General features: G+C 67.4%; 56 protein-coding genes (2 of these 56 only partly in view). 25 read left to right on the forward strand and 31 right to left on the reverse strand.

Annotated features, from left to right (window positions below; all coding sequences use genetic code 11):
• Both ASF32_RS20700 and ASF32_RS20705 read left to right on the forward strand, forming a co-directional pair.
• On the forward strand, positions 1–313 hold the final stretch of the coding sequence (locus tag ASF32_RS20700) for a beta-propeller fold lactonase family protein (RefSeq protein ID WP_018044298.1). It extends 671 nt beyond the left edge of the window; only the last 313 of its 984 coding nucleotides appear in the window; its start codon lies off the left edge, out of view; it ends in the stop codon at positions 311–313.
• 79 nt (positions 314–392) lie between these two features.
• Positions 393–1478 carry a sulfite oxidase gene (locus ASF32_RS20705; protein ID WP_018044297.1) on the forward strand — a complete coding sequence of 362 codons (1086 nt, stop codon included), beginning with the start codon at positions 393–395 and terminating at the stop codon, positions 1476–1478.
• A gap of 3 nt (positions 1479–1481) precedes the next feature.
• Here the strand turns inward: ASF32_RS20705 and ASF32_RS20710 are convergent, their stop codons facing one another.
• The 5 genes from ASF32_RS20710 to ASF32_RS20730 are packed head-to-tail and all read right to left on the reverse strand — an operon-like array spanning position 1482 to position 4449.
• A complete protein-coding gene (locus ASF32_RS20710) occupies positions 1482–1853 on the reverse strand; it encodes a DUF202 domain-containing protein (protein ID WP_018044296.1) in 372 nt (123 codons plus the stop codon).
• Complete coding sequence (locus tag ASF32_RS20715; protein WP_018044295.1) at positions 1850–2740, reverse strand: LysR family transcriptional regulator; 891 nt, start codon at positions 2738–2740, stop codon at positions 1850–1852. Before ASF32_RS20715 ends, ASF32_RS20710 begins: the two co-directional genes overlap by 4 nt.
• Entirely contained in the window at positions 2737–3546 is an 810-nt protein-coding gene (locus tag ASF32_RS20720; protein ID WP_018044294.1) for an anti-sigma factor, read from the reverse strand. Before ASF32_RS20720 ends, ASF32_RS20715 begins: the two co-directional genes overlap by 4 nt.
• A complete protein-coding gene (locus ASF32_RS20725) occupies positions 3543–4052 on the reverse strand; it encodes an RNA polymerase sigma factor (protein WP_018044293.1) in 510 nt (169 codons plus the stop codon). The genes ASF32_RS20720 and ASF32_RS20725 overlap by 4 nt, the downstream gene beginning before the upstream one ends.
• Before the next feature lie 13 nt (positions 4053–4065).
• Entirely contained in the window at positions 4066–4449 is a 384-nt protein-coding gene (locus ASF32_RS20730; protein ID WP_018044292.1) for a hypothetical protein, read from the reverse strand.
• A 538-nt stretch (positions 4450–4987) separates the two neighbouring features.
• Here ASF32_RS20730 and ASF32_RS20735 point away from each other — a divergent pair.
• A complete protein-coding gene (locus ASF32_RS20735) occupies positions 4988–5734 on the forward strand; it encodes a phosphatase PAP2 family protein (protein WP_018044291.1) in 747 nt (248 codons plus the stop codon).
• Positions 5735–5881: 147 nt separating this feature from the next.
• Here the strand turns inward: ASF32_RS20735 and lspA are convergent, their stop codons facing one another.
• Both lspA and ASF32_RS20745 read right to left on the reverse strand, forming a co-directional pair.
• Complete coding sequence (lspA, locus tag ASF32_RS20740) at positions 5882–6409, reverse strand: signal peptidase II (RefSeq protein ID WP_018044290.1); 528 nt, start codon at positions 6407–6409, stop codon at positions 5882–5884.
• Positions 6410–6413: 4 nt separating this feature from the next.
• Positions 6414–8597: a heavy metal translocating P-type ATPase gene (locus tag ASF32_RS20745; protein WP_056172884.1), complete on the reverse strand. Its 2184-nt coding sequence runs from the start codon at positions 8595–8597 to the stop codon at positions 6414–6416.
• Between the two features lie 99 nt (positions 8598–8696).
• On the opposite strand from ASF32_RS20745, the gene ASF32_RS20750 reads away from it, so the two are divergent.
• Entirely contained in the window at positions 8697–9098 is a 402-nt protein-coding gene (locus ASF32_RS20750; protein WP_056172886.1) for a helix-turn-helix domain-containing protein, read from the forward strand.
• Positions 9099–9320: 222 nt separating this feature from the next.
• Here ASF32_RS20750 and ASF32_RS20755 read toward each other — a convergent pair whose 3' ends face one another.
• The 10 genes from ASF32_RS20755 to ASF32_RS26065 form a co-directional block, all read right to left on the reverse strand.
• A complete protein-coding gene (locus ASF32_RS20755) occupies positions 9321–12566 on the reverse strand; it encodes a CusA/CzcA family heavy metal efflux RND transporter (RefSeq protein ID WP_056432934.1) in 3246 nt (1081 codons plus the stop codon).
• An 11-nt stretch (positions 12567–12577) separates the two neighbouring features.
• Positions 12578–13981, reverse strand: a complete 1404-nt coding sequence (locus ASF32_RS20760; RefSeq protein WP_056432938.1) for an efflux RND transporter periplasmic adaptor subunit — start codon at positions 13979–13981, stop codon at positions 12578–12580.
• 144 nt (positions 13982–14125) lie between these two features.
• Entirely contained in the window at positions 14126–14488 is a 363-nt protein-coding gene (locus ASF32_RS20765) for a hypothetical protein (RefSeq protein ID WP_238254234.1), read from the reverse strand.
• Between the two features lie 65 nt (positions 14489–14553).
• Entirely contained in the window at positions 14554–14805 is a 252-nt protein-coding gene (locus tag ASF32_RS26060) for a hypothetical protein (RefSeq protein WP_192216543.1), read from the reverse strand.
• A gap of 138 nt (positions 14806–14943) precedes the next feature.
• Entirely contained in the window at positions 14944–15201 is a 258-nt protein-coding gene (locus tag ASF32_RS20775) for a hypothetical protein (protein ID WP_018044283.1), read from the reverse strand.
• A gap of 429 nt (positions 15202–15630) precedes the next feature.
• Positions 15631–15888, reverse strand: a complete 258-nt coding sequence (locus ASF32_RS20780; protein WP_018044282.1) for a hypothetical protein — start codon at positions 15886–15888, stop codon at positions 15631–15633.
• Between the two features lie 99 nt (positions 15889–15987).
• Entirely contained in the window at positions 15988–17316 is a 1329-nt protein-coding gene (locus ASF32_RS20785) for an ATP-binding protein (RefSeq protein WP_026176008.1), read from the reverse strand.
• Complete coding sequence (locus ASF32_RS20790) at positions 17313–18062, reverse strand: response regulator transcription factor (RefSeq protein WP_056432945.1); 750 nt, start codon at positions 18060–18062, stop codon at positions 17313–17315. The genes ASF32_RS20785 and ASF32_RS20790 overlap by 4 nt, the downstream gene beginning before the upstream one ends.
• A 67-nt stretch (positions 18063–18129) precedes the next feature.
• Positions 18130–19098 carry a cation diffusion facilitator family transporter gene (locus ASF32_RS20795; protein WP_018044279.1) on the reverse strand — a complete coding sequence of 323 codons (969 nt, stop codon included), beginning with the start codon at positions 19096–19098 and terminating at the stop codon, positions 18130–18132.
• A gap of 46 nt (positions 19099–19144) precedes the next feature.
• Positions 19145–19318, reverse strand: coding sequence for a hypothetical protein (locus ASF32_RS26065; RefSeq protein WP_018044278.1), 174 nt, complete (start codon positions 19316–19318; stop codon positions 19145–19147).
• Between the two features lie 1142 nt (positions 19319–20460).
• Here ASF32_RS26065 and ASF32_RS20800 point away from each other — a divergent pair.
• The 6 genes from ASF32_RS20800 to ASF32_RS20825 all read left to right on the forward strand — a co-directional run bounded on the left by ASF32_RS20800 (position 20461) and on the right by ASF32_RS20825 (position 28202).
• Positions 20461–20670 carry a hypothetical protein gene (locus ASF32_RS20800; RefSeq protein WP_056432948.1) on the forward strand — a complete coding sequence of 70 codons (210 nt, stop codon included), beginning with the start codon at positions 20461–20463 and terminating at the stop codon, positions 20668–20670.
• A 542-nt stretch (positions 20671–21212) separates the two neighbouring features.
• Positions 21213–22928 carry a hypothetical protein gene (locus ASF32_RS20805; protein ID WP_056432951.1) on the forward strand — a complete coding sequence of 572 codons (1716 nt, stop codon included), beginning with the start codon at positions 21213–21215 and terminating at the stop codon, positions 22926–22928.
• Positions 22929–23260: 332 nt separating this feature from the next.
• A complete protein-coding gene (locus ASF32_RS20810) occupies positions 23261–23626 on the forward strand; it encodes a hypothetical protein (protein ID WP_056432953.1) in 366 nt (121 codons plus the stop codon).
• 393 nt (positions 23627–24019) lie between these two features.
• Complete coding sequence (locus ASF32_RS20815; protein ID WP_056432956.1) at positions 24020–24757, forward strand: ParB/Srx family N-terminal domain-containing protein; 738 nt, start codon at positions 24020–24022, stop codon at positions 24755–24757.
• Positions 24757–25308, forward strand: coding sequence for a hypothetical protein (locus ASF32_RS26070; protein ID WP_056432959.1), 552 nt, complete (start codon positions 24757–24759; stop codon positions 25306–25308). The genes ASF32_RS20815 and ASF32_RS26070 overlap by 1 nt, the downstream gene beginning before the upstream one ends.
• Positions 25305–28202, forward strand: a complete 2898-nt coding sequence (locus ASF32_RS20825; RefSeq protein WP_056432962.1) for a terminase gpA endonuclease subunit — start codon at positions 25305–25307, stop codon at positions 28200–28202. The genes ASF32_RS26070 and ASF32_RS20825 overlap by 4 nt, the downstream gene beginning before the upstream one ends.
• Positions 28203–28310: 108 nt before the next feature.
• Here the strand turns inward: ASF32_RS20825 and ASF32_RS20830 are convergent, their stop codons facing one another.
• On the reverse strand, positions 28311–28907 hold the full coding sequence (locus ASF32_RS20830) for a hypothetical protein (protein ID WP_056432965.1): 597 nt from the start codon (positions 28905–28907) through the stop codon (positions 28311–28313).
• A gap of 246 nt (positions 28908–29153) precedes the next feature.
• Between ASF32_RS20830 and ASF32_RS20835 the strand changes: the two genes are divergently transcribed.
• Positions 29154–29408, forward strand: coding sequence for a hypothetical protein (locus ASF32_RS20835; protein WP_056432968.1), 255 nt, complete (start codon positions 29154–29156; stop codon positions 29406–29408).
• A gap of 133 nt (positions 29409–29541) precedes the next feature.
• On the opposite strand, the gene ASF32_RS26710 is transcribed toward ASF32_RS20835, so the two are convergent.
• Positions 29542–29859 (reverse strand): hypothetical protein, encoded by a 318-nt coding sequence (locus ASF32_RS26710; protein WP_244483684.1) that lies wholly within the window; start codon positions 29857–29859, stop codon positions 29542–29544.
• 343 nt (positions 29860–30202) lie between these two features.
• Positions 30203–31042 carry a hypothetical protein gene (locus ASF32_RS20845; protein ID WP_056432974.1) on the reverse strand — a complete coding sequence of 280 codons (840 nt, stop codon included), beginning with the start codon at positions 31040–31042 and terminating at the stop codon, positions 30203–30205.
• Positions 31043–31579: 537 nt separating this feature from the next.
• On the opposite strand from ASF32_RS20845, the gene ASF32_RS20855 reads away from it, so the two are divergent.
• From ASF32_RS20855 to ASF32_RS20870, 4 genes are all read left to right on the forward strand, one after another.
• A complete protein-coding gene (locus ASF32_RS20855) occupies positions 31580–31993 on the forward strand; it encodes a hypothetical protein (RefSeq protein WP_056432977.1) in 414 nt (137 codons plus the stop codon).
• Complete coding sequence (locus ASF32_RS20860; RefSeq protein WP_056432980.1) at positions 31993–32406, forward strand: hypothetical protein; 414 nt, start codon at positions 31993–31995, stop codon at positions 32404–32406. Before ASF32_RS20855 ends, ASF32_RS20860 begins: the two co-directional genes overlap by 1 nt.
• A 76-nt stretch (positions 32407–32482) precedes the next feature.
• The gene (locus ASF32_RS20865) at positions 32483–33112 is read left to right on the forward strand and encodes a hypothetical protein (RefSeq protein WP_056432983.1); all 630 of its coding nucleotides are present in this window, start codon (positions 32483–32485) and stop codon (positions 33110–33112) included.
• 682 nt (positions 33113–33794) lie between these two features.
• The gene (locus ASF32_RS20870; RefSeq protein ID WP_244483685.1) at positions 33795–34139 is read left to right on the forward strand and encodes a hypothetical protein; all 345 of its coding nucleotides are present in this window, start codon (positions 33795–33797) and stop codon (positions 34137–34139) included.
• Positions 34140–34142: 3 nt separating this feature from the next.
• Here ASF32_RS20870 and ASF32_RS20875 read toward each other — a convergent pair whose 3' ends face one another.
• The 7 genes from ASF32_RS20875 to paoA all read right to left on the reverse strand — a co-directional run bounded on the left by ASF32_RS20875 (position 34143) and on the right by paoA (position 42338).
• On the reverse strand, positions 34143–34685 hold the full coding sequence (locus ASF32_RS20875) for a metallophosphoesterase family protein (protein WP_056432986.1): 543 nt from the start codon (positions 34683–34685) through the stop codon (positions 34143–34145).
• A gap of 369 nt (positions 34686–35054) precedes the next feature.
• A complete protein-coding gene (locus ASF32_RS20880; protein ID WP_082490480.1) occupies positions 35055–35774 on the reverse strand; it encodes a RibD family protein in 720 nt (239 codons plus the stop codon).
• A 35-nt stretch (positions 35775–35809) separates the two neighbouring features.
• Entirely contained in the window at positions 35810–36208 is a 399-nt protein-coding gene (locus ASF32_RS20885; protein WP_244483689.1) for a cupin domain-containing protein, read from the reverse strand.
• Between the two features lie 118 nt (positions 36209–36326).
• The gene (gene paoC, locus ASF32_RS20890; RefSeq protein ID WP_056432995.1) at positions 36327–38537 is read right to left on the reverse strand and encodes an aldehyde oxidoreductase molybdenum-binding subunit PaoC; all 2211 of its coding nucleotides are present in this window, start codon (positions 38535–38537) and stop codon (positions 36327–36329) included.
• Between the two features lie 52 nt (positions 38538–38589).
• Positions 38590–40794 carry an aldehyde oxidoreductase molybdenum-binding subunit PaoC gene (paoC, locus tag ASF32_RS20895; RefSeq protein ID WP_056432998.1) on the reverse strand — a complete coding sequence of 735 codons (2205 nt, stop codon included), beginning with the start codon at positions 40792–40794 and terminating at the stop codon, positions 38590–38592.
• A 3-nt stretch (positions 40795–40797) separates the two neighbouring features.
• Positions 40798–41748 carry a xanthine dehydrogenase family protein subunit M gene (locus ASF32_RS20900; RefSeq protein ID WP_056433001.1) on the reverse strand — a complete coding sequence of 317 codons (951 nt, stop codon included), beginning with the start codon at positions 41746–41748 and terminating at the stop codon, positions 40798–40800.
• A complete protein-coding gene (paoA, locus tag ASF32_RS20905; protein WP_056433003.1) occupies positions 41745–42338 on the reverse strand; it encodes an aldehyde dehydrogenase iron-sulfur subunit PaoA in 594 nt (197 codons plus the stop codon). Before paoA ends, ASF32_RS20900 begins: the two co-directional genes overlap by 4 nt.
• A 271-nt stretch (positions 42339–42609) precedes the next feature.
• On the opposite strand from paoA, the gene ASF32_RS20910 reads away from it, so the two are divergent.
• Positions 42610–43503 (forward strand): LysR family transcriptional regulator, encoded by an 894-nt coding sequence (locus ASF32_RS20910; RefSeq protein WP_056433006.1) that lies wholly within the window; start codon positions 42610–42612, stop codon positions 43501–43503.
• Positions 43504–43696: 193 nt separating this feature from the next.
• On the opposite strand, the gene ASF32_RS20915 is transcribed toward ASF32_RS20910, so the two are convergent.
• Complete coding sequence (locus ASF32_RS20915; RefSeq protein ID WP_056433009.1) at positions 43697–44773, reverse strand: catalase family protein; 1077 nt, start codon at positions 44771–44773, stop codon at positions 43697–43699.
• Positions 44774–45146: 373 nt separating this feature from the next.
• On the opposite strand from ASF32_RS20915, the gene ASF32_RS26715 reads away from it, so the two are divergent.
• The 4 genes from ASF32_RS26715 (at position 45147) to ASF32_RS20935 (ending at position 48258) form a co-directional block, all read left to right on the forward strand.
• The gene (locus ASF32_RS26715) at positions 45147–45551 is read left to right on the forward strand and encodes a hypothetical protein (protein ID WP_056433012.1); all 405 of its coding nucleotides are present in this window, start codon (positions 45147–45149) and stop codon (positions 45549–45551) included.
• A 124-nt stretch (positions 45552–45675) separates the two neighbouring features.
• On the forward strand, positions 45676–46758 hold the full coding sequence (locus ASF32_RS20925) for a catalase family protein (RefSeq protein ID WP_056433015.1): 1083 nt from the start codon (positions 45676–45678) through the stop codon (positions 46756–46758).
• 37 nt (positions 46759–46795) lie between these two features.
• Positions 46796–47365, forward strand: a complete 570-nt coding sequence (locus ASF32_RS20930; RefSeq protein ID WP_056433018.1) for a type 1 glutamine amidotransferase domain-containing protein — start codon at positions 46796–46798, stop codon at positions 47363–47365.
• A gap of 86 nt (positions 47366–47451) precedes the next feature.
• The gene (locus tag ASF32_RS20935) at positions 47452–48258 is read left to right on the forward strand and encodes an SDR family oxidoreductase (RefSeq protein WP_056433021.1); all 807 of its coding nucleotides are present in this window, start codon (positions 47452–47454) and stop codon (positions 48256–48258) included.
• A 225-nt stretch (positions 48259–48483) separates the two neighbouring features.
• Here ASF32_RS20935 and ASF32_RS20940 read toward each other — a convergent pair whose 3' ends face one another.
• On the reverse strand, positions 48484–49368 hold the full coding sequence (locus ASF32_RS20940; protein WP_056433024.1) for a LysR family transcriptional regulator: 885 nt from the start codon (positions 49366–49368) through the stop codon (positions 48484–48486).
• A gap of 126 nt (positions 49369–49494) precedes the next feature.
• Between ASF32_RS20940 and ASF32_RS20945 the strand changes: the two genes are divergently transcribed.
• Entirely contained in the window at positions 49495–50484 is a 990-nt protein-coding gene (locus ASF32_RS20945) for a zinc-dependent alcohol dehydrogenase family protein (protein WP_056433026.1), read from the forward strand.
• A 155-nt stretch (positions 50485–50639) separates the two neighbouring features.
• Here ASF32_RS20945 and ASF32_RS20950 read toward each other — a convergent pair whose 3' ends face one another.
• Entirely contained in the window at positions 50640–51563 is a 924-nt protein-coding gene (locus ASF32_RS20950) for a hypothetical protein (protein ID WP_056433159.1), read from the reverse strand.
• Positions 51564–51718: 155 nt separating this feature from the next.
• Between ASF32_RS20950 and ASF32_RS20955 the strand changes: the two genes are divergently transcribed.
• From ASF32_RS20955 to ASF32_RS20970, 4 genes are all read left to right on the forward strand, one after another.
• Positions 51719–52450: a response regulator transcription factor gene (locus tag ASF32_RS20955; RefSeq protein WP_056433029.1), complete on the forward strand. Its 732-nt coding sequence runs from the start codon at positions 51719–51721 to the stop codon at positions 52448–52450.
• Entirely contained in the window at positions 52450–53823 is a 1374-nt protein-coding gene (locus ASF32_RS20960) for an ATP-binding protein (protein WP_056433032.1), read from the forward strand. Before ASF32_RS20955 ends, ASF32_RS20960 begins: the two co-directional genes overlap by 1 nt.
• A 156-nt stretch (positions 53824–53979) precedes the next feature.
• Positions 53980–54243: a hypothetical protein gene (locus ASF32_RS20965; RefSeq protein WP_056433035.1), complete on the forward strand. Its 264-nt coding sequence runs from the start codon at positions 53980–53982 to the stop codon at positions 54241–54243.
• A gap of 162 nt (positions 54244–54405) precedes the next feature.
• Positions 54406–55068, forward strand: a complete 663-nt coding sequence (locus ASF32_RS20970; protein WP_056433038.1) for a thioredoxin domain-containing protein — start codon at positions 54406–54408, stop codon at positions 55066–55068.
• A 373-nt stretch (positions 55069–55441) separates the two neighbouring features.
• Here the strand turns inward: ASF32_RS20970 and ASF32_RS20975 are convergent, their stop codons facing one another.
• A protein-coding gene (locus ASF32_RS20975; protein ID WP_056433041.1) for an SDR family oxidoreductase crosses the window boundary here: on the reverse strand, positions 55442–55786 show its 3' end. The gene runs 423 nt beyond the window's last position; 345 of the gene's 768 nt are visible here — the last part of the coding sequence; its start codon lies beyond the right edge, outside the window; it ends in the stop codon at positions 55442–55444.

Here is a 55786-nt window from a genome sequence, read left to right on the forward strand (position 1 = left end):
CAACACGATCGGCGTGGTCGATGTCGCCGCCCGTAAGGTCACGTCCGAGGTGGCGGTGGGCAAGGACCCCTACGGCGCCGCGCTGACCCCGGACGGGCGCTTCGTCTATTCGGGCAATCTCAAGGACAACTCCTTGTCGGTGATCGACACCGGCACCCTCAAGGTCGTCGCCACGGTGACCGGCCTGAACGAGCCGCGCCAGGCGATCGCGTTCTCGGCCGACAACGCCCACGCCTACGTCCTCAACCGCGACCTTAGCGTCGCCGTGGTGGACCGGGCGAAGAACGCGGTCATCTCGACCATGAAGCCCTGAGGCGTCGCGCGCCGGGTGCCTTCTCGGCTCCCGGCGCGTTCCCGATGTCGACACGTCACGAACGCAGGACAAAGACCCCATGCTCGGCCTGTTCCAGCGCAAGGACCGCCTCATCGTCCACGGAAAGGCGCCCTACAACGCCGAGCCGCCGCTCGATCGCCTGCGCGCGGCCTTCCTGACTGATCAGGCCGACTTCTACGTCCGCAGCCACGGTGACATCCCGGACCTCGACGCCGACAGCTACCGCCTGATTATCGACGGGATGGTCGCGACGTCGCTCGACCTCTCGCTCGCCGATCTCAAGGAACGCTTCGCGCCCGTCACCGTCACGGCGGTGATGCAATGCGCCGGCAACCGCCGGGCCGACATGCTGGCGGTGGCGCCGGTCTCCGGCGACCCGTGGGCGCCCGGCGCCATCGGCAACGCGGAATGGACCGGCGTGCGCCTCGCCGAGGTGCTGCGCGCGGCCGGCCTCGACGCGGGGGGCGCACGTCACGTCGCCTTCGAGAGCCACGACCGGATCGCCCATACGGACACGCGCTTCGGCGCCTCGATCCCGCTCGCCAAGGCTCTCGCCCCCGAGACGCTGCTCGCCTTCGCGATGAACGGCGAGCTTCTCGCCCCCGAGCACGGTCACCCGCTGCGTGTTGTGGTGCCGGGCTTTGCCGGCATCCGCAGCCCGAAATGGCTCGCCCGCATCACGGTGCAGGATCACCCCTCCAACAACCCGATGCAGGCCGACGACTACAAGCTGTTTCCGCCCGACGTGACCGCCGAGACCGCGGACCCCGCCCACGGCATCACCATCGAGGCGATGCCGCTCAACAGCGCGATCTGCGAGCCCGCCCGCGGCGCGGCGTTGAAGGCCGGCCGGCACGCGATCCGCGGCTACGCCATCGCCAGTGACCGCGCGGTCGCCCGCGTCGATGTCTCGACGGATGGCGGTCGCAGCTGGGCGCAGGCCCGGATCGACCGCGACGCCGACGCACCCTACGCCTGGACGTTCTGGGAGATCGAGCGCGAGCTGACGACCGGCGAGCACGAACTCGCGGTACGGGCCTGGGATTCCGCCGGCCAGACCCAGCCTGCGGCGCCGGACGACACCTGGAACTACAAGGGCTACCTCAGCGCCGCCTGGCACCGGGTGCGGGTAACGGTGGCCTGACCGTCACGCCCAGAGCAGGGCGGTGGCAGCGAGGCCCGAGATCGCGATGAGCAGGGCCGCAACCCCGACGGTGAGGATGCGCGGCATCATCGGGATCTCGGCATGAGCGAGTCGCGCCCGGATCGCTCGGTCCCGCCATGCGGCGCCGGCGAACGAGGCGAGCGCACAGGCGATCAGCGTGAGCGACAGCACCTTCAGTGGCCAGACCGCCAGCACCTCTCGCAGGAAGCGCTGCGCGGCCAGGCCGACGCCGAGGAAGGCGAGCCCGGTGCGAAGCCACGCCACGAAGGTGCGCTCGGCTGCCAGCACCGTGCGGTCCTCGGCGAGCCTGACCCGCGGGTCGTCGGGGGGAACGGGTTTCGCGGGCTCGCTCATTCGGCATCCGCCGTTGCGATCAAATCGAGCAGCGCGTCGGCGGCCCGGCTGCGGTAGCGCTCCTTGTGGCGCAGTACCCGGAACGGCCGGCTCGGCAGGGCGAACGCCGCCCGTACCAGGGTCCCGGCTCGAAGCGCTGCGGCGACCACGGTCTCGGACAGCACGGCGGCCCCGCCCCCGGCCTCGACGGCGGCGCGGACCGCCTCGTTCGAGGGCAATTCGAGTGTGACTTGGAGTTGAGCCGCAGCGAGGCCGGCCGCACCCAGCGCCGCCTCAAAGGCCGAGCGGGTTCCCGATCCCCCCTCGCGCAGCACCCAGTCGGCCCCGGCGAGGTCCTTGGGTTCAAGGGCGGTCGCTCCGGCGAAGGGATGGCCTGGGGCGACCACGAGGACGAGCTGGTCATGAGCAATGGTGGTGCTCGCGAGCGTCGGGTCGTCCAGCGCCCCCTCGACGAAGCCGAGTTCGGCCTGCCCGGCGCGGACCGCATCGGCAGCGTCGGTGGTGTTGCCCACCGCCAGCCGGATGGCGATCTCAGGGTAGGCCCGGCGGAAGGCGACAAGGTGGCGCGGCAGCCAGTCGCTGGCGATGGTCTGGCTGGCGTAGAGGGCCAGCGTCCCGCGTCGCATGCCGCTGAGGTCGGCGAGCACCAGCTCGGCGGCCTCGGCCCGGGCGAGCACCGCGCGGGCCTCGACGAGGAACACGCGTCCCGCCTCGGTCAGCTCGATCCCGCGGCCGACCCGATGGAACAGCTTGGTCGCGTGTCGTCCCTCGATATTGGCGATCGCCGTGCTGACCGCCGACTGCACGAGGTTCAGCGCCTCGGCAGCCCGGGTTACGTGCTGCCGCTCGGCCACCGCCACGAAGATGCGGAGTTGGTCGAGGGTCATGGTTGCCGCGGCGGAACCGGCAATCCACGGACCTGCGCGTCAACCGCCTGCGCGACGGTCAAAAGCCGCGCTTCGTCGGTGCGACCGGTGACGACGTAGGACATGCCGCCATCGACCCAGGAGAAGGCGGCGACGTCGCCCTCGCGGGCGAAGCGGAACACCGTGCGGCCATCCGCATCGCCTACGCGGCTGTAGAGCGTCAGCCGGGTGCCGTGATCGTCATCGTACATCAGCATCGCGGCGGATTCGGAACCCGCCGGCAGCAGCCGGCCCCCCATCAGGCGGAAGCCGTAGGCCGTGAGGTCGGGGGTGGTCACCGCCCGGCCGAGGCGCTTCGAGAGCCACGTCACGAGGTGTGGCTTCTCATCGGCGCGCACCTCCACTGGATGCACCGCCTCGACCACGTAGGTGCGGAAGGCCGCCACCGCGTCGTCGGTCGCCGGCTCGGTTCGCGCGAGCGTGACCGTGGGTACCTGCCGCGCGGCATGGCCGAACCAGCCGGCGGCACCGCCAACCGCGAGGCAGAGCACGGCCGCAGCCGCGACCGGAAGCCAGCGCCCGGTTATCGGGCGATGTCGCGAGCGGATGTTGGCCACCCGGAGCCGCGCCGGGATCGCCTCCTCGGCGATCGGCGCGAGGCGGGCACGCAAGCGCTCGCGCAGGGCGCGATCCGCCGAGACCTCGGCCGCCCGCGCGGGGTTTCCCCTGAGCCATGCCTCGACCAGTGCCTGCCGCTCCGGTTCGAGACGACCGTCGATCAGGCCGTGCAGGTCGTCCTCGCCGACCGGGCGTGGATCCCCGCTCATTTCACCCTCCTCAACAAGCCGGTTCGGCCCGTTTCCAGAAAACTTCGCATCCGCTCCCGGGCTCGGCTTAACCGCGACATCACCGTGCCCAGCGGTACTCCGAGCACCTGCGCCGCTTCCGCATAAGACAGATCCTCGACCGCGACGAGCAGTAGCACTGAGCGCTGCTCCTCGGGCAGGGCGTCGAGTCCGGTGAGCACGTCGCGTGCCCCCATAACGGCCTCGGGGTCGGCACCCGGATCGGGCACCTGCTCCAAAGCCTCAGCGCCGACATCGATGCCGCGCCGGCCCCGGCGTCGAACAGTGCCGAGGAACAGGTTGCGCTCGATCGTGAACAGCCAGGCTCGCAGGTCGCCGTCGCGGCGACGTCCGGACCAGCCGGACAACGCCCGCTCCAACGTGTCCTGGACGAGGTCATCCGCCGCTTCGCGGTCCCGCAACAGTGCGACTGCGTAGCGCCGCAACGCTGGGATCTGCGGTTCGATGAGGGCGGCGATCTCGTCCACGAGGCTTTACCGATCAGGGCTTGGCGATGTGCCATGCACCGTTGAGGAATCCGTCGCCGGTGATGTCGCCGGGCTTCGTATCCTTGGCGAAGGTGTAGAGCGGCTTGCCCTTGTAGGCCCACTGCATCGTGCCGTCGTCCCGCGTCACCATCGTCCAGTCGCCACTAGCAGCCGAGCCGGAGGCGGCCATCAGGGCCGGCCAGTTGGCGGCGCAGGGGCCGTTGCACATCGACTTGCCGCCCATGTCCTTGTCGAAGGTGTAGAGGGTCATGCTCTTGGCATCGACGAGCGCCGGCCCCTTGGCAGTCTCGGCCGTCATCGCAGGCGCAGCGGCCTGGGCGGCGGCGGCGGAGAAGGCGAAGGCCGCAAAGGCAGCGCGGATCAGCATGGTGTGCATGAGTGAGGTCTCCCGCGGTCGACCATGACCGCATCGGGAGAGATGCCGAACGGGCGCGTCTATTCCACTGACACACGAAAAAGATTGGTGACGTCAGCGTGACCGCCGACTCGTCCTCAACCACGGCATACGGCCGTCACCCAGGAGCAGTCAGAGGAATGATGCGGCGGCGTCACCACTCTGAAAGGCGGAGATCCGAGATCATGCCCTCGCACGGCGAGATCGACTGCAACGTCTGCTTTCGAGAGATACGTTGGCTTGCTCTTACGGCGTAGTTGGGTCGGAAGCGGACGGTATCAAGCGTCAGGTTTCGACCACTAGGCCTCGGGGTCGATATCCGACGTTTCAGGCCCTCCTCCACAGGGATCTCGGCGTGGATGCGACCATTGCGGGCAACAAAGGTGCGGGTTCTCCTTGGCTCGCCGCTCACCGCGGGGGAACGGGCGAGGATCCGAACGGGTTCTTCGGCTCTGCCGCATGAGGCGGTGAGTGTCCCGAGCCAGCAACCGTCAAGGGACCGATCCAGGAGTTCGGGCGCATGAACCAGTCCTCTCCGTCCGCCCGTGCCGGTATCATGGCGCGCCTCGGCAAGCGGGAGATCGGTCTGCCCGTGACGCTGTTTTGCGTCGCCGCCCTCATCCTCGGGTTTGGTCTCCTGGCCGACAAGGTCATGGAGGGCGGCACGATGGGGTTCGACACCCGCGTCGCCCACTTCTTCCGTCCACCCGGCGCGGCTGGTCCGATTGGACCGGATTGGCTGCACGAGATGGCCCGGGACGTGACCTCCCTGGGCAGCATGGTGGTCCTCTGCTTCCTCATCGCGGCTGTGGCAGGGTACCTGCTCCTGATCCGCAAGCAGGGGGCCGCGGTCCTGGTGGTGGGATCGATCCTGGGCGGGACGGTCATCAGCTTCGGGCTGAAACTCCTCTTCAACCGGCCCCGACCCGAGATCCCCGGCGGCATCCAGGTGTTCACCGCCAGCTTCCCTAGCAGCCACGCCATGCTCTCCGCCGTGACTTACCTGACACTCGGCGCCCTCATGACGCGCGTGGCGGCGGGCGCTCGCCTGAAGGCGTACTTCATGGGGCTGGCCGTCTTCCTCACGGTCGTCGTCGGGCTGAGCCGGGTCTATGTCGGGGTCCACTACGCGACCGACGTGCTGGCAGGCTGGTGCGTGGGGTCGGCCTGGGCGGTCCTGTGCTGGGTCGTGGCCCTCCAGCTTCAGCGACGCGGTCAAGTCGAGAAGCCCGACCATGTCGCGGGCGAGGCCGGCATCGAGGCATAGGACCCCATGCGCCGTTCTTCCTAAACGCATCCTCCGCCTGACTGAAGGGACGGACGCATCCCAGCATTCGTTCAATTAGCAGGACCGCATCGTCCATGCCTGCGGCCAGGCCGTTCGACCATTACGGGCACGACCGAAATGACGCCGTTAAGGGACCCGTAGGGCGGCCCGATCAAGCGGCGCTGGTGGTCTCGGCCCGCCCGGCTTGCCGACTGCCTCCCAAGCTATCAAGGCGGCCCCGAGGCTGATCCAGATATCGGCCATGTTGAAGGTGAACCAATGCACCTCCGCCGGGTGCAGGTCGAGGAAGTCCGTGACGCGGCCGTCCACCCATCGGTCGATGAGGTTTCCCAGTGCACCGCCGGTCATGATGGCGAAACCAACTCCTTCCGACGCTCCGGTCGCGCGGAATGCCAACCGGGCAACGTAGGCCGTCAGCATTCCCTGAAGCGCAAGAAGGACGACCAAGGACGTCGCGTCATGCGCCGGAAGCAGGCTGAAGCTGATGCCATGATTGAACGCGAGCCTGAGGTCGAGCATCGGCAGTACCGCGTGCACGGTTTCGTCGGAAAGCCTGTCGACCGCCAGCGCCTTGGTCCACAGGTCGGTGCCCGCCGCGGTCACAGCGATTACGACGAGGGCGCCGAACCCGGCCCTTTCCCGTATGAGACGCATCGGCTCAAGCCCGGAGCAGGCGAAGGGCGTTGGCCGTCACCAGGACGGTCGCCCCGGTATCCGCCAGGATGGCCGGCCATAGCCCAGTGATGCCTGCGAGCGTCGTCACCAGGAACACGGCCTTGAGCCCCAGCGAGATGGCCACGTTTTGGTGGATGTTGCCGAGCGTCGCCCGGGACAGCGCCACGAGGGCGGCCACGTCCGATACCCGGTCGTTGAGGATGGCCGCGTCAGCCGTCTCCAGTGCCGCGTCTGTGCCGCCGCCCATGGCAATGCCGACGCTGGCGGAGGCGAGCGCGGGGGCGTCGTTGATGCCGTCGCCGACCATAGCGACCGGGCCGACCTCCTTCAACGCGCCGATCTCGGCGAGCTTGTCGGCCGGCAGCAGGTCGGCCCGGACCGATAGTCCCAGGCCCTTGGCGATGGCCTCGCCGGTGCGCCGGTTGTCGCCGGTCAGCATCACGCATTCGACCCCAAGCCGGCGCAGGGCCGCGACGCCGGCGGCCGCATCCTGTCTGGGCTCGTCCCGGACCGCCACGACGCCGAGCGCCTCTCCGTCCCGAACCACGACGACGGCGGTCTTGCCGGCTTCCTCAAGGGCCTGCACCGTCGCTTCCGCTTCCGGCGAGAGGCTGGCCAGCGTCGCGGCGTGGCGCGGGGATGCCACCGCGACCGTGCGACCGGCGACCGTGGCCTGGACGGCCTTGCCGGGAACCGCACGGGCATCGCGTACGGGGCGCAGGGGGATGGCGTCGGCCTCCGTACGTTCGAGGATCGCACGAGCGATGGGGTGGCTCGATCCGGCCTCCACCGTCGCCGCGAGCCCGAGCAGGGTGCGATCCGTCATGTCCGGGGCAAATGGGAGGACGTCGGTGACCCTTGGACGCCCTGCCGTGAGCGTCCCCGTCTTGTCGAACGCGACGGTACGCACCCGTCCGATGGTCTCCAGGGCGGCGCCGCCCTTCACCAGCAGTCCCCGCCGCGCTCCGGCGGCAAGACCCGAGGCGATGGCGGCCGGGGTCGAGAGCACGAGGGCGCAGGGGCAGGCGATGAGGAGCAACGCCAGTCCGCGATAGATCCAGGTGCCCCAGTCGGCGCCGAGCAGCAGCGGCGGGCCAAGCGCCGCCAGCGCGGCGACCGCGAAGGCGACCGGGGTGTAGACGGCGCTGAAGCGGTCGATGAACCGGGCGGTCGGCGACTTCGAAGCCTGCGCCTCCTCCACCATGTGCAGAATGCGGGCGACGGTGTTGTCCGACGGCATCCGGGTGACCCTGACCTGCAGGGCCCCGTCCGCATTGACGCTGCCGGCATAGACGGCGTCCCCGACCTCCTTTGGCCGGGGCACCGATTCCCCCGTGATCGGGGACTCGTCAAGGCTCGACGTGCCGTCCGTGACCTCGCCGTCCGCAGGGACGCGGTCACCCGGGCGCACCAGCACGGTTTGGCCGATCACCAGGGAGGCGGCCGCCACCTCACGCACGGCGCCGTCCCCCTCGACCAGGCGCGCCGTCTTCGGCACCAGGCCCACGAGGGCCTTGATGCCGGCCCGGGACCGGCCCGCCGCAAAGCCTTCGAGCATCTCGCCAACGGTGAAGAGGAGGACCACCACCGCCGCTTCCTCGGCGGCATGGATGGCGAGCGCCCCGATGGTGGCGACCGACATCAGCATCTCGATGGAGAAGGGCGAGCCGTTGCGGGCGGCGGCGATGGCGCGGCGTCCGTAGAAGGCGAGACCCAGGAGCGCGCCGGGCCAGTAGGCGTATTCCCCGGCCAGCCCGGGCCGAACCGTCTGCAGGAGAAATCCGCTTGCGAACAGGACGGCGATGCCCAGCGCCAAAAGCCCCTTGCGGCTGCGCCAGGCGGGGGACTCCGCCTCCTCCTCGACGATGGCCGAGGCCGCGATGCCCGTTGCCTGTGAGCGGGCGAGGTCGGCCGCGGTCGGCAGGGACCCGACGCCATAGCCGAGCCCCGTGATCCGGTTCTCCAGGTCCGCCCTGGGTGTCGAGCCCTCGTCGAGCACGAGGTCGAGGACCTGGGCCGTGTAGTTCACGCGGACGTCGCGGACGCCGGGCATGCGGGTTACCGCTGTTTCGATCTTGGTCGCGCAGCTCGGGCAATCCATGCCCTTCACGCGGTAGCGCAGCGCGGCGCCTGCGGGGACCGCTCCCGATGTTCCTGGCCCTGACATGGCAAGCTCCGTCGACCCGGGCCTCGCGCCGAAGGGTCTGAGGCCCTACATGCACCCTGTAGCAACTACAGGGTCAAGGCCATGGCGCACGCACCCCCCATGACCATCGGCGACTTGGCCGCGGCGACGAACACCCGCGTCGAGACGATCCGGTGGTACGAGAAGGTGAAGCTCCTGCCGGCGCCGGAAAGGTCGGCGGGCAACTACCGTCTCTACGGTCCGGAGCACCTGCGCCGCCTGAGCTTCATCCGGCGGGGACGGGACCTCGGCTTCACGGTCGACCAGATCCGGGAGCTTCTCGCCATGGCCGACGACCGCGACCGGTCCTGCGCCGAGGTCGACACCATCGCCCGCGCCCACCTGGCGCAGGTCGAGCGCAAGCTGGCCGACCTGACCCGGTTGGCGCATGAGCTGCGCGACGTCATCGGTCAGTGCGGCTGCGGGTCCGTCGCCGACTGCCGCATCATCGAGGCTTTGTCTCCCCACGGGGATCCGTCCTGAGGATGGATCGGCCCCGTCGGCATCAGGTGGAAGTGCGTCCTCCCGCCGATGTTGCAGAGGCAGTACAGAAGGTAGACGCAGGCCGGGATGGCGATGAGGGCCAGGGCGAACGCCCGGCCGGCCGCGCGACGGACGTGGGGCCTGACGCGGCGTCGGCGACGTGGGCCGCCGCCGCCCCAGTCGGCGATGGTTCGGGCGACCTTCTTGCTCATGCCGACCCTCCTACTCGGCGGCGCGGAGATGCGGTTGGACCGGCATGGGCCGATCCTTCCTCTCGGGAGCGACCGCATCGGCAAACCTAGCGTAGAGAGCCGGCAGGACGACGAGGGTCAGCAGGGTCGCCGAGATGAGCCCGCCGATGACCACCGTCGCAAGGGGACGCTGGATCTCTGCCCCGGTCTCGGTCGCCAGCGCCATCGGTACGAACCCGAGGGATGCCACCAGCGCGGTCATCGCCACAGGACGGAGCCGGGTCATGGCGCCCTCCATGATGGCCTCGCGCCTTGGCCGTCCCTCGGCGATGAGCTGCTTGATGTAGGTCAGCATCACCAGGCCGTTGAGCACCGCCACCCCGGACAGGGCGATGAAGCCGACGGCCGCGGGCACCGAGAACGGCATGCCACGCAGCCACAGGGCGGCGATGCCCCCGGTCAGTGCCAAGGGAACCGCGCTGAACACCAGGAGCGCGTCCCGGGCCGAGTTCAGGGCCGAGAACAGCAGCAGGAAGATCAGGAAGAAGCAGACCGGTACGACCACCATCAGGCGCTGGCGGGCGGAAGCCAGGTTCTCGAACTGTCCGCCCCAGGTCACGTAGTAGCCGGCCGGGAGCGACACCCCAGAGGCCACCTTGTCCTGCGCCTCGGCCACGAGCGAGCCGATGTCACGGCCCCGCACGTTGGCGGTGACCACGACGCGGCGCCGGCCGTTCTCGCGCGAGATCTGGTTCGGGCCCTCCGTCACCGAGAAGCTCGCGACCTGCTTCAGGAGCACCGACGCGGCGCGCCCGTTTGGTCCGGGAGGCAACGGCACCGGGATGTTCTCCAGGGCCTCGCGGTCCTCGCGCACCTTGTCGTTGAGGCGCACGACGATGGGGAAGCGTCGGTCGCCCTCGAAGACGACGCCCGCCTCGCGGCCCCCGATGGCCGCCCCGATGACGTCCTGGATCGCGGACGTGCTCAGTCCCAGGCGGGCCGCCTCGGCCTTGTTGATCCCGATCTCCAGAAACGGCAGACCGGCCGTCTGCTCGACCTTGACGTCGTCGGCGCCCTCGACCCCGCGCAGGATGGCGGCGATCTGGTTCGCGGCCGCGGTCATCGCGCCCAGATCATCGCCGAAGACCTTCACGGCGAGGTCGCCGCGGGTGCCGGCCAATAGCTCGTTGAAGCGAAGCTGGATGGGCTGGGAGAACTCGTAGACGTTGCCCGCGAGCGCCCCGAGGGCCTTCTCGATGCTCTCCTGCAACTCGGCCTTGGACAGGTCCGGGTCCGGCCATTCGGCTTGCGGCTTCAGGATGACGAAGGTGTCCGACGAGCTCGGCGGCATCGGGTCCGAGGCGACCTCGGCGGTGCCGGTCTTCGAGAAGACGTAGGCGACCTGGGGGAACCGGCCGATGGCCTGCTCGACCTTTAGCTGCATGGCCTGCGATTGCGACAGGGACGTCGACGGGATGCGCTGGGCGTTCAACGCGATGCTTTTCTCGTCGAGCTGCGGGATGAACTCTTGCCCCAGACCCCTGAACAGGACGCCGGCTCCGACGAGCAGCACCAGGGCGACCGCGACGAACAGCATGGGCACGCGCAGGGCGGCCCCGAGGACAGGGCGGTAGGCGGCCTTGATCGCCCGGACGAAAAGGTTGTCGGTCTCGGTGACCTTGCCGGTGATGACGATGGAGATCATCGCCGGGACGAAGGTGAGCGACAGGACGAAGGCCGCGACCAGGGCGATGATGACGGTGAGTGCCATTGGCTCGAACATCTTGCCCTCGACCCCGGTGAAGGTGAGGAGCGGCACGTAGACGAGGATGATGATGGCCTGCCCGTAGAGGGAGGGCTTGATCATCTCCTCGGCCGAGACCCGCACGGTGGCGAGGCGCTCCTCCAGGTCGAGCTTTCGCCCGAGTTCCCCTTGGCGTTCGGCGAGGTGGCGAAGGGCGTTCTCGGTGATGATGACCGCCCCGTCGACGATGAGGCCGAAATCGAGGGCCCCAAGGCTCATCAGGTTGGCGCTGATGCGCCCCTGGACCATGCCGGTCATGGTCATCAGCATCGCCACCGGGATGACGAGGGCCGTGACGATGGCCGCGCGGATGTTGCCGAGCAGCAGGAACAGGATCACCACGACGAGGGCGGCGCCCTCGGCCAGGTTCTTGGCGACCGTCCGGATGGTGGCCTCGACCAGGACCGTGCGGTTGAGGACCGTCTGGACCTCGACGCCGGGCGGGAGCGTGCGCCGGATCTCGGTCATCCTCGCATCGACGGCGGCCGCCACCGTCCGACTGTTCTCGCCGATCAGCATCAAGGCGGTCCCGATGACGACCTCGCGTCCGTCCTCGCTGCCCGACCCGGTGCGCAGGTCGCGCCCGATCCGGACCTCGGCGATGTCGGAGATGCGCACCGGCACGCCCCCGCGGGTGGTCACCACGACGGAGCCGATGTCCTCCATGGTCTCCAGGCGGCCGGCGGCGCGCACGACGTAGCCCTCGCCGTTGTCCTCCAGGTAGCGCGCGCCCTGGTTGGCGTTGTTGGCCTCCAGCGCCCGGCCGATGTCGGCGAACGACAGGTCGAGGGCGGTGAGCTTCATCGGGTCGGGCTGGACGTGGTACTGCTTGTCGAAGCCGCCGATGCTGTCGACGCCGGCCACTCCCTGAACGGTCTTCACCTGCGGGCGGATGATCCAGTCCTGGACCGTGCGCAGGTAGGCCGTGCGCTCCAATTCCGTCGCGAGCCTCTGGCCCTCGGGGGTGAGGTAGCTTCCGTCCGATTGCCAACCGTCCTTGCCGTCCGGGGAGACCTTGCGCTCCTCCGGCTTGGCGTAGTGGATCGACCACATGTAGATCTCGCCGAGACCCGTCGAGATCGGCCCCATGTGCGGCTCGGCCCCCGGCGGCAGGGTCGACTTCGCCTCGCCGATGCGTTCGGCGACCTGCTGGCGGGCAAAGTAGATGTCGAGCTTTTCCGAGAAGACGGCGGTGACCTGGGAGAACCCGTTTCGCGAGAGTGAGCGGGTGTATTCCAAGCCCTTGATCCCGGCGAGCGCGGTCTCGACCGGGTAGGTCACCTGCTTCTCGATATCGACCGGCGAGAGCGAGGGGGCCGTGGTGTTGATCTGCACCTGGTTGTTGGTGATGTCCGGCACGGCGTCGATGGGCAGCTTCGTCAGCGAGAACACGCCGAAGCCGGCCGCCAGCAGCGACAGGAGCACCACCAGCCAGCGCTGGTGGACGGAGAAGTCGAGTATCTTCGAGATCATGATGGCCGCCCTCAGTGCGCGTGGTCGGCTTCGGCCTTGCCGAGCTCGGCCTTCAGGACAAAGGAGTTGGCCACAGCGACCTCTTCCCCGGGATTGAGGCCGGTAAGGATCTCGAAGGCGTCATCGTCGGCCCTGCCGAGAGTCACGTCTCGGCGCTCGAAGCCCTCCGGGGTCCGCACGAAGGCGACCTTCTCGCCGCCGATGGTCTGGATGGCGGACTTGGGCAGCCGCACCTTGACCTTGTCCTGGGCGATCTCGACCTCGGTGGTGACGAAGGTGCCGGGCCGCCAGGCCATGTCCTTGTTCGGCAGGGCGACGATGACCCGAGCCGAGCGCGTCTCCGGGTTGAGGATGGGACTGACGAACACCACCTTGCCCTCGCCGCGGGCGGCGTCGTCGCCGACGATGGTCACCTTGGCGCCCTCGCGGACCTTCGAGAGTTCGGTGGTCGGAACCGCGAGCTCGATCCACACCGAGGACAGGTCGGCGACCGTGTAGACGTCGGCCGGGTCGCCTTCCTTGCCGACGGCGGTGCCGACGTCGACCTTGCGCTCGACCACCCGCCCGGCGAGGGGTGACTTCAATTCGTAGCGGCGTAGGCTCGACAGGTTCGGCGTGGTCTCGTCCTTCCTGGCGGACGTCGCCACCTCGGCGGCGTTCAGGCCAAGGGCCGACAGCTTCTGGCGCGCGAGATCGACCCTGAGCGTCGCCTCCGAGTAGGCGGCCTTCGCGTTCAGGAATGCCGATTCCGCGGAGATCCGCTTGTCCCAGAGGGCCTGCTGGCGGTCGAAGTTCGTCTTCTCCAGGTCAGCCTTGACCGTCGCGGTGAGGAAGTCGCTCTTGGCCTCGGCGACCTCGCGGCTGTCGAGTACGGCCACGACCTCGCCCTTGGCGACCTCCTCGCCGAGGCGCTTGCGCATTTCGGACACGGTGCCGACGACCCGCACGGGAACGCGTGCGATCCGGTCGGCGTCCTGCGCGATGGTGCCGGGCACCAGCAAATGGCGCGAGAGGATCCCGCCCTCGACCATCGCCAGCTCGATGTCCTGCTCGGCGGCCTGCTCGGCCGTCATCTTGATCTTGCCCTCTCCCTCCTCGTCGTGGCCGTTCGCCTCGCCCTCGGCGTGCTTGTGGCCACCGGCTTCGGGCTTGGCCTCTCCCTCGGAGTGCTTGTGCTCGCCGGAAGGCTTGGGCTCGCCGTCGGCATGCTCGTGGCCATGGTCGCCGTGACCGTGCCCATCGTCGGCTGCGGGTGTCACCGGCCTGGTAACGGCCGCATTGGTTGGGGGCGTCGCCCGGGCGTTCGTGAGGCCGGCGGCCGCGAGGGCGCCCTGCACGACCTCGGACACACGGGGGAAGGCACCGCCGATGACGATGCCGATGGCCAGGAAAGCCACGGAAAGGAATGCACGCATGGGAATGGGCCGGGTTCCGACCGGGACGTCGCACGGCCGCTTAGGCGGCGGGAAACGGTCCCGTACTGGGTATTTCGCGAATTAGAGGCAGCCGTGACCCGTGTGGGGCCGGCCGGGACGCGCCACGGACGTGGCGGCGTCGCCTCAGGCGCGAGGCGGCCTGGGTTGGCGGTCGGGCGAGACCGATCCGATGGGTGTGGTCACGGTCGCGTAGGAGGCACGCCCCGTCCCGCGGGGCGGTAGGGCCGGCGTCCCGTCGACGCTGAGTGCCTGATGGCAGCCGCAGGTGGCATGGCAGGCGGGGCAGGCATCGGAGTGATCGACGGCGGCTGCCAGGGTTGGTGCGGACACGGACAGTTCGTGACCAACGGACCGGTGGGCCTCGGCGGAATGGATCGCGCCCGGGACGACGAGCGCCAGGACCAAGACGAGCGAGAGCACGCGCACGGTGGTCGCCCACCAGCCGCGCATCGTCTCGTAGGCCCTGATCCGAGGTCCCGTGGTCATGGTCGCCTTATGAACGATTCAGGGCCACCCGTACATGCCGGATGGCCCTTTGGCAGGGTCGAACCTTAATAGTCGTCGTGGTGATGGTGGTGGTGCCGGCGCTCGCCGTAGTACCGACGTTCCCCGTAGAACGCCCGGTCGCCGTAATCCCGATGCGGACGGTGGATGACGACATCATCGTGGTCGCCATGATGGTAGCGGTCGACGTGGACGTCCCCGCCGCGCCGGTCGAAGTCGCCGCCATAGTATTGGGCGGACGCGGCGGCCGGGGCCAGGATCAGGCCGACGGCGACCAAGGCTGGAATGCGAACTCGCATGGCTCGTTCCTCAAAGGGGTATGCCTCAAGATGGGCGCGCCGAGTTGAACGAAGCCTGAAACAGCCGTTCATGGAAGCGTGGATGAAGATATCAGGGACGCCGTGAAACAGGTTCACGAGATCCCGGATCGGCAGAACTCAGTGACGCTCGATGATCGTCGTGCGACGCTCGCCGCCGTGATGGTCATCGTGGTGGTCGTCATGGTGGTGATGCTCGCGCACGACCTCGCGGTGTTCATGGCGGTCCCCGTGATGCCCCTCGCCGTGGCGCTCACCATGACCGTCGCCATGGACCCTGACGCCGCCCGGGCCGACATCGATGTGCTGCGCAAGGGCCGCGACCGGCGAAAAGGCCAGGGTCACGATGGCGGCGATGGCTCCGAACTTGGTCTTCATGTTGAGGCTCCCTCTCTCGAATACTGCGCAGGAACGTACGGATCGAGAAAACCGATCCGAATGCTCCCGGTGAAATTCGGGAATATTTGGCAAGGGAGTTCGTGCGACGCGGGATCGTGTGCGCGAAACGACGATCCTGCAGGGCGGCACCCACGCGGGTTACGGCATGGAAGCGCAACAGCTCTTCGTGGTCGGGCGGAGACTGGAAGGACCACGGGAGGGGTGCCCGCCCCGGCACGAGGCCGAGGCGGGCGGTTCACGGTACCGAGGAGGGCACTACCGTACCGTGAAGGCGTCGGGCGGGAGCGGACCGGTCATCCCCCGCCAAGGGCGTAGCCTATGCCGACGGCAAGGAAGGCGAAGACGACCAGGAGGGGAAGCGTACGCATCGGTGCATCCTCCCGGCCTTCCGAGGTCAGCGTCGTCCGCTCACTTCTTGCCGTGGGAGTGACCGTGGGCGTGCCCATCCTTGTCGGAATGGACGGGCTTGCCGTCCTTGCCGACCTCGCGGGCCTCGCTCTCGCGCGGGTCGTCGCGATGGGCCGGGCCACCGGCCACGCCGCCGGTGTTCGGCACGGAGCGCTCGGGATTGTTCGCGTTCCCATGCCCGTCCTCGGCGGCGTAGGCGGGAGCCGAGAGGCCTGCTAGTAGGCCGAGGGTGAGAAGGGCGGCGATGGTACGCTTCATAATTCTGATCCCTGGGGTTCGGCAGCCGGTGCGGCCGCTTCGAGACCTGAGATAGCGACCCTGTTTTACACCCGGACGCCTGGTTCGTGACGAAGTGTGTCAGCGACCGGCGCGCGGCAGGGAGATCCGGACCCGAAGGCCGCCTCCCGACCGATTGGATAGGGCGATGCCGCCTCCCTCCGCCTCGACGATCCGGCGCGCGATGGTCAGGCCGAGGCCGGTGCCGCCGGTGTTGCGGTTCCGCGACGCTTCGAGGCGGGTGAACGGCTCGAAGGCGCGGGCGACCTCTTCAGGCGGGATGCCTGGACCATCGTCCTCGACGGTGAGCACCAGCTCTTCCGGCTCCACGTCAAGCGAGATAAAGGCGCGGGTCCCGTAACGCACGGCGTTGTCGACGACGTTGTCGAGCGCGCGTCGCAGCGCAACTGGGCGCACCGTCGCGAGTGCGCGGCCAGGGCCCGCATAGGCGACCTCGCGGCCAGCGTCCGAGGACGTGTCGGCGATGCTCATGAGGACGCTCGCGACGTTGGCAACCTGGCGCGGCTCCGGGTCTGCGTCGCCCCGAAGGTACGCCAGGGTCGAATCGACCATCGCCTGCATGTCGTCGAGGTCCGAGCCCATCGCCCGGATCTCGCCGCCCTCGGGCAGCCCGTCGAGGCGGAGGCGAAGCCGCGCGATGGGGGTGCGCAGGTCGTGGGAGACGGCCGCCAGGGCCTGGGTCCGTTCCGTCACCAGCCGATGGATGCGGTCCTGCATCGCGTTGAGGGCCCGGGCGATATCGCGGGTCTCGTCGGGGCCGGCTTCCCTCACGGGGACCACCTTTCCGTGCCCGATTTCGGCCGTAGCGCGGGTGAGGTCGCGCAACGGTCCCGCGATCCGGTGCATCAGGACGACGGCGGCGACACCGACGAGGATGGCCATCGCCGTCGCGAGGTAGGCCCACGATCCGAGCCGTGCGAGGCCGGGTGCATGGGCCGAGCGGAAGGTCAAAAAACTCCCGTCCGCCAGGGCGAGCGCACCGCCCAGGTCCTCCTGATGAAGGGCCTCGTGGCCACTGTCCATCGCGAGTGCGAGACCGGGTTCGAGGCTCGGCTCCGACGCGATCATCCGGGACCTGAGCGACCACATCGCCGGGTCGCCGGCCCTGTCAGGGAGCAGGGTCGAGGTCGGCGACCATCCCAGCTCGAAATGCGCGGACGACAGGGCCTTCGCCTCGGCGTCGCGTTCGGTCTGTGGGCGGCGGAGCACCGCCTCGCGCGCCAGGGTAAGCTGGTTGGCGACCTGCCGCGCGAACGCATCGTCCGCCGCGGCGGTCGCGGATTGCCGATAGAGAAGCAGTGCCCCGCCGTGGACGGCGAGGATGGCCAGGAGCAGGACTGCGACCGTTCGGGCTTCCAGGCTGCGGGCCAAGGGTGCCAGGCGTCTCAAGCGCGCTCAACCTTCGAGGCGAGCATGTAGCCGGCCCCGCGCACGGTCTTGATGACCGGAGGCAGGCCCTCGGGCGGTTCGAGCTTGCGCCGCAGGCGGCTCACCAGGGTGTCGACGCTGCGATCCGTGGGGGACCCGAGCCTGGCACGGGACAGTTCGAGGATCATCTCCCGGCCCAGCACGCGCCCCGGGTGTTCGAGGAAGACGAGGAGGAGGTCGTACTCGGCGCCGGAGAGGTCGACGGCCGCCCCCTCGGGATCGACGAGCGAGCGGCTGCGCATGTCGAGCCTCCAGCCTGAGAAGGAGAGCACCTCGGATACCGGGGACGAGGGCGACGAGGGTGCCATGGAGGCGCGGCGCAAGACGGCACGGACACGGGCCAGGAGCTCGGGCCGGCCGAAGGGCTTGGCCACGTAGTCGTCGGCCCCAAGTTCCAACCCAAGCACCCGGTCGGCCTCCTCGTTGCGGGCGCTGACCATGATCACCGGCACCGTGCTCCTCGCGCGCAACGCCCGGAGCAGGTCAAGGCCCGAGGCCCCGGGCAGCATCACGTCAAGCAGGACGAGGTCGACGCCACCGGCAGGCAGGAGGCGCCAGAATTCAATGGCGCTTCTGCAACCGGTGACACGATAGCCCGCCTCGCGGAGAAGGCGGGTGACCAGCATACGCAGGCCGTCGTCATCCTCGACGAGGAGGACGTGTTCCGAACCATCGGAACCCGCGTTGCCCCCGTTTTCGTGGATCAACGATTCCTCCGTCCTGCAATGGGCGTCACCGTTCCGTCCGCGGGGGCATTCATACACCCGATGCCGGTCAAACGACGTGGGCGGGTGCGAGGATGCAGGCGGTGTCGCTGCTGGTCTCCACCTGCAGGGTGGTGTGGCCGATGCCGAACCGTTCCTTGATGCCGACGGCCGTTTTCATGAGGAACTCGTCGTCGGGCCGGCCGCCAGGCATTAGGAGATGGGCGGTAAGGCATGTCTCCGTGGTGCTCATCGCCCAGATATGCAGGTCGTGGAGTGACGCGACCCCCGGAAGTCCTTCGAGGTGGCTGCGGACGGCGTCGGGGTCGATGCCCGGCGGGACGGCAGCGAGGGATAGCGTGAGGCTGTCGCGCAGGAGGCCCCAGGTGCTCCAGACGATAATGAAGACGATGGCGAGGCTGACGACGGGATCGAGCCAGGTCCATCCGGTGTAGAGGATCACGAGGCCGGCAATGACCACCCCGGCCGAGACGGCGGCGTCGGCGACCATGTGCAGGAACGCGCCCTTGATGTTGATGTCCCCCTTGGCACCAGAGGCGAACAGCCAGGCGGTGATGCCGTTCACCAGGATGCCGACCGCCGCGACGATCATCACGGTCTTGCCGGCGACCGGGGCGGGCTCGCCGAAGCGCTGGATCGCCTCCCAGGCGATGGCGCCAACGGCCACCAGCAGGAACACCGCGTTGAACAGGGCCGCCAGGATCGAGGAGCCCTTCATCCCGTAGGTGTACCGCGCGCTCGGGGCGCGCTTGGCCAGCACCGTCGCGATCCACGCCACGACGAGACCGAGCACGTCCGAGAGGTTGTGTCCGGCATCGGCCAGCAGGGCCATCGAGTTCGCCAGCACCCCATAAGTGGCCTCGATGGCGACGAAGCCCACATTGAGGGCGATGCCAATTGCGAACGCCTTCCCGAAGCTCGCCGGGGCGTGGGAATGCCCGGGATGGTCATGGGTCGCATGGGCCTCATGGTCATGCGACCCGTGGTCGTGACCGGCGTGTGCGTCGTTCGTCGTCATGGTCGTCCTGTAGCGGTCTTCGACATTCAACGGGTTTGACCGGGGCTCACTTGGCCGGTGCGGGGAGCGTCGCGACGGCGTCTCTCTGGTGCTCGGTCCAGGCCTGCTGAAGAATTTGGATTGAGGAAGTCACGAAGATCTCGGCCATCACCGCCGCCACGATCAGGTCGGGCCACGCCATGACGGCGCCCTTTAACCTTAGAGCCGCGACGACGATCATGAGTAAAGGTCCGCCCTCCGCTAGGTAGGCTTGCACTCGATATGCGCGCCGTGAATTTTGGGGAGGCTCCTACGTGGCGGGCAGGAGGCTCGTTTTTGGAACGTCGGTCGCATCGCCGCAGCCGGCAGTTGGTGATGATGGTGAAGGGGGACGGCGACCGAGGTCTGTAAGTCGTCTGGATGTGCCCGCACGAATGGCGGAAGGGTATGGTGCTGCATCCTCGGCGGGGGCGGTTAAGGGCCAGTTTTAAAGAGCCGTGTGCCCACACTATGGAATCGTCAGAACCGCCTGTCGACGCCAACATACACCCTTTATTGACGTCGGCGGCTGACCTGGGCGCATACTGATGTAGCCAGGGTCATCGATCTCAGCCGCTTGTTCTGCCAGATCGTCCCGAGCCTCTGTTTCTAGCAGCCGTCGATAAAATCAGATGTCACAGGGTTCAATCACTGGCTGGATGAAGCGCAAACCTGCGGTGTCTGCATGGCGGAGAGCGTCGCTGCCGGCATCACTTAGCACGGAGACGCCATTCTGTCCGCGCTGATACCGCTTTGGAGCAGCAGGCAGGTTAAAGGCACATCACCTTTCTCACCTGAAGGGATTCGAGATCAACCGCCCTACCGAGCAAGCCAACCGACACCGCCTATATCGAGTTGTTCAACGGCCGCCCACCGGGAGAATGTCTGAACGCCTAGTGGTTCCTGTCGTTGACGGATTAGCGCGAAAGCATCGACGAATGGTGGCGCCAATATAACAAAAATCAACCTCACACGACCTCAGATAGCTGAACGCCAAATAATTCGGTGTCAATCATTTACATCTCGATTAATTTTATCCAGATCAGAAGAGGAACAGAGCTAATCTAAAATTATGTCGGTCTATAGTTGCACTTTTTCCACCAGATTGAGACAAGCCGTTCTGGCCCTTGTTTGCCAACCTAACTACGTGCCCCCACCAGGACGCCGCCGCCTGCGACTAGATGACAAGGTTAGCACCTCATAAAGAAAACAATAGATTTTTACACGTTACCTGACATAAGCTCTTTAGATGCATCTGATACATAGGGCGAAGTTTCATCCAGGTCATGGAGGTGCCGGAAAAGCATAACTAGGCCCAAATTCGGGCCAGGAGGACCCCTGGGCATGGGAAGTGAGCCCGCACTGCAACGGCCGCGTGACCGCTTCACCGACGACCTGTTCAACCCCGATGGGCTAAGTTACGCCAATGTCGAAGAACAGATCATAGCGGAGAAAGAGGCAGCCCGGCAGGCCGCAAAGGCTAGGAAGCTTGAGCGTGCACGCGAAGTCTACGCGCGCAATCGTCTGATCCGCCTCGCGGCCGCGGCCAACTGATAAGAGCGAGCCCGGCAAGCTGTAAAGCTCGCCGGGCTTTTCCCATGCCCGCAGGGCGGCGGCATCGCCTGTCTTGTCACGACTTAGCGATCATCGACCGCTTCAACGGCCGGTTAATGAGCTGTCGGAATACTCCCCCCGGGGTCCCTCCTTGGGCGGCTTGCTCGATTCGTATTTCCTCGATGGGGTTCATGGGTAAGCAATGGGGTTGACGGACCTCCCATGGGAGCCCCCATGGATCAGGGCATCGATCCCAAATTTATTTGCATGCCCCGTAAAGGCCTCTGGATGACCACCAGGGCAGTCTGACCTGTGCAGGGTCACAGAGTGAAGGTCACCCGAAACTCATGGAGATCCCATGGGAGATAATGGGCTTCCCATGGGCACAACATGGGAGGGGGTAGGGTAAGTCTCGCGTTAACTTCAGGTGTTAAGGCTAGGCCCCTGAGAAGGCTGGCGGAATACTGACGCCGAGTGCACGTTTTGAGGGTGCGGGCTCGCAGAGGTGCCGGGCCGCGCACGGTCAAAACCATGCGGATACAATGCCTGCCCGAACCCTGGAACTGCCCCTTGAGGGGCACGACTTCCCCTTGGACTTCCATTGGAGGACCAAGCCCGCCTTCATCGCCGCCGCCGGCGTCAGCCTGATAGGCCACCCCCGGGCCCTGGAGGCCCGGAACTCCATCATGACCTCGCTCGTCCGCGCCGCCCTCGCTGGCCAGGGCGGATGGGTCTCCTACTCGCGGAGCAAGCGCTTCTACGCGCCGTTGGCCCGCTACGAGGGTACCGCCTACACGTACGACCGGGTCAAGGCGGCCGTGCAGGAACTCCTCGACCTCGGCCTGATCGAGGAGGAGCGCGCGCTCCCCGGTCCCGCCTCTCACGGCTGGCAGTCACGCATGCGGGCTACCGACCGGCTCATCGCCGCCTTCCACGACTGCCCCTTCGAGCATGTCGGGCCAAGGGAGGTCATCGAGCTTCGGGACGTCGACGGCGAGCGCATGGCGTACACGGACACGGACAACACCCGGCGCCTGCGCAAGGTCATGGAGGCCCGCAACGAGGCCGTCGGCGCCATCCGCATCGAGATGCCCGAGGGCGACGGATGGCTCCACACGCCGGGGCACGTCCTCGCCCGGTCCGAGAAGACCGGCGGCTGGGTTGGCCTCCGCCCGACGCCAGCCCCACGCATGGTTCGTATCTACGGCCGGGGCCGATGGGACATGCACGGGCGTCTGTATGGCTGGTGGCAGCAGCTGCCGGCGGCGCGCCGGATCGAGCTCCTCATCAACGGCGAGGTGGCGTTCGAGAGCGACTGGTCGGCCTGCCACCCGACGCTCCTCTACGCCATGGCGGGCAAGTTGCCGGTCGGCGAGATCTACGACGTGCACGGCTACCACCCGAGGCACGTCAAGGCCGCGCTCCTCACGGTCATGAACACTAGGACGACCTATGGCGGCGTCCTGTCCCTCATGAAGCGGGAGGAGGGCGATCCGGGCGAGTGGCCCCACTCCCTGGACTACACGAAGGGCCTCATGAAGGCCGTCATGCACCGCCACGAGCCCATCGCCCATCTCCTCGGGGCGGACATGGGCATCCGCCTCATGCACATCGAGAGCGAGATGTGCGTCGACGTCCTGAAGCGCTGCGAGCGGGAGAATGTCCCGGCCCTGCCGGTGCACGATTCCTTCGTGACGCAGGCCTCGAAGGACACCAAAGTGACCGGCATCATGGCCGAAATCATGGAGGCCAAGTGCGCCGAGATAAACCCCTGTCAGGCCACAAGAAAGAGAGGATTCACCCCACAGATGGGAGCGCTGGGTGCGTCGGTTGGTTCCGGTGGGTGCGTGGGTACTACCGCTTCTGCCTCTCTTGAGGTCGTCAGGACTGAGCCGGTCTCCGGTCCTGTCTCACCCGTGGCTTCTCCTGCCCCGCGGCCCTTGCGCTGGGACCCGGATGAGAGGCTTGAGGCGATGATCGCGTACCAGATCAAGACCGAGAGGATCTTGATGTCTGAGGAGCGGTGTGAGGGGATTTTCGAGACATGGGAGCGGCGAGAGGCTAACGCTCGTGCAATCGCGAAATCGGTATGTGCGTACGAGAACGAAGCCGGAATTCGTGCCTTCCCGACGCACATCGTCCCTGACCGTATCGGTCCCAAGACAGCCTCCCTCAAGCGGGGGCGTAGCCCGAGGAAAGCTTGTTCCACGGTCAGGGGCCGGAGGCCTCGGGGATGCCACAGTGAGGTCAGGGCGTAGCCTTCGGGATAGCCTCCGGGGATAGGGGCCGGAGGCCTCAGGATAGCCCCGCAGGGATGGGGCGTAGCCTTCGGGTCTCCCTATCCCTGAAAGGGGCCGGAGGCCTCAGGAGAGCCTTCCAGGGGCGTAGCCAAACGGGACAACATTTTCCTTCCGTGACCGTAGGTTAGGTCGCTTCGCCCCTTGTAGAATGCGCCCGAATTCGCTACCTTTCTCACTGTCTCCGCATGGGACAGGGCGTTGCACCTCAACGTACCGAAACCCCGTCCTCCGTACCCCGAAGGGCGGGGTTTCTCGTTGTGCCTTGCCAGGCTCCGGTTCACCATCTTCCCATGTCCGCCGGCATCCCCCTGACCCCATCTCTACCTGCCTCGAAGGCGTCCCGTCGCGATGCGGACCGGGCGAGGAAGCGTGCGGCGAGACAGGCCCTTCGCGAGGCTGGCGCGCCTGATCCTCGCCAGCTTGATGCCGCCATCGTCGACGCGCTCCGTGACGCGCTCCTTGCCTCTGCGAGCTCGCGTGGGACCCGACCGGGGGAGCCCCTGGTGGCCAGCGTCGTGGATGCCCGGGATGTCCTCCGCCTCGCCCTGCGTGGCCTTCGGGGACGCGAGAGCGGTGGCGTGCCCCTCCAGACCGAGGCCATACGAGCGGCTCTCGTAGCCCGTCTCGCGCCCCCTCTCGACGGGTCAGGGGCGTAGCCCACGGGCATCCCTATGCCGGTGGCAGGATGTGTACCCCCGTCCCTCACCCCTGCATGAAATCGTGCAGGGGCATCCCCGGTGTGGTCTCGATGCCCTGCGTTCCCGTAGGTCCCTGAACGCCCGGGATCGTCCGTTGCACGGGACGGGGGCAGGATCCCTCCCGTGCGCTGGTCCGCACTTCCTCGCCCTCCCTGACCCCTCCTAGGGGGGCGACGGGAGGGCATCCCCTTCCCGGAAAGCCGGTGACAAAGGGCGAGATAGGGGGGGGTGGAGTGGGTCCCTCCTGGGGCGTCCGAAAGCAGGAGTCGCGAAGGTGCGGCATCCGCCCGGGCACAGTGGAAATTTTTGGGTACGCACCCCGCGTACCGCCTGACGGATCAAGGGGATAGCGTGCGTACCGACGACCCTCTCGCGTACTCCGAGACCGCCCTCGTCGCGGTGCGCACCCTGCGTGCGTACTCCCGGAATTCGCGTACGCACGACGAGGCCCAGATCGGACAGATCCAGGCCCTGATCGAACAATTCGGTTTCCTCGTCCCTCTCATCGTCGACGAGCACGACACCATCATCGCGGGGCACGGCCGCCTTGAGGCCGCCAAGCGCCTCGGCATGGAGCAGGTCCCGGTCATCCGGCGTCCCGGCCTGAGCGATGCGGAGCGCGCGGCCCTCGTCCTCGCGGACAACAGGGTCGCCCTCAACTCGTCGTGGGACGAGACCATGCTGGCCAAGGAGGTCGCATTCATCCAGGAGGCCATCGACGCCGGCGAGTTCGATTTCGACCTGGGGGATGCCGGGTTCGGTGAGGTCGAGCTCAAGGATCTCGCGGAGGTCCTGGCGCCCGAGCCCGAGGAGGAGCCGCCGCGGGAGTTGACCGTCACCGAGGAGCCCGCGGTCTGCAGGGCCGGTGACCGGTGGATGCTCGGGCCCCACACCTTCACCGTGGCCGGTGCCTCCCTGAACGACCTCAGAGCGGCCGACATCCTCATCATCGCATGGGAGCGTCAGAACAAGGGCGAGGCCGTCATGGCCGGCGGGGGCATGACGTTCCGGGCCAAGGCCGAGAGCCTCGGGATCGAGTTCAAGCGGCAGGACACCAAGGCCACGAAGGCCAGGCACAAGGCTGACTGATGGCCGGGGTCTCGGGACGTGCGCTGGCCAAGCTCCTTGGGATCTCCGAGGGGGCGGTCCGGAAGATCAGGGACACCCGCCTCGCCGGTGCCAAGCTGCCTGGGGGGCTGTTCGACCCCGAGCGGGCGAGGGCCCTGTATGCGTCGAATGTCGACAAGGCCATGCAGCGGGAGCGGCCCTCCACTAATACGGCCGTGTCGAGCCCTGCGCCTGCCGCAGGACCCGCGGCTGTCATGGGACGCCCCGAGGTCGCCGGTCCCGACGTCAACAAGGCGCGCGCCGCATGGACCATGGAGAAGGCCCGCCGCGAGCAGATCAAACGGAAGGTCGACGAGAAGTCGGTGATCGAGCGTGCCCCGGCCGTCACCCTGGTGCAGGCCCTGGCCCGCGAGTTCCGTGAGGGCCTGTTCCGTTTCCCGGACAAGCACGCGGCCACGATGGCGGCCGAGCTCGGGGTGGACGAGCATGCCCTCTACGAGTGCCTCCAGAAGCATTTCCGGGCGTATCTGGAGAAGGACATCGCGCGCGTGAAGGCCGAGGTCCTCGGGTGAACGCCGTCTCGCCCTTGGCGACCTTCGACGGCGCCGAGGCCATCATCGAGGGCTGGTGCGAGGGCCTGATGCCCGACCCTCCGACGCCCGTCGACGAGTGGTCCGACAGCAACATCATCCTGCCGGCCATCGGTGCCGCTGAGGCCGGCGACTACTCGACCGCCCGGACGCCGTACCTGCGCGAGATCCTCACGAACCTCTCGCCCATGTCCCCGGTCGTGACGACTATCCTGATGAAGGGGGCACAGCTGGGCGCCTCCCAGGCGGGTCTGAACTGGCTCGGATACATCATCGCCGTTGCCGGGGGCCCCGCCATCGTGGTCTGCCCGACCGTGGCGATGGCCGAGCTCTACTCGAAGCAGCGCCTTGGTCCGATGATCGAGGCCTGCAAGGCGCTGCGGGCCAAGATCCCCCCAAACCGGGGCAAGGCCTCGGGCAACACGCTCCTGATCAAGACCTTCCCCGGGGGCATGATCCGCCTCACCGGCGGGAACTCGGCGGCCGCCCTCAAATCGATGCCGGCGAAATGGCGCCTCTACGAGGAGCCCGACGAGTACCCGAAGGACCTGGAGGGGCAGGGCAACGCCGTTGACCTGGTGCGCGTCCGCGGCCGCACCTTCGGGCGCCGGGCCAAGGAGTTCCTGAACTGCACCCCGAACATGGCGTCCGACAGCGTCATCTGGGCGATGTACCTCAAAGGGGACCAGCGGGAATACCGCATGCCGTGCCCCCACAACTGCGGCCACAGGACGGTCTTCAATCGCGAGAACTTCCGGTTCGAGAAGGGGCAACCCCAGACGGCCCACATGGTCTGCGAGAACCCCGAGTGCGGCGGCCGCATCGACGAGGCCCGGCACAAGGAGGCGATGCTGGACGAGGGCGTGTGGATCCCCAGGATCGCCAACGCGCCGGCCCACATGCCCCGGTCCTATTACCTCCCCTCCTTCTACAGCCCCGTCGGGTGGCAGTCCTGGGCAGACATCGCCACGGAGACCGAGAACGCCGAGGGCAACTACTCAAAAACCAAAACCCTCTGGAACACCACCTACGGCCTGCCCTGGAACGACGTCACCGACACGCCTTCGTACGAGGCGATCTGGGCCCGTCGCTCCACCACCTACGTCTCGCGTCAGATCCCGGCGGAGGCCCTGTTCCTGACCGCCGGCGTCGACGTCGGCCTCGACCACCTGGAGGTCGGGGTGTGGGCCTACGGGAGGAAGGGAAAGCGTTGGCTCGTCGAGCACGTGCGCCTTCGTGGCGCCCTCCGGGATCCGGAGCATTGGGCCCGCCTGAAGGCCTTCCTCCAGCGTCGTTACGTCCATCCCTGCGGTGCGATCATGCCCATCCGACGGGTCGCGGTCGACCGCGGCAGGTGGCCGGATGTCGTGATGCCGTGGGTCCAGAAGCAGGACCCGGACTGGATCGTGGCCATCCGCGGCAACGAGAAAATCGACGCCCAGATCCTCAAAGAGAGCAAGTGGAGATTCAAGTCGGAGGACGGCCATTCGTGGTCCTCCGACGAGGGCGTCCTGTACTGGACCCTGGGCGTCGGCCTCCTGAAATTGGAGCTCATGGGGCAACTCAACCTGCCCCGTCCCGCACCGGGCGAGGAGACGCCCCCGGGCTGGGTCGACCTCCCGATGGACGTGGAGTTGGGGTGGTGCGAGCAGTTGGTGTCCGAGGAGTACGTCACCGTCAAATCGAAGACGGGGCGCCCCAAGGCCACCTGGCGGTCCATAGGTGGGCTACGCCACGAGGCTCTCGACTGCGCTAACTACGGCCGTGCCATGGCCGAGCTCATCGGTTGGTCGACGTGGTCCGAGGTGGAGTTCTCCCGCGAGGAGCGTGCCCTGGAGAAGGCGGCCGGGGAGATGCGCCTGCTCATGGAGAAGGTGAGCCGTGAGCGCCGGGCCGCGGGGGATCCCCGTAGGGTCACGGAGGAAAGCGTCATGGGCAATATCGTACGACCCGTCGTCTGGGGTGGCGAGGAGGAGGCCGAGCCGCAGGGCGGCGATACGGCCGTCATCCCGCGCCTCAAAGAGGAGTCTGTGGCGCCTCCCATCCTGGGCAAGATGACCAACACACCCTGGGCGATCAGGGAGGGCATGCTCGACACCATGGTCGGCATCGCCAACCGGGACGGCCTCCGGGCGGTAAGCGACGAGATGGTCCGGGAGGAGCCCGAGATCTGCCAGATGGTCGTGCGCGACGGCGTGGCGGTCATCCCGGTCATCGGTCCGTCGTTCCGGTACGCGTCGTGGATCCACGACGCATGCGGCGCCACGAGCTACGACGCCATCGCCCGTGACCTGAATCTGGCGCTCGAAGACCCGGCCGTGAAGGCCATCCTGTTCGAGTTCGACAGCCCCGGCGGCGAGGTCACCGGGTGCAATGCCACGGCCGCCAAGATCCGGGCCGCCCGGGGCCGCAAGCCCATCGTGGCCTGGGTCGAGGGCGATGCCTGCAGCGCGGCCTACTGGCTCGCCAGCGCGTGCGATCACGTGGTCATCGATGAGTGCGCCCAGCTGGGGTCCATCGGTGTCGTGGGCATCTTCAACGACACCCGCGGCATGGACGAGAAGCTCGGCATCAAGCGCTACGAGATCGTCTCCAGCCAGTCCCCCGGCAAGCGCCCGGACCCCGCCACGGACGAGGGCAGGGCGGCCATCCAGGTGGTCATCGACGACCTGGCATCGGTGTTCGTGGACGCCGTCGCGATCAACAGGGGGGTGAGCCCCGAGGACGTCGTCGCGCGGTTCGGCGGGGGCGGTTGCTTCGTGGGCCAGAAGGCGATCGACGCGGGCCTCGCCGACGAGATCGGCACCTTCGACGAGGTCCTGGCCGAGCTCGCCGGGGTCGACGCAGAATGCCTACCTCTTCGTCGCGACCCGTGATGAGGGGGGGACCTGGTTCTCGACGTCGGTCAACAACGGAGCCGGGACCGGCCCCCCGATCAACATTCAGATGACCACCTGGGCGGGGATGCACCCCATGTTCCCGACCTAGCTCCCCAGGCCATCGAGGCGCCGCGAGACGATCCCCGGTGCCCCTGACAGGGCCTCCTCGACGAGGTCGTAGAACGGTAACCGCGGCTTGTACCTGGCCTCCTCGATGATCAGGGCTAGGATCTGGGTCTTGCCGTTGCGCCTCCGGATGAGGACCGGGGGCTTGTCCGGCCTGAGCTTCACCCACCGCACGCCGGGCTGCTGCATGACGCGCTGGACGTATCCGCGGGACATGTTTCCGTACGCATTCCGGGGAGAGTCTTTCCCGGGGATCAACGGTCCGAGCTTGGTCGTCGCGTAATCGCCCGCCTTCCGGACCCCACCGAAGATCTCCAAGGCAAGGTAGCGCGCCTGGAGCGGGAGGACGTCCACCTCGGCCTCGACGTCCCGGGTGCCGGGCCGGGCCTTCTTCACCCCGATCGCTTTCATCGTGAACGGCGTGGGTCGGTCGAGGTGGACGGGGAGTGCTTCGGTCACGTGAAGCCGCGCGGCTTCTGCGATCGAGTTCACGCTGTCCACGAGCGCCGCTCGGATGTCCGCCGGACCGAGTTCGTCGCGTTCTGGGGGGTCGGTTTTGATGGTTACCTGCAGCATGCCGGCATCGTCCGACCCTGCCGTGAAACCGACGAGCCCGCCCTGAAACCCGTCGCCCGTGTCCCCTTGGATTTTCGATGCTCTTCATAGGAGTAACGGGGAGGTGCGCCACCTATTGCTTGAGCAATCCTCGGACACGTCCTCCGCAATCAGAGCCCAGGGAAACAGTAACCCTGCCTCCGAGATCGTCTTGCAAGGGCCGCTTGGAGCTGAATCTATGAGTGCCTGGACGCAGGGAGATCGACGATGAGCAGGCAGACCGAAACCCTTCATCACGGCATGCATAGCGGTATGCTGGCTGTCGGTGTCGCCCTGGTCGCCGGCCAGCGTGCGCGTCGTGAAGCACAGGCCTGGGCGCAGGCAGATGCGGATGCCGAGAGCGCGGTCCACCGCCTGGGCCAGGCTCTCCTCGCATCCCGCCGCCGGGAAGCCGAGCTCGCACGTGATCTCGCTGCGGCTCAGGCAGAAATCCGGGCGCTGCGTCTCGCCCGCCGTCAGTGAGAAATCGCGCCTGAGGGGGTTGTGCCTTTCCCCTACGGTCCAGATTCGGTCCGCAAATGGCCCATTTGCGGACCACGAAAAAAGGGCCCGCCGGATGACCGGCGGGCCCTTTCGCATTCGGGGGGAGTGGGGCTTAGGCGACCTTGCGGCGGCGGTTGCGCTCAAGGGTCAGGTTCACGAGCTCGGCGATGGCGACGTCTTCCGGGTCGTCCGAGAGCGGACGCGTCCACGTCCAAAATGTGGATGTGTCCGCAACGGGTGCGGATGTGTCCGCATTTGCGGTCGGGACGACCTCACGGGGAGCGGCCGGGGTGAGCGACGGCAGGCCCTCGATCAGGTTGCCCCCGACGTGTGCCTCGGCTTCATGCGGGAGGGCGGCAGCCAGCGTTACGAGCTCGCTGTGGGACAGGCCCCGGGCCCAGGCCAGGACTGGCTCGGGTAGGCCAGACACGTCCGCAGCGGGCCCCCCAGCGACGAGGTGCCGGGCGTACGACACAAGGGGCACGCCAACCTGATGGCGGGGGGCAGGGCCCCATGCCGGGGACGGGGCAACCGCCGGGGCAGGGGCATCGAGGTACGCCGCGGCCGCGTCCGTAGCGGGCAGGACTGGGGTCGTGACCCCAGTCGCAGACTTGACCGCACGGAGGATCCAGCGGCCCCCCTCCCAGACGAACGCAAGAACGGTGGCAACGGCGGCGGCGGCGAGAGCGAAAACGCGAGCGATGAAATTCATGGGCGGTGGTCCTGTGCTGTGGTGACGTTTCGATTGTCCGGTCGCTCTCGCAATCGACAAATCAGGCCGCGGCGAAGATGCTCTCGACGACCGCCCGGGGCAGTTGCTTGTGGTGCACGCGGAGCAGCCTGAGCGCGTGACTCGCCTGGGCGACGTCGAGCTCCGGCAGCGCGTCGAGGACATGCCCGTCGATAGTCGCGCTCTTACTCCAGCCACGGCCGTTTTCGAGCGTCGCCCAGTCCGCGTCCTCCGCCGTGATCAGGCGAACAGCTTCGAGAGCCAGGGACCTCACGTTGGGGCGCTCGGCCAGGGCCCGCTCCCCCTCGTGCATGACAGCCAGCTTGACCTCAGACCGCGCCACGTTTTTGCCAGCCCTCTCGACGAGGGACAGCAGCCGCATCGCATCCGCAACATCGAGGTCCGGACGCTGGAGGAGGCCCTGAGCCTCATCGGCGTCGACCCGGCGGGCCCAAGACCACCTGCGATCTTTTAGGGACCGCGTCGCCTCCTCGCGGGCCCTTGCAACGAGATCGGCGATCCTCTGCACCTCCGCGGCCGCCGCCGCTTCCTCCTTCGCCTGCCGGGCCGCGGCCGCTGCCGCCCGCTCCACCTCTCGGGCAGCGACCCGCCCCGGGATGCTGTCGATAGCTGTCTGGACGGCGTCCAGGTCGTGATCGGGCGCCTGCCAGAACAAGACGTTCTCGCTTTCGCGTGTGAGACCCAGGTCCCAAAAACAGACGACCTCCGCGTCGATAGCCTGATCGAACGCCGGCGTCCGGACGGCGCGGCTCAGGTACCGCGGGCCGTGCCGCGTGTGGAGCAGCTCTCCCATCTGCCACTGGAGCCCAAGCCACGCTGGCGGCTGGACGTAAGGGGGGAGCGGAGGCGTGTAGCGGGCCATTTGCGAATCCTCGAATCTGCGGATCTGAGTAATGTAGCAATCGTATTTCGGATCGCAACAGAAACCGTCGAGGCTCTTTCGACAACACCGCACGACGATTTCGACAACGATTTGAACAACACGGCGTTGTCGAAACTGTTGTTCAAATGTAATAAAGCCTAAAGCTATCGCGCAGGTTGTATAACATTGAAGGCATAATTTTGGAGACCCTGGAAATTCTCGTAGGGGTTGCGATATAATATTCTCGGCAGATTCGCGGAGGACGCAATGGATGGTCGAGTTGACGGAGACGGAAGTGCGCATGCTGCTCCGCGGGGCATGCCGCCGGGCCGGATCTCAGGACGCATGGGCACGCCAGGCGGGTCTCTCGCCCCAGCACGTGTCGGACGTGCTCCTGGGAAGGCGGGGGCCGGCCGGTCAGGTCTTGAGGGCGCTCGGACTGGCGCGCAGGGTGAGGTACGTCCAGACCGCCGCCGGGGACCCAAGCGCTACTGCAGGCTCTCCCGAGCCCGGTGCGAGGAGTACCTCAGCGCCGGCATGACCTACCGCGATATCGCCGCGCGCGAGGGCTGGGATGAGAAGACGATTGCGGTGCACTGCAGGGGGCTCGGGCTCACATCCCAGCCACGCCAGCCAGTTGTCACGCTCTTAGACGTCGAGAGCGCGCGTGAGGGACGGGAGACTGTCCGAGAAGTCGCGGACCGCCTGGGCGTCACGATCCAGGCGGTTCACCTGTGCGCGTACCGCCATGGCACTCGCATCGCCAGGCGTCCCTCGCGTCTCGACCACGAGACAATGAGAAGGGTAGTCCTCGCGCACGCCCCGCTCTCGCAAGCCGCCCTCGAACTGGGGGTCACTCCCGAGACGCTTTACCGCCGCGCCGGGCAGCTAGGCCTGCCGGGTGACCGCCGCGGCCGCACGCTGCTCCGCCGCCGGGAAGGTGTGGTCTGATGTGCGATCTCATCACCGATCTTCAGAGCCTCAGCATCGCCCAAGTCCGGGCACGCCTGACGCAGGCACGGGCCGCCGCGCGGGCCCTGATCGACGACCCAGAGATCCCGGCGATCCGTCGCGACCGTCTCGCGTTCGCGCTGGACGAGATGGACGCCCGGCTGCTCGATTTCGCGAAAAACTCGTTGTTTCACCTCGCCGGCGAGATCGAGGCCGCGGGCGAGCCCGTCGAGGAACGCGTGGACCTGGACGCAAACAGGTCACCCGAGGAACGTGCGGCGGTCGTGGGGATCCTCGACGAGCTCCTTGCCGATGACGGTCCGTCCCCCGATCCGGTCGCGTCCGAAATGCCTCGCCCGCTCCCGCCGCCGCCGCTCCCGCCGGGAGCCCGGGGCGCACCCACCAGAATCTAGACACCGCATTTCGAAGCCTGGGCGCCCGGCTAGGGGCGCATTTCCCGCAGCCCTTTCACCGACAGGACCACGCATCATGCGTATCAAGACCTTCGACCACCGGCCCGTGCAGGCCATCATTCGCGGCTCGCTCGACCGCTGCTTCGACAACCGCTCGAACGAGTACCGGGCCGCCGTCATCATGGAAGGCTTGTTTGAAGCCGGCTTCGAGATCGTCCCGAAAGCCAGGCCTGCGGCCGCTGCGGTCAATTCTCTTGAGACGATGCCCGTGAAGGTGGTCGTATTCGAAGAGCCCGACGACGTCTCTGAGGGCCCAACCGTCGCCCCCAAGGACGTCCACACCCTGCCGAGCGGCCGCAGGTCCTCTGTCATGACGCTTAACGAGAAGCGCATCCTCCAGGCCATTGCCCAGCGTTCGTGGCATATGCTTTCGAGCCGCGAGTTCGACACTTACAAGCGGTACCTCGATGACTGGTCGGAGGGCGAAGCCTCAGGTCCCCGCAGCGGCTACCACGAGGCGCTCGCCTTGATCCGAGGCGAGGAGACGTCCGCAGTTGCCGTAGCTGCGGCCCTGGGGGGTGACGGGCGCACCGGCGAGGAGGGGGACGTCTGGGCACTCTACGATGCCCGTCACCGCACCCGGGCACGCTACGATTACAAGGTCGACCCAGACCTGCAGCAGCCGGTCAACGCCGCCCAGGGTTAGACATCTATGACCCTGGGCGCTCAAATGCGAGCGCCCAGGGAACCGCCTTGGTTCAGAGCTTTATCGTAAAACCGGCTTGCTCTGAAGCGGAACGCAAACGCACATGCCCAAGACTAATATGTATCCGTATGTTTACGATCCGAGTTACACAAAGTACCTTACCAGATATTGGACGCCACCAAGGGTTCAGAAGAAAGCGGAGTGGCAAAACGCTTGCCGAAACGCGTTCTCGGGCCTCGATATCGCGGACCGCGAGTTCGTTCGTGCATCTGCTTTTATACTATCTGTTAAAGACGATTCTTGGACCAAGGGTCGCCTGAAACATCGATTCAATCGTCTGCGAGTACGTATAAATAACCTGAAAAGCGATTTTGTACGTTTGTATCCTATGACATCCTACCATGGTATAGAGAACTGTCCATGGCGGGAGCGGCATTCACTGACACGCCCGCTGGAAGGGCCGGACCGGCGTCTGAATTTGATCTGCAGGCTCGCACTCCCCGGACTGTCACGATGGCTTGGCCGGCCGCTGCGGTACGTCATAAACAGCAGCAGGCATCACACGCCCGGCGACGCGTGCGTGTGGCCCGACATCATTTGTATTGTCCCGGGCCCAGGCTTTCTCACGGTCATTGTCCGCCGGGGCCTGCATCACCCCCCGCCGTCGAGCGCGATTTACCCAATGTCGGCCGTCGGTCCCCAGGAGGGCAGTGACGGCGTATGGCTCGCAAGGGGTTCGTGGATCACGAAGGGCCATCGCGACCGGCCACCGACGGAGGGCTGGATTGCTTGGTCGTACGTGCCCGGTCCGAGCGGTGAAATCGAATTTCTCGTGCAGGGCGGCAGTGCGAAAGTTGCACTGCGTCGATTTTGGGCGATCTACGATGCGACGGTGGTCGTGCCCACCTGGCATGGCAAGACACCAGCGGACAGGCACCTGGCCTGGCTCCCTCCTGAGCCAGCCCCCCTCGACCTGACCGCCGAGGACGAGGAGGCCCTGGAGGGGCTGGAGGGCATCTGTGTGTAGCTGTCACCGTGTGAGGACGCGCTCCTCCGGCTGCGTGTCACTCGCCGACATGCGTTCGAGGATCTGATCGAGGGTCACCGGCCGGTACGACCACACGTCCACGCCGACGTCCTGCGATTGCGTCGTGCCGGGCAGGAGCCCGTGCGTGTGCCCAAAGAGATGGAGGCTCCCCTTGAAGGCACGCGGCCACGAACGCATGGGGTAGTGGCAGAGCACGAGATGGCGGCCCTCGACCGAGACCTCGCGGATCCCGTCGTGTTGCTCGGCCCAAGGCAGGCGGCGGTTCTTTCTGTCGTGATTGCCCGAAACGAGGATCTTGCGACCGTTCAATCGACGGAAAATCTTCGCTGCATACTCGGGCGTGGAGAGCGCGAAATCGCCGAGGTGGTAGACCGTGTCGCCCGGCTGGACGGTTGCGTTCCAGGCCTCCACGAGCATCGCGTCGTGCTCGTCAATGCCAGCGAACCCAGGCCTCAACCCGTGCAAGATGCCTGCGTGTCCGAAGTGATTGTCGGCTGTGAATAGCGTGGCCATGGCGGCCTCCATTTTTTGGAGGCCGCGCACGCGTGCGTCAGGTCCTCCTCAGGTGTCGGGATGGGCGGCGGTGCGCCAGGATTTTCGCGACATGGGGAGGCCTCGGTGGCGGGGTGGATCTGGACGATCGCAGCTCGCCGTGAGGTGGGCAAGCGCGACGTTTGGGCAGGGTAAACATTTCCCTGGCCTCAATTTGGGATCGACTCCCGGCCCCGTTTTGATAGCCGACCCAATGATCCGGTTCGGCACACCAAAGTTACGCTCTAAATCAACTTAGAGTTATGACAGGGCAGCACGGAAATTTCCTGCGGCCCTGTCTTATTCAGCTTGCGAAATCGGGTCCGGCGGCCATTGACCGGCGGCGGTTCATGCTCACGAGGCTCAGGCGCCGGGAGCATCCTCGACGGCATACCTGAGCCAAACGGTGCCACCTTCCAAAGTCTCGGTGTGGCGATGCCGAAGCGCCTTGCCGGCCGCCGGCCGCTCGTCGGGCTCGCCGTGGTACTCGAAGATGGTTGGTACGCCCGCAAGACCATCAAGCGCGGGCGACACAAGCAGGCTGACCTCGTCGATCAGTCCGGCCTTCAGGAAAGCGCCGTTGATGATGCCGCCGCCCTCCAGCAGCAGGGTCCTTACGCCGAAGGTCTCGCCCAGGGTTGCCATCGCACCGACGAGGTCACGGCCGTCCGGACCGGCGAAGATGTAGGAGACCCCGTCCTCACGGAGCTCCGCCAGATAGTCATCCGTGACGCCCTCGCCGAGGACCGCCACGATATGGTCCCCGCCTGCGTCGTCCCGGCCGTAATGCACCTTCCCGTGCGGGTCGATTGCGACGGCCAGGTCGCGGCCGTTTCGCTTGCCGACATGAGTCTGGCGGAGGTCACCAGGAACGGTCTCGGGTTTGCGCGGATGCCCCTTGGCGATCTCGGCCATGGTCGTGCGACCCACGATCCAGCCCTCGGCATCCAGGCGCGCCGCGGTCTCGTCGTAGTACCGGTGAACCAGGTCCTGCTCGATGCCCGCGGCGGGAGGGGTCCAGCGGCTCGGGTGGAGCCGGCCGTCGATGGAGCTTCCCATGTGGCAGATGATCTTCGGACGCATCTCGCGAACTCACTTTTCCTGGGGTTACGGTCAGGTCACTCGCCGCGGTACTCGGCGTCCGTGACGTGCTCCATCCAATCGACGACCTTGCCGTCGAGCGCCTCCGACAACGCGATGTGGCTCATGCCTGCGGTAGGCGAGGCCCCATGCCAGTGGCGCACGCCGGGCGGGATGCGGACCACGTCGCCAGGCCGGATCTCCAGCACCGGACCGCCCTCGTTCTGGACCCGACCGACCCCGGCGGTAACGATCAGGGTCTGACCGAGGGGATGGGTATGCCAAGCCGTCCGAGAGCCGGGCTCGAAGGTAACGAGGCCGCCCGACAACCGTGAAGGCGGCCTTTCCTGGATCATCGGGTCGACGCGTACGGTCCCCGTGAAGTTCTCCGGCGCGCCCCTTACGGAGGGCACGGTACCGCTGCGCTCGACGGTCACCGCCTCCTGCGAGGGACTGGCGGAGCAATGCCAGTTCATTCCGGTGGCGAGGGTCGCTGCAAGGACGAGCGAGGCGGCCCCGACGGGTATGTGCATGGCGGTGTCCTTGGCGTTACCTTCAGGCCGCGTCGGGCATGCGGTCGAGGAGCTTGTCCAGCGTGATGGGATAGTCGCGCACGCGGACCCCGGTCGCGTTGTAGATCGCGTTCGCGACGGCAGGTGCGACGCCGACCAGCCCGAGCTCCCCGACACCCTTCGCCTTGATCGGCGACATCGTCGGATCGACCTCGTCGACGAAGATCGCGTCGAGGTGCGGGATGTCGGCATGGACCGGTACCTCGTACCCGGCGAGGTCGTGGTTGACGAAGAAGCCGCGCTTGGTGTCGACCGCCATCTCCTCCATCAGGGCGGCGCCCACGCCCATGACCATGCCGCCGATGACCTGGCTGCGGGCCGTCTTCGGGTTGAGGATGCGGCCCGCGGCACAGACCGCCAGCATCCGCCTGACGCGGATTTCGCCGGTGTCCGCATCCACGCCGACCTCGGCGAAGTGCGCGCCGAAGGTCTGCTGGGCGAACCTCGTCGACAGGTCGCCGAACTCCATGGTGTCCTCGACGACGATGTCGCCGGCCTTCGCCGCATCGCCGAGCGGTACGGCGCGATTGCCCAGGCGCACCTCGCCGTCCGAGAAGATCGCGTCGGCCGAATTGAACCCCAGTCTCTGGGCCACCGCCTCGCGCAGCTTCACGCACGCGGCGTAGACGCCTGCGGTCACGGACGGCGCGCCCTGCTGGCCACCCGAACCCGGCGACTCGGGAAAATCGGAATCCCCGAGTCGCGCGACGACCCGTTCGATCCCGACGCCCATCATCTCGGCCGCCGTCTGGGCGACGATGGTGTAGCTGCCGGTGCCGATGTCGGTCATGTCGGTCTCGACCGTAACCACGCCCCGAGCATCGAGCCGCACACGAGCACCGGACTTGGCGATCTTCGCGGCGCGGATCGCGCCTGCCATACCCATCCCGACCAGCCAGCGCCCGTCACGGACGCTGGCCGGCGCTGCCTTGCGCCGATCCCATCCGAACCGGTCTGCCCCGGTGCGGAGGCACTCTACGAACGGGCGGGTTGAGAACGGCATCTCGGGATGCTCGGGGTCGACCTGGGTGTCGTTCAAGACCCGGAACGCGACCGGGTCCATGCCGAGCTTTTCCGCCATCTCGTCCATGGCGATCTCAAGCGCCATCAATCCCGGGGCCTCGCCCGGGGCTCGCATCGCATTACCCTCGGCGAGGTCGAGCACCGCCAGCCGTTGGCGGGTCATTCGATTGGCGCCGGCGTAGAACGACCGCGTCGCGGCGGTCGACGGCTCGGTCCGGCCCCCGGCGAGGTTGCCGTTGAGGTTGTCGTGGCCGATGGCGGTGATACGGCCGTCCGTCGTCGCCCCTATCCAGATGCGCTGGACCGTCGCCGGGCGGTGGATGGTGGTGTTGAACATCATCGAGCGCTGCAGGGCGAGCTTGACCGGCCGACGCGCCACGCGCGCGGCCACCGCGGCCAGGGCGAGGTCGGTCTGCACCGTCCCCTTACCGCCGAACCCGCCGCCGATGTACGGCGACACCAGACGGATCTTGTCCTTGGTGATGCCAAGGGTCTTGGCGAGGTCGCGAACGCCCCAGTTCATCTGCTGGATCGCGGTGTGGCAGGTCAGGCGGTCGCCGTCCCAGGAGGCGATGGTGGCGTGCGGTTCCATCATCGCGTGCGCCTGGTCGGGCGTCGTGTAGGTCTCGTCCACCTTGACCGGCGCCGCCGCGAACGCGGTCTCGAAGTCTGCCACGCTGGTCTCGGGCTTACCCCCGAACTGGCCGGCCTTGGCGACCGGCGCCGTCGCCACCAACGCCGACAGGTCGAACGAACCTTCCACCCGGGCATACTTCACTTCGACCAGGGCAGCGGCGGCGCGTGCCTGCTCGAACGTCTCCGCGACGACGACCGCGACGGCCTGGTGGTAGTGGTCGATCTCGGGCGCGGCGAGGAAACGCTGGACGTAGAACTCGCCCTTGCCGAGCGTTCCCGCGTTCTCATGGGTGACAATGGCGACGACACCCGGGGCGGCATTGGCGGCAGCAAGATCAATCGCGACGACGCGCCCCTTGGCGATGCCGGCACCGACGATGAAGCCGTAGGCGAGGTTCGCCTGCGGATCGTGCCAGTCGGAAGCGTAGGGGGCGGTGCCGGTCACCTTGAGCGGACCGTCGACCCGGTCGAGCGGCTGCCCGACGACCTTGAGCCGGTCGACGGGGTTGATGCCGGCGGGGGTATCGAACTTCATGATCTCGCTCCTCGACCTTCGGTCTTTGCGACGCTCCTACCGTCCGACGCGCTCAGGCCGCGTCCGGCATGCGGTTCAGGAGCTTGTCGAGGGTGATCGGGTAGTCGCGGACCCGCAGGCCGGTGGCGTTGTAGACAGCGTTCGCCACCGCAGCGCCGACCCCGCAGATTCCGAGTTCGCCGACGCCCTTGGCCTTCATCGGCGAGGACATCGGATCGACCTCGTCGAGGAAGATCACCTCCTGGTGCGGGATGTCGGCGTGGACCGGGACCTCGTAGCCGGCGAGGTCGTGGTTGACGAAGTACCCGCGCTCGGTGTCGACCGCGAGCTCCTCCATCAGGGCCGCGCCCACGCCCATGGTCATCCCGCCGATGACTTGGCTGCGGGCCGACTTCGGGTTGAGGATGCGTCCGCTGGCACAGACCGCCAGCATGCGGCGGACCCGGATTTCGGCCGTGGCCACGTCGACGCCGACCTCGACGAAGTGGCCGCCGAAGGTCGATTGCTGATGGGTCTTGTCGAGGTCGCCGAACTCGATGGCGTCCTCAGCCACGATGTCTCCGCCGGTAGCTGCCTGGGCGAGCGGAACGGTGCGATTGCCCGAGCGGACCTGCCCGTCCTCGAACATGGCATCGGCCGAGTTGAAGCCGAGCTTGCCGGCCACGGCCTCACGTAACTTCATACAGGCGGCGTAGACACCCGACGTCGACGAGTTGGCGCCGAACTGTCCGCCCGAGCCCGAGGAGACCGGGAAATCGGAGTCCCCGAGGCGCACGATGACCTTGTCGAGGGTGACCCCCATCATCTCGGCCGCCGTCTGGCCGATGATGGTGTAGCTGCCGTTGCCGATGTCGGTCATGTCGGTCTCGACGATCACCATGCCCTTGCCGTCGAGGCGGACGCGGGCGGCCGACTTCAGGACCATGTTGTTGCGGAAGGCCGAGGCCATCCCCATCCCGACGAGCCAGCGGCCGTCGCGGACCTGGCCGGGCTTGCCCCGTTTGTCCCAGCCGAAGCGCTCGGCGCCCTGGCGCAGGCATGCGACGAGGCTGCGCTGGGAGAAGGCACGCTCCGGCTTCTCCGGATCGACCTGTGTGTCGTTGATCTCGCGGAACCGCACAGGGTCTATACCGAGCTTCTCCGCCATCTCGTCCATGGCGACCTCAAGCGCCATCAGCCCAGGGGCCTCGCCCGGGGCCCGCATGGCGTTGCCTTCGGGCAGGTCGAGCACGGCGAGGCGCAGGGCAGTCATCCGGTTCGGGGCGGCATAGAGCAGACGGGTCTGCAAGACCGCCGCCTCGGGACCGCCCTCGGGCAGGTCGCCCGACCAGCTCTCGTGGCCGATGGCGGTGATCTTACCGTCCGGGGTCGCGCCGATGCGGATGCGCTGGAGCGTGGCGGGCCGGTGCGTGGTGTTGTTGAACATCTGCGGACGGGTCAGCGCGACCTTCACCGCCCGACCGGCCGCACGGGCGCCCAGCGCCGCGAGGAGCGCCTCGGACCGCAGGAAGAGCTTGCCGCCGAAGCCGCCGCCGATGAACGGCGAGACCAGCCGGACCTTCTCCTGCGGGACGTCCAGGGTCAGCGCGAGGTCACGCGTGCCCCAGGCGATCATCTGATTCGAGGTCCAGACGGTGACCTTGTCCCCGTCCCAGGACGCGACGGAGGCATGGGGCTCCATCATCGCGTGGGCGTGGTCCGGCGTCTCGTAGCTCTCGTCGAGCTTGACCGGCGCCGAGGCAAACGCGCCGGCGAAGTCGCCGACGGAGGAGGAGGATGGACTACCCTGGACGTCGCCCGGGTCCTTCGCTCCGTCCTTCACCAAGGCGAGGTCGAAGACACCCTTCGTGGTGGTGTACTTGACCTTGACCAGCGCCGCGGCGGCGCGTGCCTGCTCGAAGGTCTCGGCGACCACCACGGCGACCGCCTGGTGGTAGTGCTCGATCTCGGGGCCGCCGAGGAGTTTTGCGGTGTTGAGCTTGCCCTTGCCGAGCTTGCCCGCGTTCTCGGCGGTCACGATGGCGACGACGCCCGGCGCGGCCTTGGCGGTGCCCAGGTCCATCAAGGCGATCCGGCCCTTGGCGATGGTCGCGCCAACGACGACGCCGTAGGCGAGCTTGGCCTGCGGGTCGTGCCAGTCGTTGGCATAGGGGGCGGTGCCGGTGGTCTTGAACGGGCCGTCGATCCGGTCGGTGGCCTTCCCCACGACCTTGAGCTGGTCGATGGGGTTGGTGCCTGCGGGGGTGTCGAACTTCATGGATCAGGCCCTCGCCTCGGTCAGGACGGCACCGAGCGTGCGCTCGGCGAGCTTCAGCTTGTAGGCGTTGTCCTCGGTGGGCTTGGCCCCCGCGAAGACCTTGTCGGTCACCGCCTTGGCGCCCCGCGGCAGGTCGGCCTCGGCGGCTTCGACGCGCCAGGGACGGGGCGCCACACCGCCGAACGCGACATGGCCGGTCCCGTCCTTGCCGATCACGGCAGCGACCGAGACCAGGGCATAGGCGTACGAGGCACGGTCGCGGACCTTGCGGTAGATGTGCGTCCCGGCGATGGGCTTCGGCAGCGTCACCGCGGTGATGAGCTCGCCGGCCCTCAGGATGGTGTCGAGTTCCGGCTTGTCGGCGGGCAGGCGATGGAAGTCTGCCACGGGGATCTTGCGCGTTGCGCCCTTGGCGTCGACGGTCTCAACGCTGGCGTCGAGCACGCGCATGGCCACCGCCATGTCGCCCGGATAGGTCGCGATGCAGGCTTCGCTCGCACCGATGACGGCGAGCTGCCGGCTGACCCCGTCGATGGCCGAGCAACCGGACCCCGGCTGGCGTTTGTTGCAGGCCTGGGCGGTGTCGTAGAAGTACGGGCACCGGGTCCGCTGCAGCAGGTTGCCGGCGGTGGTCGCCTTGTTGCGGAGCTGTCCCGAAGCGCCTGCGAGCAGCGCCCGCGAGAGAACGCCGTAATCCTTCCGGACCCTGGCATCAGCGGCCAGATCCGTGTTCCGCACCAGGGCCCCGATCCGAAGGCCGCCCTCCGGCGTCGGCTCAACCTTGTCCAGGCCGAGGCCATTGACGTCGACGAGGTGGGTCGGGGTCTCGATCTGCAGCTTCATCAGGTCGAGCAGGTTGGTGCCGCCGGCGATGAACTTGGCGTTCGGGGTGCGGGCGACGGCGGCGGCGGCCTCGGCGGGCGTGCCCGGGCGCTCGTAGGTGAAGGATTTCATGCCTGCTTCCCCGCGACCTCGGTGATCGCCTCGACGATGTTGGAGTAGGCACCGCAGCGGCAGATGTTGCCGCTCATGCGCTCGCGGATCTCGGCGTCGGTGACCTCGTAGGTCCCGTTGAGGTCGGCGCTGACGTGGCTCGGGATGCCGGACTTGATCTCGGCGATGACCGCGACGCTGGAGCAGATCTGGCCCGGGGTGCAGAAGCCGCACTGGTAGCCGTCGTGCTTCACGAAGGCGGCCTGCATCGGATGGAGGTCGCCCGGCTTGCCGAGCCCCTCGATGGTCATGACGCTGGCGTCCTGGTGCATGACCGCGAGGGTCAGGCAGGAATTGATGCGTCGACCGTCGACGATCATGGTGCAGGCGCCGCACTGACCGTGGTCGCAGCCCTTCTTGGCGCCTGTTAGGTGCAGGTGCTCTCGCACCGCGTCGAGCAGGCTGGTCCGGGTGTCCAGTTCGAGCTCGCGGCGCTCGCCGTTCACGGTGAAACCGACCTTGGCCAGGACCGGCTTTTCGGTTCCCGCGGGCGCGGCGCCCGCCGCCGAGGGGACGGCGGCCAGGGCCGCCGTGGCTGATGCAGCCACCATCAAATCTCTCCGGTTCAAGTCGTAATCTCCAGGTCGTCCCATCTTGGTCTCCGAGCCTGCTGCAGGGGGGGCGATGGCGCGACGGCCGCCCGTCGAGGGCGGGATGCCCGTGGAAACACACACACCTTGGATAGGCTCCAAGGTACGGCGTCACGTCTCGTTGATTAGTGCCTCCCAGCCACATAGGGTCATGAGCAACGCTTATGGATCGTCCGCGGCACGATCCCGGACGATCTTGTCCACCTCTCAGAATGCGGTGAGGAGCCGGCCTATGGCGCGCACGGACCTGACCGACCTGCTGTCCTTCGCGACAGTGTCGCAGGAGGGCAGCTTCACCCGCGCCGCGACACGCCTGGGCATCACGCAATCGGCCCTCAGCCACGCCCTGAAGGGCCTTGAGGCCCGGCTCGGCGTGCCCCTGCTGACCCGGTCCACCCGCGGCGCCGTGCCGACCGAGGCGGGGGAGCGCCTGCTGCGGATCGTGGGACCCCAGTTCGAACAGATCGATGTCGAGCTCGCCGCGCTCACCGAGCTCCGCGACAAGCCCGCCGGCACCGTCCGCATCACGGCGTCCGAGGACGCGGCGGCGACCGTCCTGTGGCCGGTCCTGGCACGCCTGCTGCCGGACTACCCCGACATCAACGTCGAGATCGTGACCGAGCAGGCCCTGACCAACATCGTTGCCGAACGCTTCGACGCCGGCGTGCGCATCGGCGAGCACGTCGAGAAGGACATGGTTGCGGTCCGCATCGGTCCCGACATGCGCATGGCCGTGGTTGGGACCCCGGCCTCCCTCAGGAAACGGGCGAGACCCAAGCACCCCGAGGACCTCACCGCCCACCGGTGCATCAACCTGCGCCGGCCGACCCGTGGCGGGTTCTACCCATGGGAGTTCGAGCGGAAGGGGCAGGCCCTGAACGTGCGCGTCGAGGGCCAACTCGTGTTCACCAGTTTACCCCTGATCCGGGAGGCGGCCCTCGCCGGACTCGGGTTGGCTTATCTGCCGGAGGACCACGTGGCGCAGGACGTGGCCGAGGGCAGGTTGGTGCGGGTGCTGAAGGACTGGTGCGAGCCTTTCCCGGGATACCACCTGTACTACCCGAGTCGTCGCCAGCCCGCCCCGGCCTTCACGGTCCTATTGGAAGCGCTTCGTCACCGCGGCTGACGCCAGGGCCGCCTGGCCTCAACCAAGATCGACCCATGGCGAGCCTCACGTCAAAGTGTTGGATGGAGCGGCCCTTACGACTGCAATGGGTGGATCTCAGCCTGTCCGCTTTCGAGCGGATTAGCGATGAAGCAGACATCGCCGTCGCACCCGGTCCCTCCACCGACAGCAGTTGCATTCTCGGGATGTCGCTTCAGCGCACCGCGCCGGGCTCGTGGATCGGGCAGCGGTTGAACCGCTCACGGAACTCAGCCGAATGCCTGTAGGGGGCGTTGCGGGCGCGGTTGATGTTGCCGAGAGGTCGGTGCGCTGCGAGGCCGGTCCACACGCTGAAGCGCATCTCCTCGTCCACCGCTTGGACCCGGGCAGGGTCCCAACTGTCCTGCGGCTGAACCCGGACAATCCCGACCCGCTGGAACGGTGCCTCGTCCTCCTTCCACTCCACCGTCGGGTCTTCGACCGGCTGGCGTTCGAGGTCACGGCAGAGCTGCACACGGAATTCCCACTCGCCGGCGATGCCGATCATCTCGGACTGCACTGTCTCGCGGATGGCATTCGGGCGGCCGGCTGCATCGATCTCAGTGCCGGTCAGGGCAGTCAGAGCCGGAGCGACGGGGGCCAGCGAGAACTTGGCGATGTAGTCGCCGTACCGGAACGGGGTGAGGCTGTAATAAGTCTCGCCGAGCGGATCGACATTGGGCGCGCCGCCCAAGGAACCGATGGTGGGGCTGTCGATGCCCACCGCGTGCAGGGCCTTGTTGACACCGCGCAGGACCGTAGAGGCGGCGACCTTCAGCCCCTCGGCGCGGTCAGTGGTACCGGCCAGCAGCTTGAGGCTGCCCAGGAACTTCTCCGCGTTCGGCGCTTGGAATACCTTGCCGTTGACCATGATGAAGTTCTGCGTCGTCCCCTCTGCATCCGGCAGGCGCTCGCCCTCGACGTCCAGCACTTTAAGGGCGACGCCGCGGGGCAGGGAAACCGCGTCGGGGAGGATGTCGCCGGCGTTTGTCGACAACCGCATGTAGACTTTGTGCTCGCTCGGCTCTGCGAACAGGCCCTGGGCCAGTTCGGGGGGCAGTCCAGCGTCCACCGTCAGCGTCCCCTCCAGGATACCGTGTGACTTGGCATGGACCGATCTGACGGCATGCCCCGAATGATCGGCGACCGTTTGCAGGATCGTGTCGAAAGTCTCGTTCAACTTGTCGATTGTTGGCGCCTCATTGGGGCCGACTTGTTCGACGTGAGGGCTGTAGCGGACGGGCGCTTGCAAGTTCAATGGCTCCGGATGGGTGTGGCGCCGGGATGAACGACGTTCTCGGTCCGGCGTTCCCAAAGATGATCACGCGGTAGTCAAGACGTACCGCGGAGGCAGAAGCCGACGCCTGAGAACGCCGGATGTATTCTTCATTCGTCGCGGGCAAGCTCCCCTACAAAGTGGCGCTGCATTCGAGTGAAGACCAAGGGGTGCTCACCCTAATTCGATGCCAGCCGCCCCCGCCGAACCGGGGCGACGCGACAGGTTGCGACATTGCGACCAGTCCGGAACCAGAGCCCCGTGGAGGGGCTTCTCCCGCGACAATCCCAATGGAAGCCACTTTGGTGCAAGCACACTGTGGCTAGAGGTCGAAGGGGCAGACCCCACAATGAACTATAAGCTTGCTCTAAGCCTTCCACTCCTCGTTTTCCTGGCTTGGCCGGTTTCAGCCCAGACCGCAGGCCATACGGCACGGGCGGTATTGATTCATGGCAACTACTGCGGACCAGGCAACAACGCTACCGCGGCTCCGGTGGACGCGCTCGATGCGGCCTGCGCCCGACACGATGCATGCACCCCCGATGGCGGGTTGGCCACGAAGGCCTGCAACCTGCGCCTTCAAAAAGAGGCGGACGCCATCTCGCGCGACCCCCAGCAGCCGGACGAACTAAGGGCCATGGCAGGCTTGGTGTCAGCCGGTGCCTCGATAATGATGTCGGCCCGTGAGCCCGCGACCGAGACGGAGGTTGCCCGAAGCCAGGGTGGAAAGGCTTGGGCCGCGTACACCCGGTAGTCCCCGCTTCGCGCCAATCGGTATCGTCGCGTCACCCAAGCAGGCGCCGTCCCGTCAGTCGGCCAGCGCCGCCCGGTCTCCGCTTTGTACCATCTGCCCTTAGACCCGCTTCCGAGGAACGAGCATGGCCTATCTTCGCTACGCGCCAGACATCGAGACGCCCGCACCGGACGAGCAGAAGTCCATCGATGGGATCATCCAAGGGATGACCCAGCAGTCGCAGGTTGTCGAGAAGCGAGAGCACCGGGCCGTGCGCGCGAGCCACGCCAAGAGTTCGGCCTGCGTCATCGGAGAGCTGTTCGTCCCGGAGAACCTGCCGCCCGAACTCGCGCAGGGTCTGTTCGCCAATCAAGGGACGTACAAGGTCGCCGTGCGCTTCGCCCAGGGGCCGGGCGAGACCCTAGGCGACCGCGTGTCCACCCATCGCGGCATGTCGATCAAGGTTTTCGGCGCGGCCGGCGCGAGGCTGCCCGGCCACGACGTCGAAACTCAGGACTTCGTGCTTGCCACCGGCACGACCTTCCCGTCGGGCACGGCGGCGGGCTTCCTGCGGGACGGCACAGTGATCGGGAAATCTACGGGCCTGCAAGAGGGCGTGAAGAGCGCGGTCGCCGCCACGGCGCGCAACCTCAACCGCGTGCTGCACGCCTTCGGCACGGAGAGCGCCATGGCCGATTTCCTCGGCCATCCCTACAGCCACCCGCTCGCCGACAGCTACTTCAGTCAGGCCCCAATGCGGTTCGGCGATTACGTCGCCAAGCTTGGCGCAGTCCCGGCTTCGCAGGCGCAGCTGGACCTGGCCGAATGGCGGCTCGACCCGCACGGCGACGAGGACGGCTTTCGTCACGCGGCGGCGGCGTTCTTCCGCGAAACCGACGTGGTCTACGAGGTGAAGGCGCAGCTTTGGGCCGATGCTGAGCGCCAGCCCATCGAGGATGCGTCGGTCGACTGGCCGGTCGCGGTCAGCCCGTACCGCACGGTGGCGACGCTCCGCCTGCCCCGGCAGGACGCCTACTCCCCAGAGCGGGTGCGTTACTTCGACGAGGTGATGACCTTCCGTCCGGCGCACAGCCTCGCGGCGCACCAGCCGCTGGGTTCGGTGATGCGGGCGCGGCTTCAGGTCTACCGGGCGCTGAGCGATTTCCGCCACCGGGAGAACGGTGTGACCGCCGAGAACACTGCCTCGCCGGAGAGCATTCCGGCCTGACGCCGACCCCTTTTCGCCACGCACAGAGGAGCCAACCATGACCCTTCAGGGCAAGACCATCGCCATCCTGATCGCCCCTCGGGGGACGGAGGAGCCGGAGTTTACTAAGCCCCGCGAGGCGTTGCTCGCGGCCGGCGCGACCGTCACGGTGGTAGGGCTTGAGGCAGGCGAGGCCGAGACGGTCAACAACGACCTCGACCCGGCTGGGAAGTATCCAGTCGACAAGGTCATCGACGGCGTGTCCGCCTCAGACTTCGACGGGCTCGTCATCCCCGGCGGCAGCGTGGGGGCCGACAAGCTCCGCGGCAGCGAGGCCGTGGTCGGCTTCGTCCGGGACTTCTTTCAGCAGGCCAAGCCGGTCGGTGTCATCTGCCACGGGCCCTGGACGCTGGTGGAGGCCGACGTCGTCAAGGGGCGCAAGCTTACCTCCTTCCCGACGGTGAAGACCGACATCCGTAACGCGGGCGGGGAATGGGTCGACGCGGAGGTGGTGGTCGACAAGGGTCTCGTCACCAGCCGCAACCCGAAGGACCTGCCGGCGTTCTGCGCCAAGATCGTCGAGGAGTTCGCGGAAGGGCGCCATCCGGAGCAGGCCCGCAGCGCCTGAAGCCGTCTCACGCCCGCTTCGGCTTAGCCTAGCCCCAGGTACTCAACGTCGGTCGACCTAACCACCGCTTTTCCAAGGAGACAGCCATGGATCTCGGCATCAAGGGACGGGTCGCCGTCGTGACAGGTGGGAAGTCGGGCATGGGTCGCTCGACCGCCGAGCATCTGTTGCGCGAGGGCGTCCACGTCGTTCTGACCGACAAGGAAGGCGCCGAACTGCAGGCCACCGCCGCGGAGCTGTCGGCGCTGGGTCAAGTCCGCGCCGTGGAAGCCGACCTTAGCGGGGCCAAGGGGATCGAGGTGCTCGCCGCCTTCGCCAACATGGCCTTCGATGACAAGCCCACCATCCTCGTCTGCGCCGCCGGCATCACGGGAGCGTCCGGCGACTTCCTTGAACTCACGGACGAGGACTGGATTGAGGCGTTGCAGACCGATCTCATGGCCGGAGTGCGCGCTACCAGAGCCTTCATCCCGCACATGCGCAAGGCGGGCTGGGGCCGCATCGTGCTGTTCTCCTCGGAGGACGCGGTGCAGCCCTATATCGAGGAACTGCCGTATGCCGCCGCCAAGGCCGGTGTTCTGAACCTCGCGAAGGGATTGTCGAAGGCCTATGGCCCGGACGGCGTACTCGTGAACGCGGTCGGACCGGCCTTCATTGCCACGCCGATGACCGACGCCCAGATGGAGAAGAAGTCGAAAGAGAAGGGCATCTCCTTCGACGAGGCGGTTCAACAAACGTTGGATGAGGAGCGCCCCGGCATCGTCGCCAAGCGCCGCGGCCGAGCTGAGGAGGTTGCGGCGGCAGTGACGTTCCTTTGCTCGGAACACGCCAGCTTCATCACCGGCGAGTTCCTCCGGGTCGACGGCGGCTCCGTTATGACTATGGGGGCCTAAAGCTTCGTTGCGGACCAGCAGCCGTTCTGTGTTGAGGCACATAGGAACGGCTGCTTTCTGGACGCCCGCGCTCTCACAGCAGTGACTGCGTTGGGTCGGGACCCGTCCGTCCGCTTTATGACCGCCTTTGGCGGATTTCCGCCTGACCGCTTACGGTAAGTTCTTCGCCGAAGCGGCCACCATCTCACGCATCCCCGGCCTCCTCAGTTCATTTCGTCCTCGGCATCAGATCCTCATGCGGTCGATCAAGACCCTGAGACCCCCGGAAACATGCCGTCGGCTCGGATAGTAGAGGAACAGGTCGCCCTTCACGGGGCACCACTCCTCCAGGCAAAGGACCAGGGTTCCGGCATCGAGGTACGGCCTGGCGCGATCCTCCCAGACATAGGCGAGGCCGCCTCCCTTGGTGGCCACCTCGATCATCAGGCCCTGGTCGTCGAGGGTGATCGGGCCGTCGACCTCGACCTCGATGACCTCGCCCCCCCGCTCGAACCGCCAGTTGAACATCTTGCCGCTGGGGAAGCGGTACCGGATGCCGGTGTGCCGAGCGAGATCGCGCGGGTGCTCCGGACGCGGGTGCTTGCTCAGGTAATCCGGCGAGCCCACCACGACGAGACGCTGCACAGGCCCGATCCGGACGGCGACCATGTCCCGGGACAGGACCTCGCCGAACCGGACACCGGCGTCAAAACCCTCCTCGACGATGTCGACCAAGCGGTCGGTCGCCACGACGTCGAGCTTCAGGCCCGGGTTCTCCTCGATCAGCGGGACCATGACGTCGCGCAGCAGGAAGGGGGCAATCGAGGTCGGCAGGTTGATCCTGACGGTGCCGAACGGCGTCTCCCGGAAGGTGTTCAGGCTCTCCTGGGCCCTCGCGATCTGATCGAAGGCGGGGGCAAGCTCGGCGAGGAAGCGTTCGCCCGCATCGGTCAGGGCAACGGACCGGGTCGTGCGCTGGAGCAACCGAACGCCGATGCGCTCCTCAAGGCTGTGGATGGCATGGCTGACCGCCGAGGACGCGACGCCGCGCTCCGTCGCGGCCTTCCGGAAGCTGCGATGCTTGGCGACCGCCAGGAAGGTCGACATCTCACCGAGTTCGGCCGCGCGCATTGTTCTGTCTCATTCATCACCGCGCGCAGAAACTAGCAGGTTATCGCAGCAGTCGCCCACCCTTACGTTCAGGTCGGCAAACCATCCCCGATCCACGGGAATGGCACCGGCGGCAGGAAAAGGCCCATGACGCGCATCGTACGGTTTCACGAGATCGGCGCACCCGAAGTCCTCAAGGTCGAGGACGTCACGGTGCCGGCGCCGAAGGCCGGCGAGGTCCAGATCCGGGTCAAGGCGATGGGACTGAACCGCGCCGAGGTGATGTTCCGGACCGGACAGTACGTCACCGAGCCGGCTTTCCCGGCCATCCTCGGTTACGAGGCCGCCGGGATCGTCGAGGCCCTTGGAGCGAATGTCGAAGGCCTTGCGCCGGGCGATGCCGTCAGCGTGGTCCCCTGCTTCATGCTCGGTGCGTATGGCCTCCACGGCGAGCTCGTGAACGCACCGGCCATCGGTGTCGTGAAGCACCCGGACACGCTGTCCTGGGAGGAGGCGGCCGCCACCTGGATGATGTTCACGACCGCCTACGGCGCCCTGGTCGACATCGCCGACGTCAAGGCCGGCGAGACGGTGCTGATCCGCGCCGCGTCCAGCAGTGTCGGGCTCGCCGCCATCCAGATCACGAAGGCCCTCGGCGCCCTCCCCGTCGCGTTGACCCGGCGCAGCAACAAGCGCGACGAACTCCTGGCGCATGGCGCAGCCCACGTCATCGCCACGGAGGAGCAGGACCTCGTCGCCGAGGTGATGCGGATCACGGACGGCAAGGGCGCCCGCGTCGCCTTCGACCCGGTCGGCGGACCGGAGGTCGGCAAGATCCTTGAGGCCTTGAGCACCCTCGGGATCTTCTTCCAGTACGGCGCGCTCGACACCACCCCGATCACGATCCCGGTCCTCTCGCTGCTCGGCAAGAACCTCACGGTGCGCGGCTACCAGATCTTCGAGGTCAGCACGGACCCGGAACGCCTAAGCAAGGCCAAGGCGTACATCGTGGAGGGCTTGGCCTCGGGGGCACTCAAGCCGGTCATCGCCAAGACCTTCAAGCTCGATGACATCGTCGAGGCTTACAAGTTCATGGARAGCAACGAGCAGATCGGAAAGATCGTCGTTACGGTCTAGCCGCACCACGAGGGCTCAGCCAGCCTGCCGATGGGGAAGCGTCCGTTTACGCGTACCGGATGCCCTCTGCGTTCCAGCGAGGTTGGGTCGGGGGCAGCCGCTCTCTCAGTGAATCTGATTGAGTCATAACCCTATCAGCTACCCGGCCTTGATCATCAGTGACCCAAGAGCTTGCCGGTGTGCAATAGGTAGCGGACATCTTCGGCGACCTGGTTCCGGGCGCCTAGCTTCTCGATAAGCTGAGCTGGACGGCTGCCCCGTAAGCCGGCGAGCGTCAATTCCTTGTCGCGGACATACGTATATACCCCGCTCACAGCGAACGGGGAGGCATGGGCCACGTCCCGGCCTAGGCCCTCGGCGGCCTGGATGAAGGCCTCGGAGGCGTAGAAGGTGGTCCTCTCCAGCGGCGAGGCGAACGCGATGTCGATGATGGCAACGAGGCGGCGTTCGGCAGGGACCTCGTGCCCGACGTTGGGCGCGGGGGGCGCAGGGTCGGCATTGTCGTAGGGCTCCGGCAGGTGGAGGCGGACCCGCAGTACCGGCTCCTCGGCGACGAGCGCCCGGGCGAGACGGCCGACGCGGTCTCTGAACACTGCGGCATCGTCGTGAGCGGCGCCGAGATGGAGGTGGATGCGGTCGAGACCGTCATCGTCGTTCGGGGATGGCTCGGCGACCCGGTCGACCAGCGTGGTCGATCCTTTCGGCAGCGCGTAGGCGACGGTGGCGGCGAACATGTTCTGCTCGTCCGCGAAGAGGATCGGACACGCCTCGTTGAACGCGGCCTGATCCTCCGCGGACTGGAAGCCGATCTCGACGCCGCCATCAAGTTCGTAGTCCGGGAAGGGCTTGATGCCCTCTATCTCGGGCCAGAGGCGAGCGTCCTGCTCGCGCGAGAGGTGGGTCTGTACGTACCAGCCGAGCCCGGGAATTCGTGAGCACAGGGGGCCGTGGACGTCCCGCCAGTAGGTGGCAAACAGCTCATGCGGCACCTTCGGATGCCGAAGGACCGTGGTGTATGAGTTGATGGCGATGGCGGCGTCGCGGTCGGAATAGTCGATGGAAGTCGTGAGCTTGGGCAAGGTCATTTCCTTGGGTGAGTGGCAACGCGCGGGCCGAGGCGTCGTGCGATCCCCAGGGTATGACGCGCGAAACGTGTCACCGGGCGCAATGTAACGTTTTGTGACAAAGGTCTTTTGCACGTTGTCGAGCCGACCGGCCTTCGTATGTTCGGGGCATGAACGAAGGCCCGACCATCGTCGTCGTCGAGGATGACGGCGACATCCGCACCCAACTCGCCGGCTACTTGGAGGGCGAGGGGTTTCGCGTGATCGGCTTCGACGGTGGCGCGGGCTTAGACCAGCACCTTGCGGTCGCGTCGGCCCCGGACCTGATCGTGCTCGACTGGATGCTTCCGGGCGAGGACGGGCTCTCCATCTGTCGGCGCCTGCGCGAGGCGGGCGGCCCTCCCGTCGTCATGCTCACCGCCAAGGACGAGGACATCGACCGTGTGCTCGGCCTGGAGATGGGGGCCGACGACTACGTCTCGAAGCCGTTCAACCCGCGGGTGCTGCTCGCCCGCATCCGTGCCGTCCTGCGGCGGGCCCATGGGAATGGGGTTCGCGCGGACGCCGCCGATCCCGGGACCCTGACCGTGGCGGACCTCATCGTCGATCTCGCCGCTCGTCGCGTGACGACCGGCGAACCGGCGGCCGAGATCGCCCTGACCAGCGCCGAGTACGACCTGCTGCACTGCTTCGTCACCCGGCCTCAGCGGGTGCTCTCGCGTGATCAACTCCTCGACTGGACGCGGGGGCGCTCGGCCGATGCCTTCGACCGCACCATCGACGTCCAGGTCAGCCGGCTGCGCCACAAGCTCGACGCGGGGGGCAGCGCCGCGGCCGCGCTGCTTAAGACGGTGCGCAACGCCGGCTACATCCTCGCCGCGCCCGTGAGGCCGGCGCCGTGATGGCCCGCGTCGGACTGCTTGGGCGGATCATGCTGCTCCTGCTCGGGGCGCTCTCGCTTCTGGTTCTCGCTACCGTCGCCCTGGACACGTGGCAGCGGCGGCAGGAGCGCTCGCCCTACGGGACGCGCTTCCCGCGCGTCGACCAAGCCGCGAACATCGTCACACTCCTTAGGGATGCCGATCCCGCCCTGAGGCCGGCCATCCTGAGGGCCGTCAGCGGCGAGGCCCTCAGGGCCGAGATCATGGACACGGCCCCGGATGCCGCCGGACTGATCCGCGAGCCGCGCCTTGAACGGCGCCTGCGCCGGATGACCGGTGATCCGGACGGGCCGCTACGGGCCTACACCGACACGGCCATGCTGCACCGGGGCGTCGATCCCGAGGACGTCAACGACAGGGATCGGAACCTCCCCGTCGGCAAGCTCGCCACGGCGACGTATCGGCTGCCGGACGGCCGGACCCTGGTCATCTCGGCGGTCGAGAAGCATCGCTCGATCATGCCGTGGCTGCTCGGCCAGCCACTGAGCCTGTGGGTGGCGGTCCTCGGCGCCGCGGTCGCCGGGCTCGTCCTCGTCGGAACACGCCGCGAACTAACCCCGCTGCGGCGTCTGACAGAGGCGGTGACCCGGTTCGACGGCCGCGCGCCGGAGCCGGTCGCCACCCCGCGGGGCGCCCCGGAGATCCGGCGCCTATCTCAGGCGATCCGGGATATGCAGGACCGCATCGTCGGCCTCCTCGGGGAGCGCTCGCTGCTGATCGGCGCCATCTCGCACGACCTCAAGACCTCCCTGACCCGCCTGCGGCTGCGGGCCGAGGGCGTGTCGGAGCCGGGGCGTCGGGACCGACTGGTCGAGGATCTCGATGCCATGACCGCGCTGATCGAGACCTCCCTCGGCTTCGCACGGGGCACCGCGGTCGAGGTGGGCCGGACGGCGGTCGACCTCGCCGACCTTGTCGCGGTCGAGGTGGCCGAGCAGGCCGCACATGGCATCGACGTCCACATGACCGGCGAAGACGTGCAGGATGCCGTGGCCGCCGGGGACGCGGTTGCCCTGCGTCGGGTCGTCGCCAACCTGATCGGAAACGCAGTCAAGTTCGGCCGGTCCACGGTCGCCGTTTCCGTGAGCCGGACCGGCGCGTCGTGCCGTGTCACGGTGGACGACGACGGCCCGGGAATACCTAAATCCGAGCGGACGGCCGTGTTCAGTCCGTTCTACCGGATCGAGCGTTCCCGCAGTCGCCAGACCGGCGGCACCGGCCTGGGGCTCGCCATTGCGCGGCAGATCGCGGAGGCCCACGGCGGTACCGTGGTGGCCGAGGCGTCCCCGCTCGGCGGTGCCCGCCTCGTCGCGACCCTGCCGGCCATCGCCTGAGGACCAGGCCGACGTGAAGGGCGGCCCGTTACAAAACGTTACGCCGAAGCATCGGCCCGTCACATCCGGGAGGCAAGCGAGGACGATCCTGTCCTCATCGGTCGCGAGGCCATCTCCGGCATCGCGGCTCGAACGAGAGCAGAGAAGGACTCGACGATGCTGAAGATCCTCGCACCGGTCGCCATCCTGGCTGGACTGGCATTGCCGGCCGCGGCGTCGCCGCTGATCCAGCCGGCCGTGTCCACCGGCCTGGACGGCGCCGAGATCATCCAGGTCTACGGCGGCTGCGGCCCCTACGCCCACCGCGGCCCCTACGGCGGCTGCCGGACCGGTGGCCAATGGGGTGGCTACATCCGCGGCCGCTCATGCCCGGCCGGGTTCCACATCGGGCCCTACGGCCGCCGCTGCTGGCCAAACTGATCCTTCAGCTACCCTCTTTTGATGCATCGCGGTGACCTTGCCGACGATGCCCAGGGTCGCTTCGGCTCCGGTCGAGGCGACCCACGGTACCGGAGACGAACCCGTTCCCAACACCCCATCCGGTCGATCCGACCGGGTGGGGGGCGACCGAGGCAATATCGCATGAGATCCACCGAAGGAACGGCGTCTGGACGGATCACCCGTCGCGACCTGCTCGCTGGCCCCATCCTCCTCGGTCCCGCCTGGGCGTTGGCGACATGGCCTTCCGATGCCCTCGCTGTCTCCGTAGGGGACCCCTCGATGGCGGGTCCCCTCGGGGACATCTGGATCGGTGCGTCCGACGCCAAGGTGACGCTGATCGAGTACGCCGCGGTGACGTGCTCGCACTGCGCAGCGTTCCACGACGGGACCTTGCCGGCCATCAGGACCCGCTGGATCGACACCGGGCGGGTGCGCTTCGCCCTGCGCGGGTATCCCCTGAACCCGCTCGACACGGCCGCCTTCATGCTCGCTCGGGCCGATGGCGGACGGCACTACTATGCGATCACCGACCTGTTGTTCGAGAAGCAGGCCACATGGGCCTTCGTGCCGAAGCCCCTCGATGCGATGCGCGACCTGCTGCGCCAGGCCGGGTTCGACCGAGCGAAGTTCGACGCCGTCCTCGCCAATCAAGCGCTCTACGACCACGTGAACCGCGTGCAGGCCCGCGCGACGGAGGGGCTCGGCGTCCATGCCACCCCGACCTTGTTCGTGAACGATGCCCGTTACGAAGGGGCGCTGACGGCCGGGGCGTTCGATGAGGTCATCGCCAAGCTGCCGGCGTAGGAGCATGCAGCTGCCGTTTCGTCCGTCGGCAGGCTCGACGAAACCTCGGCACCCGGTACGCGGATGTAGGGATCGGACGTCGCGCTGGCTCGCCCCCACGCAGTCGTATCGGCAGACCGAAGGTGTTGGACCGCTGAGCCTTGGCCGGTGCGCCGCATAGCAGGGACGTGGCAATGAGAATGCACGTACGGGCCTTTATCAACGAGGGCTCCGAGGTCGAATGGACGGATCGGTCGACCGCACGCTGCGGCTTCCGTCTTGGTGCGGGAAAGGAGGAGGCATCAAAGGATCGTAGGGTGCCGGAGACGTGATTTCGGACCGGCCGGGGACCCACGGTGCAGGGTCCGTGGGCTCCCCATCGGGGTCGACCGCGTCAGGCGACGGTCTGGCCGCCGTCGACCACCATGGCGTGGCCGATCACGAAGGCCGCCATGTCCGAGCACAGGTAGAGCACCGCCGCCGCGATCTCCTCAGACTTGCCCATTCGTCCGACCGGCTCCTGCGCGATCACCCGTGCCAGGCCCTCCGGGGTCCCGCCGGTGAACCGCTGCATCATCGGAGTGTCGATGATGCCGGGACAGACCGCGTTGATGCGAACGCCGTCCTTCGCGTAGTCCAGGGCGGCGCTCTTGGTCATGCCGATCACGGCGTGCTTGGTCGCGGCGTAGGCGGCCTGGCCAGCGATACCCTTCACGCCCGCGCCCGAGGAGGTGTTTAC

Origin of the sequence: Methylobacterium sp. Leaf91, assembly GCF_001422815.1 — a bacterium.
Taxonomy (GTDB): Bacteria; Pseudomonadota; Alphaproteobacteria; order Rhizobiales; family Beijerinckiaceae; genus Methylobacterium.

What these genes read in the sequence shown, in the direction of transcription:
- ASF32_RS20970 (WP_056433038.1), top strand. Translation starts at nt 54,406, where the DNA reads ATGAGATCCACCGAAGGAACGGCGTCTGGACGGATCACCCGTCGCGAC.
- ASF32_RS20745 (WP_056172884.1), bottom strand. Translation starts at nt 8,597, where the DNA reads ATGTCAGGGCCAGGAACATCGGGAGCGGTCCCCGCAGGCGCCGCGCTG.
- ASF32_RS20955 (WP_056433029.1), top strand. Translation starts at nt 51,719, where the DNA reads ATGAACGAAGGCCCGACCATCGTCGTCGTCGAGGATGACGGCGACATC.
- paoA (WP_056433003.1), bottom strand. Translation starts at nt 42,338, where the DNA reads ATGGTGGCTGCATCAGCCACGGCGGCCCTGGCCGCCGTCCCCTCGGCG.
- ASF32_RS20940 (WP_056433024.1), bottom strand. Translation starts at nt 49,368, where the DNA reads ATGCGCGCGGCCGAACTCGGTGAGATGTCGACCTTCCTGGCGGTCGCC.
- ASF32_RS20765 (WP_238254234.1), bottom strand. Translation starts at nt 14,488, where the DNA reads ATGACCACGGGACCTCGGATCAGGGCCTACGAGACGATGCGCGGCTGG.
- ASF32_RS20805 (WP_056432951.1), top strand. Translation starts at nt 21,213, where the DNA reads ATGCCTGCCCGAACCCTGGAACTGCCCCTTGAGGGGCACGACTTCCCC.
- ASF32_RS20715 (WP_018044295.1), bottom strand. Translation starts at nt 2,740, where the DNA reads ATGACCCTCGACCAACTCCGCATCTTCGTGGCGGTGGCCGAGCGGCAG.
- ASF32_RS20855 (WP_056432977.1), top strand. Translation starts at nt 31,580, where the DNA reads ATGACCTACCGCGATATCGCCGCGCGCGAGGGCTGGGATGAGAAGACG.
- lspA (WP_018044290.1), bottom strand. Translation starts at nt 6,409, where the DNA reads ATGCGTCTCATACGGGAAAGGGCCGGGTTCGGCGCCCTCGTCGTAATC.
- ASF32_RS20750 (WP_056172886.1), top strand. Translation starts at nt 8,697, where the DNA reads ATGACCATCGGCGACTTGGCCGCGGCGACGAACACCCGCGTCGAGACG.
- paoC (WP_056432998.1), bottom strand. Translation starts at nt 40,794, where the DNA reads ATGAAGTTCGACACCCCCGCAGGCACCAACCCCATCGACCAGCTCAAG.
- ASF32_RS20965 (WP_056433035.1), top strand. Translation starts at nt 53,980, where the DNA reads ATGCTGAAGATCCTCGCACCGGTCGCCATCCTGGCTGGACTGGCATTG.
- ASF32_RS20775 (WP_018044283.1), bottom strand. Translation starts at nt 15,201, where the DNA reads ATGAAGACCAAGTTCGGAGCCATCGCCGCCATCGTGACCCTGGCCTTT.
- ASF32_RS20910 (WP_056433006.1), top strand. Translation starts at nt 42,610, where the DNA reads ATGGCGCGCACGGACCTGACCGACCTGCTGTCCTTCGCGACAGTGTCG.
- ASF32_RS26060 (WP_192216543.1), bottom strand. Translation starts at nt 14,805, where the DNA reads ATGCGAGTTCGCATTCCAGCCTTGGTCGCCGTCGGCCTGATCCTGGCC.
- ASF32_RS20795 (WP_018044279.1), bottom strand. Translation starts at nt 19,098, where the DNA reads ATGACGACGAACGACGCACACGCCGGTCACGACCACGGGTCGCATGAC.
- ASF32_RS20930 (WP_056433018.1), top strand. Translation starts at nt 46,796, where the DNA reads ATGACCCTTCAGGGCAAGACCATCGCCATCCTGATCGCCCCTCGGGGG.
- ASF32_RS20925 (WP_056433015.1), top strand. Translation starts at nt 45,676, where the DNA reads ATGGCCTATCTTCGCTACGCGCCAGACATCGAGACGCCCGCACCGGAC.
- ASF32_RS20760 (WP_056432938.1), bottom strand. Translation starts at nt 13,981, where the DNA reads ATGCGTGCATTCCTTTCCGTGGCTTTCCTGGCCATCGGCATCGTCATC.
- ASF32_RS20960 (WP_056433032.1), top strand. Translation starts at nt 52,450, where the DNA reads ATGGCCCGCGTCGGACTGCTTGGGCGGATCATGCTGCTCCTGCTCGGG.
- ASF32_RS20935 (WP_056433021.1), top strand. Translation starts at nt 47,452, where the DNA reads ATGGATCTCGGCATCAAGGGACGGGTCGCCGTCGTGACAGGTGGGAAG.
- ASF32_RS20880 (WP_082490480.1), bottom strand. Translation starts at nt 35,774, where the DNA reads ATGCGTCCGAAGATCATCTGCCACATGGGAAGCTCCATCGACGGCCGG.
- ASF32_RS20705 (WP_018044297.1), top strand. Translation starts at nt 393, where the DNA reads ATGCTCGGCCTGTTCCAGCGCAAGGACCGCCTCATCGTCCACGGAAAG.
- ASF32_RS20755 (WP_056432934.1), bottom strand. Translation starts at nt 12,566, where the DNA reads ATGATCTCGAAGATACTCGACTTCTCCGTCCACCAGCGCTGGCTGGTG.
- paoC (WP_056432995.1), bottom strand. Translation starts at nt 38,537, where the DNA reads ATGAAGTTCGATACCCCCGCCGGCATCAACCCCGTCGACCGGCTCAAG.
- ASF32_RS20830 (WP_056432965.1), bottom strand. Translation starts at nt 28,907, where the DNA reads ATGCTGCAGGTAACCATCAAAACCGACCCCCCAGAACGCGACGAACTC.
- ASF32_RS20845 (WP_056432974.1), bottom strand. Translation starts at nt 31,042, where the DNA reads ATGGCCCGCTACACGCCTCCGCTCCCCCCTTACGTCCAGCCGCCAGCG.
- ASF32_RS20900 (WP_056433001.1), bottom strand. Translation starts at nt 41,748, where the DNA reads ATGAAATCCTTCACCTACGAGCGCCCGGGCACGCCCGCCGAGGCCGCC.
- ASF32_RS20710 (WP_018044296.1), bottom strand. Translation starts at nt 1,853, where the DNA reads ATGAGCGAGCCCGCGAAACCCGTTCCCCCCGACGACCCGCGGGTCAGG.
- ASF32_RS20835 (WP_056432968.1), top strand. Translation starts at nt 29,154, where the DNA reads ATGAGCAGGCAGACCGAAACCCTTCATCACGGCATGCATAGCGGTATG.
- ASF32_RS26715 (WP_056433012.1), top strand. Translation starts at nt 45,147, where the DNA reads ATGAACTATAAGCTTGCTCTAAGCCTTCCACTCCTCGTTTTCCTGGCT.
- ASF32_RS20730 (WP_018044292.1), bottom strand. Translation starts at nt 4,449, where the DNA reads ATGCACACCATGCTGATCCGCGCTGCCTTTGCGGCCTTCGCCTTCTCC.
- ASF32_RS20860 (WP_056432980.1), top strand. Translation starts at nt 31,993, where the DNA reads ATGTGCGATCTCATCACCGATCTTCAGAGCCTCAGCATCGCCCAAGTC.
- ASF32_RS20875 (WP_056432986.1), bottom strand. Translation starts at nt 34,685, where the DNA reads ATGGAGGCCGCCATGGCCACGCTATTCACAGCCGACAATCACTTCGGA.
- ASF32_RS20870 (WP_244483685.1), top strand. Translation starts at nt 33,795, where the DNA reads ATGTCGGCCGTCGGTCCCCAGGAGGGCAGTGACGGCGTATGGCTCGCA.
- ASF32_RS20865 (WP_056432983.1), top strand. Translation starts at nt 32,483, where the DNA reads ATGCGTATCAAGACCTTCGACCACCGGCCCGTGCAGGCCATCATTCGC.
- ASF32_RS20800 (WP_056432948.1), top strand. Translation starts at nt 20,461, where the DNA reads ATGGGAAGTGAGCCCGCACTGCAACGGCCGCGTGACCGCTTCACCGAC.
- ASF32_RS20810 (WP_056432953.1), top strand. Translation starts at nt 23,261, where the DNA reads ATGTCCGCCGGCATCCCCCTGACCCCATCTCTACCTGCCTCGAAGGCG.
- ASF32_RS26065 (WP_018044278.1), bottom strand. Translation starts at nt 19,318, where the DNA reads ATGATCGTCGTCGCGGCTCTAAGGTTAAAGGGCGCCGTCATGGCGTGG.
- ASF32_RS26070 (WP_056432959.1), top strand. Translation starts at nt 24,757, where the DNA reads ATGGCCGGGGTCTCGGGACGTGCGCTGGCCAAGCTCCTTGGGATCTCC.
- ASF32_RS20780 (WP_018044282.1), bottom strand. Translation starts at nt 15,888, where the DNA reads ATGAAGCGTACCATCGCCGCCCTTCTCACCCTCGGCCTACTAGCAGGC.
- ASF32_RS20735 (WP_018044291.1), top strand. Translation starts at nt 4,988, where the DNA reads ATGAACCAGTCCTCTCCGTCCGCCCGTGCCGGTATCATGGCGCGCCTC.
- ASF32_RS20720 (WP_018044294.1), bottom strand. Translation starts at nt 3,546, where the DNA reads ATGAGCGGGGATCCACGCCCGGTCGGCGAGGACGACCTGCACGGCCTG.